Annotated in this window: 49 protein-coding genes, 1 tRNA gene and 1 riboswitch (2 of these 51 only partly in view); of the genes, 36 read left to right on the top strand and 14 right to left on the bottom strand. The window is 50.3% G+C overall.

Going from position 1 to position 57,671, the window contains the following annotated elements; translation table 11 throughout:
• On the bottom strand, positions 1-85 hold the beginning of the coding sequence (locus ACLUXO_RS03765; protein ID WP_003614494.1) for a hypothetical protein. The gene continues 329 nt to the left of window position 1, outside the view; 85 of the gene's 414 nt are visible here — the first part of the coding sequence; its start codon is at positions 83-85; its stop codon lies beyond the left edge, outside the window.
• Between the two features lie 116 nt (positions 86-201).
• Complete coding sequence (locus ACLUXO_RS03760) at positions 202-1,149, bottom strand: hypothetical protein (RefSeq protein WP_412136373.1); 948 nt, start codon at positions 1,147-1,149, stop codon at positions 202-204.
• Between the two features lie 213 nt (positions 1,150-1,362).
• Here ACLUXO_RS03760 and ACLUXO_RS03755 point away from each other — a divergent pair, with 213 nt between their 5' ends.
• The 6 genes from ACLUXO_RS03755 (at position 1,363) to ACLUXO_RS03730 (ending at position 8,720) form a co-directional block, all read left to right on the top strand.
• The gene (locus ACLUXO_RS03755) at positions 1,363-1,572 is read left to right on the top strand and encodes a DUF1659 domain-containing protein (protein ID WP_412136372.1); all 210 of its coding nucleotides are present in this window, start codon (positions 1,363-1,365) and stop codon (positions 1,570-1,572) included.
• A 58-nt stretch (positions 1,573-1,630) separates the two neighbouring features.
• Entirely contained in the window at positions 1,631-1,867 is a 237-nt protein-coding gene (locus ACLUXO_RS03750; RefSeq protein ID WP_003614496.1) for a DUF2922 domain-containing protein, read from the top strand.
• A gap of 248 nt (positions 1,868-2,115) precedes the next feature.
• Complete coding sequence (locus ACLUXO_RS03745; protein WP_412136371.1) at positions 2,116-3,318, top strand: SLAP domain-containing protein; 1,203 nt, start codon at positions 2,116-2,118, stop codon at positions 3,316-3,318.
• Between the two features lie 21 nt (positions 3,319-3,339).
• Positions 3,340-4,980, top strand: a complete 1,641-nt coding sequence (locus ACLUXO_RS03740; RefSeq protein WP_412136370.1) for an SLAP domain-containing protein — start codon at positions 3,340-3,342, stop codon at positions 4,978-4,980.
• 329 nt (positions 4,981-5,309) lie between these two features.
• On the top strand, positions 5,310-6,608 hold the full coding sequence (locus ACLUXO_RS03735; protein WP_412136369.1) for an RNA-guided endonuclease InsQ/TnpB family protein: 1,299 nt from the start codon (positions 5,310-5,312) through the stop codon (positions 6,606-6,608).
• Positions 6,609-6,881: 273 nt separating this feature from the next.
• Positions 6,882-8,720, top strand: coding sequence for a monovalent cation:proton antiporter family protein (locus tag ACLUXO_RS03730; RefSeq protein ID WP_412136368.1), 1,839 nt, complete (start codon positions 6,882-6,884; stop codon positions 8,718-8,720).
• Positions 8,721-8,841: 121 nt separating this feature from the next.
• Here ACLUXO_RS03730 and ACLUXO_RS03725 read toward each other — a convergent pair whose 3' ends face one another.
• Positions 8,842-9,807 (bottom strand): Gfo/Idh/MocA family protein, encoded by a 966-nt coding sequence (locus tag ACLUXO_RS03725; RefSeq protein ID WP_412136367.1) that lies wholly within the window; start codon positions 9,805-9,807, stop codon positions 8,842-8,844.
• 47 nt (positions 9,808-9,854) lie between these two features.
• Positions 9,855-10,604: a hypothetical protein gene (locus tag ACLUXO_RS03720; protein ID WP_412136366.1), complete on the bottom strand. Its 750-nt coding sequence runs from the start codon at positions 10,602-10,604 to the stop codon at positions 9,855-9,857.
• A gap of 163 nt (positions 10,605-10,767) precedes the next feature.
• Between ACLUXO_RS03720 and ACLUXO_RS03715 the strand changes: the two genes are divergently transcribed.
• From ACLUXO_RS03715 to ACLUXO_RS03630, 18 genes are all read left to right on the top strand, one after another.
• Positions 10,768-11,457, top strand: coding sequence for a 2,3-diphosphoglycerate-dependent phosphoglycerate mutase (locus ACLUXO_RS03715; RefSeq protein ID WP_002877893.1), 690 nt, complete (start codon positions 10,768-10,770; stop codon positions 11,455-11,457).
• Between the two features lie 250 nt (positions 11,458-11,707).
• Positions 11,708-13,003 (top strand): LCP family glycopolymer transferase, encoded by a 1,296-nt coding sequence (locus ACLUXO_RS03710; RefSeq protein ID WP_412136365.1) that lies wholly within the window; start codon positions 11,708-11,710, stop codon positions 13,001-13,003.
• A gap of 2 nt (positions 13,004-13,005) precedes the next feature.
• Positions 13,006-13,623, top strand: a complete 618-nt coding sequence (locus ACLUXO_RS03705) for a glycerol-3-phosphate acyltransferase (RefSeq protein WP_412136364.1) — start codon at positions 13,006-13,008, stop codon at positions 13,621-13,623.
• A 78-nt stretch (positions 13,624-13,701) separates the two neighbouring features.
• Complete coding sequence (locus tag ACLUXO_RS03700) at positions 13,702-16,698, top strand: LTA synthase family protein (RefSeq protein ID WP_412136363.1); 2,997 nt, start codon at positions 13,702-13,704, stop codon at positions 16,696-16,698.
• A 76-nt stretch (positions 16,699-16,774) separates the two neighbouring features.
• A complete protein-coding gene (locus ACLUXO_RS03695) occupies positions 16,775-17,836 on the top strand; it encodes an acyltransferase (protein ID WP_412136362.1) in 1,062 nt (353 codons plus the stop codon).
• A gap of 257 nt (positions 17,837-18,093) precedes the next feature.
• Positions 18,094-19,359, top strand: a complete 1,266-nt coding sequence (gene tyrS / locus ACLUXO_RS03690) for a tyrosine--tRNA ligase (RefSeq protein ID WP_412136361.1) — start codon at positions 18,094-18,096, stop codon at positions 19,357-19,359.
• Between the two features lie 95 nt (positions 19,360-19,454).
• Positions 19,455-19,527: transfer RNA gene (locus tag ACLUXO_RS03685), tRNA-Thr, on the top strand.
• A 110-nt stretch (positions 19,528-19,637) separates the two neighbouring features.
• A complete protein-coding gene (locus ACLUXO_RS03680) occupies positions 19,638-20,789 on the top strand; it encodes a GGDEF domain-containing protein (protein ID WP_412136360.1) in 1,152 nt (383 codons plus the stop codon).
• Positions 20,790-20,872: 83 nt separating this feature from the next.
• Positions 20,873-21,523, top strand: coding sequence for an HD domain-containing protein (locus ACLUXO_RS03675; RefSeq protein ID WP_412136359.1), 651 nt, complete (start codon positions 20,873-20,875; stop codon positions 21,521-21,523).
• 197 nt (positions 21,524-21,720) lie between these two features.
• Positions 21,721-23,349: a peptide ABC transporter substrate-binding protein gene (locus ACLUXO_RS03670; protein ID WP_412136358.1), complete on the top strand. Its 1,629-nt coding sequence runs from the start codon at positions 21,721-21,723 to the stop codon at positions 23,347-23,349.
• 237 nt (positions 23,350-23,586) lie between these two features.
• On the top strand, positions 23,587-25,215 hold the full coding sequence (locus ACLUXO_RS03665; protein WP_412136357.1) for a peptide ABC transporter substrate-binding protein: 1,629 nt from the start codon (positions 23,587-23,589) through the stop codon (positions 25,213-25,215).
• 185 nt (positions 25,216-25,400) lie between these two features.
• Positions 25,401-27,035 (top strand): peptide ABC transporter substrate-binding protein, encoded by a 1,635-nt coding sequence (locus tag ACLUXO_RS03660; protein WP_412136356.1) that lies wholly within the window; start codon positions 25,401-25,403, stop codon positions 27,033-27,035.
• A gap of 221 nt (positions 27,036-27,256) precedes the next feature.
• Positions 27,257-28,903, top strand: coding sequence for a peptide ABC transporter substrate-binding protein (locus ACLUXO_RS03655; protein WP_412136355.1), 1,647 nt, complete (start codon positions 27,257-27,259; stop codon positions 28,901-28,903).
• Positions 28,904-29,328: 425 nt separating this feature from the next.
• Positions 29,329-30,249: an oligopeptide ABC transporter permease gene (gene opp3b / locus ACLUXO_RS03650; RefSeq protein WP_412136354.1), complete on the top strand. Its 921-nt coding sequence runs from the start codon at positions 29,329-29,331 to the stop codon at positions 30,247-30,249.
• Between the two features lie 21 nt (positions 30,250-30,270).
• Positions 30,271-31,302: an ABC transporter permease gene (locus tag ACLUXO_RS03645; protein ID WP_412136353.1), complete on the top strand. Its 1,032-nt coding sequence runs from the start codon at positions 30,271-30,273 to the stop codon at positions 31,300-31,302.
• 13 nt (positions 31,303-31,315) lie between these two features.
• Positions 31,316-32,359 carry an ABC transporter ATP-binding protein gene (locus tag ACLUXO_RS03640; RefSeq protein WP_270447167.1) on the top strand — a complete coding sequence of 348 codons (1,044 nt, stop codon included), beginning with the start codon at positions 31,316-31,318 and terminating at the stop codon, positions 32,357-32,359.
• Between the two features lie 14 nt (positions 32,360-32,373).
• Complete coding sequence (locus tag ACLUXO_RS03635; RefSeq protein ID WP_412136352.1) at positions 32,374-33,327, top strand: ABC transporter ATP-binding protein; 954 nt, start codon at positions 32,374-32,376, stop codon at positions 33,325-33,327.
• Between the two features lie 159 nt (positions 33,328-33,486).
• Positions 33,487-34,170, top strand: a complete 684-nt coding sequence (locus ACLUXO_RS03630) for a DUF975 family protein (RefSeq protein ID WP_412136351.1) — start codon at positions 33,487-33,489, stop codon at positions 34,168-34,170.
• Positions 34,171-34,320: 150 nt separating this feature from the next.
• On the opposite strand, the gene ACLUXO_RS03625 is transcribed toward ACLUXO_RS03630, so the two are convergent.
• The 3 genes from ACLUXO_RS03625 to ACLUXO_RS03615 form a co-directional block, all read right to left on the bottom strand.
• A complete protein-coding gene (locus ACLUXO_RS03625; protein WP_412136350.1) occupies positions 34,321-35,634 on the bottom strand; it encodes a C1 family peptidase in 1,314 nt (437 codons plus the stop codon).
• A gap of 52 nt (positions 35,635-35,686) precedes the next feature.
• Positions 35,687-37,000 carry a C1 family peptidase gene (locus tag ACLUXO_RS03620; RefSeq protein ID WP_412136349.1) on the bottom strand — a complete coding sequence of 438 codons (1,314 nt, stop codon included), beginning with the start codon at positions 36,998-37,000 and terminating at the stop codon, positions 35,687-35,689.
• A 96-nt stretch (positions 37,001-37,096) separates the two neighbouring features.
• Positions 37,097-37,522, bottom strand: a complete 426-nt coding sequence (locus tag ACLUXO_RS03615) for an Hsp20/alpha crystallin family protein (protein ID WP_412136348.1) — start codon at positions 37,520-37,522, stop codon at positions 37,097-37,099.
• 226 nt (positions 37,523-37,748) lie between these two features.
• Here ACLUXO_RS03615 and greA point away from each other — a divergent pair, with 226 nt between their 5' ends.
• The gene (gene greA / locus ACLUXO_RS03610) at positions 37,749-38,210 is read left to right on the top strand and encodes a transcription elongation factor GreA (RefSeq protein ID WP_002877232.1); all 462 of its coding nucleotides are present in this window, start codon (positions 37,749-37,751) and stop codon (positions 38,208-38,210) included.
• An 82-nt stretch (positions 38,211-38,292) separates the two neighbouring features.
• On the opposite strand, the gene ACLUXO_RS03605 is transcribed toward greA, so the two are convergent.
• Complete coding sequence (locus ACLUXO_RS03605) at positions 38,293-39,582, bottom strand: adenylosuccinate synthase (protein ID WP_270447171.1); 1,290 nt, start codon at positions 39,580-39,582, stop codon at positions 38,293-38,295.
• Between the two features lie 185 nt (positions 39,583-39,767).
• On the opposite strand from ACLUXO_RS03605, the gene ACLUXO_RS03600 reads away from it, so the two are divergent.
• From ACLUXO_RS03600 to ACLUXO_RS03590, 3 genes are all read left to right on the top strand, one after another.
• On the top strand, positions 39,768-40,760 hold the full coding sequence (locus tag ACLUXO_RS03600) for a GMP reductase (protein ID WP_412136347.1): 993 nt from the start codon (positions 39,768-39,770) through the stop codon (positions 40,758-40,760).
• Positions 40,761-40,889: 129 nt separating this feature from the next.
• Positions 40,890-42,197: a Y-family DNA polymerase gene (locus ACLUXO_RS03595; protein WP_412136346.1), complete on the top strand. Its 1,308-nt coding sequence runs from the start codon at positions 40,890-40,892 to the stop codon at positions 42,195-42,197.
• The gene (locus tag ACLUXO_RS03590; RefSeq protein WP_412136345.1) at positions 42,190-42,549 is read left to right on the top strand and encodes a hypothetical protein; all 360 of its coding nucleotides are present in this window, start codon (positions 42,190-42,192) and stop codon (positions 42,547-42,549) included. The genes ACLUXO_RS03595 and ACLUXO_RS03590 overlap by 8 nt, the downstream gene beginning before the upstream one ends.
• A gap of 69 nt (positions 42,550-42,618) precedes the next feature.
• Here ACLUXO_RS03590 and ACLUXO_RS03585 read toward each other — a convergent pair whose 3' ends face one another.
• On the bottom strand, positions 42,619-43,911 hold the full coding sequence (locus ACLUXO_RS03585) for a nucleobase:cation symporter-2 family protein (protein ID WP_412136344.1): 1,293 nt from the start codon (positions 43,909-43,911) through the stop codon (positions 42,619-42,621).
• 29 nt (positions 43,912-43,940) lie between these two features.
• Positions 43,941-44,510 (bottom strand): xanthine phosphoribosyltransferase, encoded by a 570-nt coding sequence (locus ACLUXO_RS03580; protein ID WP_412136343.1) that lies wholly within the window; start codon positions 44,508-44,510, stop codon positions 43,941-43,943.
• Positions 44,511-44,577: 67 nt separating this feature from the next.
• Positions 44,578-44,675: riboswitch (purine riboswitch) on the bottom strand.
• A gap of 189 nt (positions 44,676-44,864) precedes the next feature.
• Between ACLUXO_RS03580 and guaB the strand changes: the two genes are divergently transcribed.
• The 4 genes from guaB to ACLUXO_RS03560 all read left to right on the top strand — a co-directional run bounded on the left by guaB (position 44,865) and on the right by ACLUXO_RS03560 (position 49,835).
• Positions 44,865-46,022 carry an IMP dehydrogenase gene (gene guaB / locus ACLUXO_RS03575; protein WP_412136342.1) on the top strand — a complete coding sequence of 386 codons (1,158 nt, stop codon included), beginning with the start codon at positions 44,865-44,867 and terminating at the stop codon, positions 46,020-46,022.
• Positions 46,022-47,575, top strand: coding sequence for a glutamine-hydrolyzing GMP synthase (guaA, locus tag ACLUXO_RS03570; protein ID WP_412136341.1), 1,554 nt, complete (start codon positions 46,022-46,024; stop codon positions 47,573-47,575). The genes guaB and guaA overlap by 1 nt, the downstream gene beginning before the upstream one ends.
• A 150-nt stretch (positions 47,576-47,725) precedes the next feature.
• Positions 47,726-48,097 (top strand): type II toxin-antitoxin system HicB family antitoxin, encoded by a 372-nt coding sequence (locus tag ACLUXO_RS03565; protein ID WP_412136340.1) that lies wholly within the window; start codon positions 47,726-47,728, stop codon positions 48,095-48,097.
• Positions 48,098-48,224: 127 nt separating this feature from the next.
• A complete protein-coding gene (locus tag ACLUXO_RS03560) occupies positions 48,225-49,835 on the top strand; it encodes an ATP-binding cassette domain-containing protein (protein ID WP_412136339.1) in 1,611 nt (536 codons plus the stop codon).
• Positions 49,836-49,870: 35 nt separating this feature from the next.
• On the opposite strand, the gene ACLUXO_RS03555 is transcribed toward ACLUXO_RS03560, so the two are convergent.
• Complete coding sequence (locus tag ACLUXO_RS03555; protein ID WP_412136338.1) at positions 49,871-50,713, bottom strand: helix-turn-helix domain-containing protein; 843 nt, start codon at positions 50,711-50,713, stop codon at positions 49,871-49,873.
• Between the two features lie 157 nt (positions 50,714-50,870).
• On the opposite strand from ACLUXO_RS03555, the gene ACLUXO_RS03550 reads away from it, so the two are divergent.
• Positions 50,871-52,343, top strand: coding sequence for a glycoside hydrolase family 1 protein (locus tag ACLUXO_RS03550; RefSeq protein ID WP_412136337.1), 1,473 nt, complete (start codon positions 50,871-50,873; stop codon positions 52,341-52,343).
• Between the two features lie 53 nt (positions 52,344-52,396).
• Here the strand turns inward: ACLUXO_RS03550 and ACLUXO_RS03545 are convergent, their stop codons facing one another.
• From ACLUXO_RS03545 to ACLUXO_RS03535, 3 genes are all read right to left on the bottom strand, one after another.
• Positions 52,397-52,687: a hypothetical protein gene (locus ACLUXO_RS03545; protein WP_412136336.1), complete on the bottom strand. Its 291-nt coding sequence runs from the start codon at positions 52,685-52,687 to the stop codon at positions 52,397-52,399.
• Positions 52,680-53,684: an Rpn family recombination-promoting nuclease/putative transposase gene (locus tag ACLUXO_RS03540; protein WP_412136335.1), complete on the bottom strand. Its 1,005-nt coding sequence runs from the start codon at positions 53,682-53,684 to the stop codon at positions 52,680-52,682. The genes ACLUXO_RS03545 and ACLUXO_RS03540 overlap by 8 nt, the downstream gene beginning before the upstream one ends.
• Before the next feature lie 162 nt (positions 53,685-53,846).
• Entirely contained in the window at positions 53,847-55,079 is a 1,233-nt protein-coding gene (locus ACLUXO_RS03535; protein WP_412136334.1) for an MFS transporter, read from the bottom strand.
• 95 nt (positions 55,080-55,174) lie between these two features.
• Here ACLUXO_RS03535 and ACLUXO_RS03530 point away from each other — a divergent pair, with 95 nt between their 5' ends.
• The 3 genes from ACLUXO_RS03530 to ACLUXO_RS03520 all read left to right on the top strand — a co-directional run.
• Positions 55,175-56,020 (top strand): helix-turn-helix domain-containing protein, encoded by an 846-nt coding sequence (locus ACLUXO_RS03530; protein ID WP_412136333.1) that lies wholly within the window; start codon positions 55,175-55,177, stop codon positions 56,018-56,020.
• 592 nt (positions 56,021-56,612) lie between these two features.
• Positions 56,613-57,500, top strand: a complete 888-nt coding sequence (locus ACLUXO_RS03525; protein WP_412136332.1) for a mucin-binding protein — start codon at positions 56,613-56,615, stop codon at positions 57,498-57,500.
• 131 nt (positions 57,501-57,631) lie between these two features.
• Positions 57,632-57,671 carry the beginning of a nucleoside phosphorylase gene (locus ACLUXO_RS03520; protein WP_412136331.1) on the top strand. It continues 725 nt past the right edge of the window, so 40 of the gene's 765 nt are visible here — the first part of the coding sequence; it begins with the start codon at positions 57,632-57,634; the stop codon falls past the right edge of the window.

The raw sequence follows: 57,671 nt of genomic DNA, 5'->3' as shown, positions 1-57,671 counted from the left end.
CTGGCATGGTTACGCGTTCTGGTTCAGGCATCACGATCTTGAACATATCTTCATTGCTGCGGATTTTCTTTTCTTCTTCTGCCAAAGTTGTAGCTCCTTTTTAAATAAAAGTCTATAAAGTCAATAGTAATTTTAACGGCTTTAAGGTCAGAAAGCAAGCGCCAGGCCCCCATAAATCAAGGCCTGGCGCTGAATTATTTCTTATTTGCCTGACTTCAGGTAGCCTTCGACGTCATCCTTGGTGATGGAGTCGATGGTGGTGTGGCCCTGCTGGTAGGCGTAGTTGAACAGGTTGATCAAGTCCTGCGGGCTCCAGCCGGCCGTGCTTTCGCCCAGGTTGTCAAGCTGGGTGCGGATCTGCTGGACGTCCCGGCTGGTCACGGTGCTGCCGCCGACCTTGTCATTGTTGCTGGTCCCGGACCCTTCAGCCTGGTTGCTGGAAGAGCTGGCTGAGCTGGAAGCGGCAGAAGATGAGCTGGAACTGGATTCCTTGCTGCTGGACTTGCTGGAAGAGTCTGAAGAGTCTGAGCTAGAGCTTTCAGAACTGGAGCTGGAGTCTTCCTGCTTGCTCTTGGCTTCCTTGAGCAGGTCCTTGACGTTAGACCGGACCTTGGCGTAGTAAGCCCCGTTGATGTAAGGCAGGTCTAAGATGCTGCTGTAGGTGGAAACGGCGCTGTCGTAGTCGCTGTCTTCCATGGCCTTGGCTGCCTTCTTTAAGAGCGGCTTGATTTCACTGTCGTAGTTGTCCTTGACGGCCTTGAGCTGTTTAACCAGCTTCTTAGCCTGGCTGGTCATGACACTGTAGCCGCCATCTTGCTCCTGGGCCTTTTGGGCCAGGTTCAAGGCGCTGGCGTACTTGACGGTCGTCTTGGCCAGTTTCACGGAGTCGGCCAGGTTTTCGGCCTGGGCCTGGTAGTTTTTGGCTTGGGCAGTTGCCTTAGCCTGGTAGGCCTGGTCAAATTCATCAGCGGCCTGGCTGTACTTCTTGGCTTTTACGGCCTCTTTGCCGGCCTGCATGTGGCTGGAGTAGCTGGAACTTGCCGTCTGCTCCTGGCTCTGCTTTTGCTGGCTGGAGTAGAAGTAGGCGCCAGCCCCGCCCAAGGCGAGTACGGCCACCACAACGATGGACCAGATAGTCGATTTTTTCATAAATAACCTCCTCGTTAATCTTCCCAATTATACCAGATCAGCCACCTGCTTTAGCCGGCTGGCCCAACTTGTAATGCTTCCTTAACAAAAAGTGGCCGACTTTTGCTTCTTGAAACGTTAGTATCAGTGCAGGCCCAAGGCGCCGGGGCCGGCCGGAGCGAAGCCCGCTGCTTCGCGGCAAGATTGATTTTTTATAGAAACAGGAGAGAAAAAATGAACTTTACTTTAGCTGACCAAAGCATTCAATATACCTTCAAGGCCGAAAAGTATGACAAGGGGCAGATGCAGCGCAGCCTGCAAAACGTCAAGCTGGACGCCAGCCCGGAAAGCCTGGTCAAGGTGGGCCAGGCCATCAGCAAGCTGCAGGGCGACGAACTGACTGCCTTGACCCTGGTCCAAAAGCACAATTTGACCTTGGCCTAACTCTTTGACGCGGAAACTACAGATGAAAATTTTTGAGTAAGAAACAGGAGAAAAAATCATGACTACGACTACCGAATTGCAATTAACCTTTAAGTCCAGTGCCGGCAAAAAGAAGAGCCTGAACCTGCCATACGCGGTCAAGGGCTTGAGCGCGGACGTGGTCCGGGAGGCCGCGGCCGCCATCGCCGGCGAGGGCGTATTCGTCAAGGAAGGGGAGGTCCTCTATGCTGAGCCGCTGGCTGCAAACTATATTGAACGTACTGTTACGGGTGTGTTTGACGATAGTAATCATTAGACAGATCTGGCCGCTTTAGCCGGATGCGAAATTTATACCCAAGAGGCGGCCTGGCCGCCTCTTTTCTTTTTATGTTTTATGCAGCTTCGCCCTTAGCTTGGAAAGGGGGGAAAAGCAGTTTTTTCCTATAAAAATTGTAATTGCTTAGGAAAATTGTTACTTTTACTTTACAGAATGCGCGTTCGATTGTAACTAGAGCGCTGAGCACATACAATAGAGGTTACGATTGAATTATTAGGAGGAAATTAATGAAGAGAAGATTTTTGACTGGACTTGCTACCGCAGCGATGCTGACTTCCGTCGCCGTTCCAGTGACCAACAACATGTTTCTCTCAAATCAGGCAGTTGAGGCATCAGCCACCAGTGATGCCTTTTTAAGCAAGGTCAGCCTGCAGGCGCAGAAGACGTCCAAGAAGTACGGCGTCTACGCCTCTTTGATGCTGGCCCAGGCTGCCTTGGAATCTGGCTGGGGGACTTCAACTCTGTCCACCCAGGCCAACAACTTCTTTGGGATGAAGGCTACTGGCTGGACCGGGGCAACCTATAGCGTCAAGACAGCTGAACAGACTTCCAGCGGCAAGACTTACTATATTACGGCTGCCTTCAGAAAGTACAGCAGCTACCAGGCATCTTTTGACGACTACGGCTTGAAGATGCGGACGACCCTGGGCAATTACGGCAGCTTGCGCTACAGCAAGACCTGGCTGGAAAATGCCTCAAGCGCTTCAGCTGCCGCTAAAGCCATCAAGGCTGCCGGCTACGCGACTGACAAGAACTACGCCAACAAGCTGATCAGCCACATCGGGACCTACAACTTGACCAAGTATGACCCGGTTTACTCCGACACTAATTACACGGCCAAGGTAGCCAAGTCCGGGGCAACCTACCTCTACCCGACTGACCACTCTGTTTCACCAAAGAAGTCTTACGTGACCGCCGGCCAAACGGTAACGGTTACCAAGACCTACACTTACTACAATGGCAAGAAGCGGATGTACCTCAAGGGCCTGGGCTGGATCAACGGCGAAAGCCTGAACACTGGCAGCTCCCAAGCGCCAAGTGCTGACAATGCCGCTAGCGTTTCCGGGCAAATGAAGGTGCTGATGCACTCAGCAGCTATCTACACCAGTACCGGTGCCAAGAGCACGGCTAAGTCGGTCAAGGCTGGCAAGAGCGTGACGACTTACGGGTCAGTTACGATCAACGGGGCCAAGTACTACCGGGTCAACTCCGCTAGCGCTGACCAGTTCATCAAGGCAAGCAATTTTGATGGGACCAGCCGCAAGCTCAAGCACAATGCCTACATCTACAACAATGCGGGCAAGCGGGTTGGCAAGACCAAGTGGCTCAAGGGCAGCACCCACACTGTCTACGGCGGCAGCGTGAAGATCAAGGGCAAGCAGTATTACAGCGTTGGTCTTAACCAATATGTTAAGAAGGCCAACTTTTAAGCAGACGGGGAAGAAAACTGAATGAGATTTAGAAGATTTTTTACCGCGGCGGCGGCAACGGCAGCTTTCGGCCTGGCCTTTACTTTTGGCCAGGGACAGACGGCCCAGGCTTCAATCAACAGTGATGCCAAGAAGAAGACTTACAGCGGCACCAAGTCTCTGGAAAACCTGCTCAAGGCGGCAGGTTTGTCATATAACCAGTTCAACAGCGTGGCCAATGGCAAGAAGTACGGCAGCCGCTTCGGCTACCGGAACGGGGTCGGCAAGCCGGAAGGGATCGTTGTTCACGAAACAGCGACTCCTGGCGCTACGGCCTGGGATGAAGGCCGCTACTTCAACAACAACTGGACTAGCGTCTACTCTTACGTCCACGCCGTGGTCGACAACAGCCAGACCATCCAGTTGATGTCAACTGACTATGGTACTTGGGGAGCAGGGCCAGTGGCCAACGTCCGCTACATCCAGATTGAGCTCTGTGAAGTTTCAACCCGGTCCAAGTTCGTGCAGAGCGTAGCCAACGATGCCTACTACATCGCTACTCTTTTGCACCAATACAACTTGACCCCATCCCGGGCAAGTAAGAGCGGGACAGGCACCATTTGGTCCCACAATGAAGTCTCCCAGTACCTGGGCGGGACCGACCACGGGGACCCGGACGGCTACTTTGCTAAATGGGGTTACTCCATGAGCGACTTCTACAGCTTGATCACTTACTACTACAACAAGCTGGGAACCAGCAGCAACAGCAGCAACAGCGGCAACACTAATACTGGTTCAAACACTGGAGACAACAATAACACTAGCAATAATACAAACAATAATACAAACAATAATACCAACAACAGTGGTTCAAACAGCTCCAGTCAAGCACCAGCCACCCAGCCAGTATCAACCAAGACTGTCAAGCTGATGCGGAACTCCTACAGCTATGATGCTTCTGGCAAGAAGCTGGCCGTCAAGACTTTGAAGGCAGGAAGCAGCCTTAAGGTTTACGGGTCAGCCGTAACGATCGGCAACGCCAAGTACTACAAGTACGCTGAAGGCAAGTACGTGAAGGCTGGCAACATCGACGGGACCAGCCGGACTTTGACGGGCAATGCCTGGACTTACACCAGCACTGGCAGCCGGGAGACGTCAACAGCCAAGCTCCTCAAGGGGACTGCGGTCACGACTTACGGCAGCCAGGTCAAGATCAAGGGCAAGGCCTACTACATGACTGGCTTTACCAGCAATAATGTGGCTAAGTACGTTAAGGCAAGCAACTTCCAAGCCAAGCCAGTGGAAACCGCCACGACCAAGCGCTTGATGCGGAACTCTTACAGCTATGACGCTTCTGGCAAGAAATTGTCAACGGCCAAGCTGACTGCAGGTTCTTACCTTAAGTTCTACGGGTCAGCCGTGACGATCGGCAACGCCAAGTACTACAAGTACGCTGAAGGCAAGTACGTGAAGGCTCGCAACATCGACGGGACCAGCCGTACTTTGACCCACAACGCTTACGTGTACACGGTCAAGGGAGCCCGGAACTGGAACGAAGCTAAGCGCCTTAAAGGCACGGCCGTCGTAACTTACGGCAGCCGGGTCAAGCTTAGCGGCAAGTACTACTACATGGTCGGCTTCTCCGGCCAAACCGCCCTGTACATCAAGGCCGGCAACTTTTAATTGAAGATAAGGAACGGATTTAGGTTTAGCCTGGGTCCGTTTTTCTGTCTTAATTTAGCGATTATTGTATAATTAGAAAAAACTGTAATTAGTGAGGAGCATAATACTAGTGGTGAAAAAACGTGTTTAATGTGCTTGATTATATGTAAGAGTAAACAGATAGGTGCCAAGCCGAATTAGCGTAGGGAATTCCGAAACTTTTCTTTAGGTTAGAGCCCAAATTTTCGTTGCATTTAGAAACATATGTTTGGAAAATCGCAGGAATACGTGCTAAAATATTCCTCGAAAAAAGATTGAAATGATATGGTTCTGAAAGGCGGTGAGATTAAATGGCGGAACAGATAGGAGAAGTACCAGCTGTATTAATTCAGACAAGAGTCTATGAACTACATCCCAACAAGACTATGAGAAGAGTTTTGGATGAAGCTTGTGACTATCGCCGCTATTGCTGGAATCAAGGCCTTGCCTTGTGGAATGAAATGTACAAGGCAAGACAAGCGCTTAAATCTTCTTTGGACTCCGACTCCAAAAAGCTGACCGAAGAGAAGAAAGTGTTGCTTAAAGCAAAGCCTTCGCCGAGTGAACGAAGAGTTCGTAATATGTTAGTTGCTGATAAAAAAGACTGGCAGTATACACAGTCAGCCCGGATTCTGCAACTGGCAATTTCTGATTTGGGTAAGGCTTGGAACAATTTCTTTGATAAAGCCCAACCAGGCTGGGGCAAACCAAAATTTCGCTCAAAGCGGGAAGCCAGACAAGGCTTCAAAAGTGACCGAAGCAAGATCAAAGATGGGATTCTTTATTTGGAACGGGCAAAAGAAAGCAGCGTTCCAAAAGATCAATGGCGTGGCTTTAAGCTGAGCGAAAAGCCTTTGTCAGATGAATTTGGTGTTGTCAGCTACTTCAAAGAAAAAGGCCGTTATTACGTTGCCATCCCGTATAAGATCAAGGCTGAAGATGTTAAGTTGCCAGACAAAACAGGTAAAGCTACCGCGGTTGACGTCAATGTTGGTCACTTTGATTACACGGGTGGCCGGGTGAACGTACTGCCTAAGAAGCTTGATAGAATTTATAAAAAAATCAAGCACTATCAAAGGCAGCTTGCCAAAAAGCAAGTCAAAAATGGAAAAGCCGCTTGTGAAAGCGAGAACTACTTGAAGACGAAAGCCAAGCTTCAAGCATGCTATCGCAAGGCAAACAATATTCAAAACGACTTGATGCACAAGTTTACAACCGAACTGGTCAATGACTACGACAAGATCGTGATCGAAAATCTGTCGGTCAAGGGCATGCTGATGAGCCACGTAGCTTCAAAAGGTGTTCACCGGTCGATGTTTGGTAAATTTAAGCAGATCTTGACCTACAAGTGCGATTGGTATGGTAAGGAACTTATTCTGGCAAATAAGCTGTATCCGTCTACTCAGCGTTGTGCGGCTTGTGGTAATGTCAAAAAAGGTGATGACAAGATCACCCTTTACGGAAACAAGAAGCATGGTACTAAACACAATGAGTACGTCTGCTATAACAAAAAATGCCCGAACTACAATAAGGTCGTAGATCGGGACAAGAATGCGGTGCTCAGTCTTTTAGCGCTGACTGAGCATCCAGGATTAAATCATCCGCTATAAATTTCAAAGAAAGGAGAATTAATGGCTAAGGCCCTGGCCTTAGTCATGCGGGTTGGCTGTACCCGAGGATTGGCGAGAGCCTTTCCATGAAGTTGCAAGAGTGGTGCTTCGGTACTTGCGCTGGTCAATGCGGTTACCCCCTTGTTGGGATATCGGAATACCGGTGATGACGGCAATAAGAAAAATGTCTGTATTCATGTCTTTGGACATACGTAGTCAAATATTACTATTTGGCTACATTGCACACGTTTTTTGCAGCAGATACTTTTTAGCATGGAAGGACTATCACTGTTTTTAACGGTCTTCTTGGCCCTGGTGATTCCGATCGTCATGGCCCGCTTGCGGGTGACCACGGTGCCGACCGCCGTGGCCGAGATCATCGTCGGGATCTTGATGGGCAAGAGCTGTTTGAACCTGATTACCCAGACTTCCCAGCTGACTTTTTTGTCCAACCTGGGGGTCATCGTCTTGATGTTTTTGTCAGGGATGGAAATCGATTTTGACTTGCTGAGCCCGAAAAAGCATACCCGGGCCCGGAAGTCAGAGAGCGGCAAGCAGGTCAAGCCCATGGTCGTGGCTGCCTTCGCCTTTGGCGGGGTAGCGGTGGCCTCGATTTTGCTGGCTTTAGGGATGAAGGCCCTGGGTCTTTTTAACGACGTAGCCCTGGCTTCGATCATCTTTATGACCGTGGCTTTAGGCGTGGTCATCGCGACTTTAAAGGAAAAAGAAATCCTGAGCCGGCCGATCGGGCAAACGATCTTGCTGACGGCGGTCATGGGGGAAGTTATTCCCTTGCTGCTTTTGACCATCTATTCCACCGTTAACGGCGGGGATGCCCGCAAGCTCTGGCTGATCATCCTCTTGTTTGTGGCCGCGATTATTCTTTTGCGCCGCTTTAAGCGGCCTTACCTGTGGTTTGCCAAGGTGACCAAGGCTACAACCCAGCTGGACGTCCGCCTGGCCTTCTTCCTGATTTTTGCCCTGGTGACGGTGGCAGAGCAGGTTGGGGCGGAAAACATCCTGGGGGCCTTTTTGGCCGGGATGGTCATGAAGCTGCTGGAGCCAACCCAGGCGACCAAGGACAAGCTGACTTCCATCGGCTACGGCTTCTTTATCCCGATCTTCTTTATCCGGACCGGGGTCAACCTCAACTTGAAGCTGCTCTTCGCCAACCCGCAAGCCTTGATGCTGCTGCCGGTTTTGGTCATCTGCTTCTTCTTAGCCAAGCTGCCGGTTACTTTGACCTACATGCGGGCCTTTAACAAGCGGAATGCTTTTGCCGGGGGCTTTTTAACGGCAACGACGATCACGATCGTTCTGCCGACCCTGCAGGTAGCCCGGAAGCTGAACGCCATCACGGCGACCCAGTCCAGCGCCTTCATTTTGGCGGCGGTCATCGTCTGCATCGCCTGCCCGATCGTCTTCAACGCAACTTTTGCCTTGACGCCAGAAGACAAGATCAAGGAAAAGGTCGTGATCTTCGGCCTCAATGCCGTGACCATGACCGTCTACCAGGACCTGCACGACTCCTGGTATTCAGTTCAGGTTCTGACCTGCCGGAAGGAAAAATACGACACCTACAAGAGCAAGGTCAAGAATCTGAAGCTTTTGCCTGACCGGAAGCTGGACACTTTAGAAGCAGCCGGGGCCTTTGACACCGACATCTTCGTGGCCACCTTCACTGACGACCAGGCCAATTTGGAAGTGGGCCGGGCAGCCAAGCAGGCTGGGGTCAAGCGGGTTATCGTCAGCCAGGGCAAGGTTGTGGCTGATACGGTCGACCAGCTCAGAGAGGAAGGCATCGAGCTGTTTGCCTTCAACAACCTGCATGGGGCCATGCTCCGGGCCTTGATCGAATCACCAGCCGTCTACCGGATCATCACGGACACCAACAATGCCCTGTACGACGTGGTGGTCAGAAACTCGGCCTACACCGGCCGCCAGCTGATGGACTGGGACTTCGTCGACCAGATCACCGTTTCCCGGATCCGGCGGGGGGACAAGTGGATTTCCCCGCATGGGTCAACCGTGATCGAGCCGGGCGACGAACTGATCTACAGCGGCCCTTGGCGGGAAGCCGACCGGATTCACCAGCTTTTGAGCCGGGAATAGAAAACGACTATATCAAAAAATCGCTCTGCCAGCCGGCAAAGCGATTTTTCTTGTTTAGTTCTCTATCTCTCTATCTCTCTATCTCTTTATCTTTCTGTTTTTGCTATTTTCTGCTTTTTCCTTAAGGCATGCAGTCCCTGGCTGCTTCCAGGACGGCGATGACCTGCAGGCTGTGGGCGAAGGCCCGGTCAGCAGCAGTTTTATCCTTTTGGTCAAAGATCCGGATGAATTCAGTGAATTCCGGGATCATCCGGTGCAGGTCAGGGTCAAAGTCCTTGTCAGTCTGCCCGTCTGCCGTTTCCAGCCGGTAGCTTCTGATGTCACCCGGGCTGCCAATAAAGCTGATCGCCCCTTTTTCCCCAGCGATGAGGGAGGGGTTGTGGGCAAAGGCTTGGGAGTCCTTGGCCGCGGTTAAGCTGGCCTGTTTGTCGTCATAGCCCAGGACTAAAACGCCGGAAGTGTCGACGCCCTTTTGCAGGTTAGGGAAGTAGTGGACGTCCAAAGGCGCCCCAAAAAGGCTGACGGCTAAGTGGATGTTGTAGACGTTCAAGTCCAAGAGGGCTCCGCCGCCCAGACGGGGGTTGAAGGCCGGGGCGATGTCGCCGGCCAGGAAGCGGTCATAGCGGGAAGAGTACTGGGTGTAGTTGAGGCTGACCACGTGAACCGGGCCTAAAAGCCGCAAGTCACTGGCCAAAGATTTAAAAGCTGGCAGGTAGCGGTTGGTGATGGCCTCGGTAATGAGGCAGCCCTTCTGGTCGGCCAGCCGCTTGAGCTCTAAGGCTTCTTCAGTGGTGAAGACGAAGGGCTTTTCACAGATCACGTTCTTGCCAGCTTCCAAAGAGTCCAGGCACATTTGGTAGTGCATGGAGGAAGGGGTGGCTACGTAAACCGTGTCAACTTGGTTGTCTTTGAGCATTTCCAGGTAGTCGTCGTAGACTCTGCTGATGCCGTATTGGTCAGCCAGTTCCTGGCCGGTGGCCGCTGACCGCTTGGTTGTGGCGATAGCGGCTAATTTTAAGCCGGGCAGGGGAAGGGCAGTGAGGAAGTCTCTAACGATCTTGCCGCTGCCGATAATACCGAGTTGCATTTTTTTGCCTCCTTAATTTGTACCTTACATTTTGTATTGTCTGTTTTCTATTTATTCAGCCGGCTGACGTCGACGGAATTCTTGCTGACCGTCTTGGGGATGGCCAGTTTTTTCTGCTGGTTGACCTTGAGCATGGACAGCTTGGTTGAGCTGGTTTGCCCCTTGACCTTGTACTTGGCGTAGATGGCCAGGCCGGTCAGCTGCTTTTTCTGGCTGAAGTCGATGGTCATCTTGATTTGCTGGAGCTTAGCCTTGGCCATTTGGCTGTCGCTAGACAGGCTGGCCAGGCCGTTGGTTTCCGTGATCTCTTGCCAGAGGCGCTGGCTCTTGCCCGTGTAGCTGAGCCGCCAGCCATTTTTTATCCGGCTGACGGAAAAAAGCTTGGCGCTCTTTTGGCTGAGGGTCAGGGTGTCCATGTCCTTGACCAGCTGCTGGAAGTGGGAGATGGTCGTGAACTGGCTGAGCTTGGCCTTGTACCAAGCTTCCTGCTGGTCTTTATAGTATTTGACATAGGCATAGCGCTGGCCCACCCACATCTTGACGTTCTGGTCCCCGCTCTGGGTTAAGTCCGCCTGCATGACGAAGGGAGACCGCTGGTAGTTGATCTGGCCGTAAAAACGGACTGGTTTATTTCCCGTATAATAATGTTCGTCGATCTTCAGCTGGAAGTTAGCAATCTTGCTCTGCTGGGCCTGTTTGACCAGGCTCTGGGGGCTGGGCTTGGCGCAGGCGGTTAAAAAGAGACTGACCAGGGCCAGAAGGGTGAGCAGGTGAATTTTCTTTTTCTTTGACGGCATAGTATGAATCACATCCTTATCCTTCAATTCTAACAAATCACTGACTAATTGTTAGCGATTCCAGTCAGAAAAAGTGCTTTTTTTGCCTTTAGGACTTTGAAAAGGCCGCGAGAGGCCGTATAATAATTAGTGAAACGTTTAATTTGCTAAAGGAGATTTTTTAATGTCTAAATTAGTTTTAATCCGTCACGGTCAAAGTGAATGGAACCTTTCAAACCAATTTACTGGTTGGGTTGACGTTAACTTGTCAGACAAGGGTGTTGAAGAAGCTAAGAAGGCTGGTCGTTTGATCAAGGAAGCCGGCTTGGAATTTGACCAAGCTTACACTTCAGTTTTGACCCGTGCGATCAAGACTTTGCACTTTGCTTTGGAAGAAAGCGGCCAACTCTGGGTTCCAGAAACTAAGTCCTGGAGACTGAACGAACGTCACTACGGCGCTTTGCAAGGCTTGAACAAGGCTGAAACTGCTGAAAAGTACGGCGACGAACAAGTTCACATTTGGCGTCGTTCATACGACGTTTTGCCACCAGTTTTGGCTGACGACTCAGAATTCAGCCAAGCTAACGACCGTCGTTACGCAAACTTGGACCCACACATCGTTCCTAAGGCAGAAAACCTGAAGGTTACTCTGGACAGAGTTATGCCATTCTGGGAAGACCACATTGCTCCAGACCTTTTGGCTGGCAAGAACGTGATCATCGCTGCTCACGGTAACTCACTGCGTGCCTTGACTAAGTACATCGAAAACATCTCTGACGAAGACATCATGGATGTTGAAATGAAGACTGGTGAACCAGTCGTTTACACTTTCGACGACAAGTTGAACGTTGTAAGCAAGGAAAAGCTGGACTAAGTCCTCTTTCCCTGATTAAAGCGAAGCTCCGGCTTCGCTTTTTTTGTTGGACTGATTAAGGATTGACAGATGGCTTGCGAAGATGATAGCTTAGATAGGAAAGTTGTGCACAGGGATACTTACGGAAAATATCGCGCGCCCGCTTTGGCTGTTTTTTACAATTTCAATAAGAAAAGGCAGCAGGCAAAAGTTGGCGGTGCTTTTTTGCTATAATACAGACTAATGTCATTTTTTAAGTAGGTATCAATTTATGAAGAAAGAAGACAAGCTGGGCATTCCTGAGACCAGGCAGCATGCCAGAAAGCGCAAGCAGAAGCGGATCCGCAACTGGATCATCGGTATTTTGGCGGTTGTCTGCGCGATTGCGGCCGGAGTGGGCCTGTATGCCGCCCATTTGTACAAGACGGCTGAGCAGGCGGCCAACAAGGCTTATGACTCAGAAAACGCGGTTAAGACGACCTATGGCGAATTCAACGGCAAGAAGCCTTTTGCCGTCATGCTCTTAGGGACCGACACTGGGGCCTTGGACAGAACGGAAAAGCGCGGCAATACTGACACGATCATCGTCGTTGTGGTCAATCCGAAGAAGAAGAACTACACGATGATCTCGATTCCGCGGGACACCATGGCTGACATGGTTGGCGATGATTCAAACGATGTGCAGAAGATTAACGCGGCCTATTCGATCGGCGGAGCCAAGATGGCCATGCAGACCGTCTCTAACCTCTTGAATATTCCGGTCAAGTACTATGCCCTGGTTAACATGGGCGGGCTGATGAAGCTGGTCGATTATGTCGGCGGGATTTACGTGACGCCGCCTCTGACCTTTACCTACAGCGGCTTTCCTTTCAAGAAGGGGGTCCGCCAGCACTTAAACGGGCAGGCGGCTCTGGCTTACAGCCGGATGCGCTATGATGACCCGCAGGGTGACTACGGCCGGCAAAAGCGGCAAAGGGAAGTCATCACCAAGCTGGTCCAGAAGCTGGCTACGGCAGATTCACTGACGAACTTCAGCAAGATTGCCAATAACCTGTCATCAAACGTGAAGACCAACTTAAACTTCCAGGCTTTGAAGTCGATCTTGGCCAACTACTCAGACTGCACTTCTTCTAGCGACAGCGACTACCTGCACGGCTACAGTGCTTATGTTAGCGACGCGGCCTACCAAATCGCGCCAACCAGTGAACTGCAGCGGATTTCCAACAAGATCAGAAAGCTGCTGGGCTTGAAGACGGCGACCGTCTCCAACCGGGAAACCGAGCTGAATAGCTTAAACGAGACTGCTGGCTTTAAGTTTGGCAGCGGCGAGACCCAGAACTACACGGTCTATGATCCGGGCACGACGGCTGACAGCGTCAAGAGCGGCAAGACAAGTTCAAAGTCCAGCTCTAGCTCTAAATCCAGCAGCCAGGCTTCCAGCAGTACAACTGCCTACAGCACGAGTTCCGGCAGTACAGATTACTCTGGCAGCACAAATTACGATACGACTTATAGCTACAGTTATAATTACAACTACAATACCAATCCGTTTTCAGGGGGCTATTAAAGGTGCTTAGCAAATTTTTTGCAGTAATTATCGGCTATTTGTTTGGCAACTTCATCAGCGCCATGTTCGTGGGCAAATACTACCTGCACAAGGATCCGACCAAGTACGGGTCAGGCAACCCGGGCACGGCTAACATGGGGGCGGTTTTCGGTAAGAAGGCGGGGATTCTGACCTGCATCGGCGACTTGCTTAAGACCCTGCTGGCCATTTGTCTGGTCTATGCCATCTACCAGCAGCACTTGCTCACGGCTTATACGGGCCTGGGCGTGGTCTTAGGCCACTGCTTCCCGGTCTTTAACCACTTTAAGGGGGGCAAGGCGGTGGCCGTGACGGCCATGGTCACGGTCCTCTACGACTGGCGGGCGGGGCTTATTACTCTTTTAATAGCCCTGGTCTTGACCGCAATCATGCAGAACCTGACCATCCCGCCTTTGGTTTTCATGCTGTCTTTCAGTATTTACCAGCTGACCAGGTCACTTGAGCCTGGCCTGGTTTTCTTGATCATGACGGCGGTCATGGCCTTCAAGTTCCGCTACGATATCCGGGACTTTTTCACGGGCCATGGCAAGCGGGTCGATATTTTGTATACGATCAAGAAGAAATTGGGAATTTTGAAATGATTTCTTGATCATTTTTTAAAAAAAGCTGGGTATAATGGATAATGAATTTGCAAAAGAAAGAGAATAATTCCGATATCGATGAGTGAACAAACACAATCCAGAAAAACTCATAACCTGCTGAAGTACGGCTTTCTAGTACTGGCGGCTCTGGTGCTTTTGCTGCAAATGTTTAATTTCAGAAGCAGCATGCTGAAAAGCTCAATTACCTACCTGCGCCACCTGCCGCTAATCGTGGAAAGCGCGACCTATTGGTTTATTCCAATGGTCTTCGGGGCCGTTTACAGCAAGCGCAAGCTGCGCTTTAACGAAGGCTTCAAGGCCTGGACCATCATGGAAGTAACCCTCTTGGCCTACTACCTTGTCTTCTTTATCTCCAAGCCATGGCACTTAAATGCCTGGCGCTTCTGGGGGATGCTGTTCCCGGTCTTGACGTCAACGGTCGTCATGATGACGGGGATCATCTTTGCCCTGTTGGTGCAGCCGGTCATTTTTGACTGGCAGGAGAAGTTCAGCAAGAAGCAGAGCTTGATCATTTTGATCGCCTTGACCTTGCTGGGCTTTACCCTGTCAGCCGGGACTTACGAGATGAACTACTCCATCTATGGTCTCTACCTGGCTCTGCCATTTGCCTGGGGGATGTTCTTAGGGAAGGTTGACTTTTCCGTCAAGCAAACGGTCATCTTTATTGTGGCCGGTATCCTTTCCCTTGGCCTGGTAATCGTCGGGGTAGCCGGCTTTAACGCCGTTTACTGGTCACAGATCATGTCCTGGCGGGCCAACCCGTCATCATGGAACTACCAGTTCCTGCTCAACGTGACCTCACCCTTCATCTTTATTATTGCCTTGGCCGCTTTTGCTATTGCCCGGCCGGCAATTAAGGCTTTGGAAGCAAAGGACCTGGACTTCCTGGTTCCGCTGATTGTCTTCATGCAGGCGCCAATTACCTCCGAGTTCGTGACTTCATTTAAGTACGGCACGGGCAGCCGGCAATTGAACCGGATGATCACGATTTTGATCATGCTGGCCATTGCTATTGCTTGGCACTGGCTGATTGAACGCTACTTGTGGCGCTTCAAGCCAGTTAAGCGGGTCAACCGCTTCTTGTATGAAAGCAAGAGCTTCGGGGCAGCGGCTGAAGGGGCCTTTAACCGCCTTTGGGGCTGGATGAAGTACCACCGGACCAACCTTTTGACTTGGACCTTCTTCTTTATCCTGTCCTTTGCTTCCTTCTTGGTTGAATCCGACAATATGCGGATCCAGATCACGACTGCTTCCAACGTCAACGCCGTAGTCTGGCTGGTTGGGACCAAGCTGGGGGCCTTGATTTTGACGACAATCTTTATTGACGCCTTCTTCACCATCCTTTACTTCGTCACGACCAGATACTGGGTTTCCCTCATCACGACTTCCACGGTCGTGATCGCCTGGGCGGTTGCCAACAAGATCAAGCTTGACCTGCGGGGCGAGCCAATCTACCCAAGTGAACTGTCTGAAGTAACCAACGCTGACAGTTTGCTGAGCATGATCGGGGGGCAGAAGACCTTGATCATGATCCTGCTGGCTTTGGCTGCTGTTATTGCCTTGATGGTCTTCTGCGAAGTTAAGTTCAAGGTCAAGAAGCGCGGCAACTGGAAGCGGCGGGGGCTGTGGGCCCTGGCCAGCCTGGCCCTCTTTATGACGCCGAAGTGGTTTAACCACCAAGGCTCAGCTATTTACCGCTTGAACCGGGCCTTTGACAACAAGCAGTCCTTCCGGAACCCGGAAAGAGATATCCAGGTTAACGGGCCGATTTTGAACTTCCTCAACTACATCGACTTGCAGATCATGGACAAGCCAAGCAACTACTCCAAGAGCCAGATTCAGAAGCTCTATGAGAAGTACCAAAAGGTGGCTGACCAGATTAACAAGACCCGGACTAACGATTTGTCCAAGCAGACCGTGATCTTTAACTTGAGTGAAAGTTTCATCGATCCATATACCTTCCCGACGATCAAGTTCGCCAAGGGGACCAAGGATCCGATTTCTTACATCCACTCACTGAAGAAGACGACCACTTACGGCAGCATGCTTAGTGCCGGCTACGGTGGTGGTACGGCCAACATGGAATGGGAATCACTGACTGGCTTTAACATGGGCTCCTTCAGCACAACTTTGACTCCTTATGTCCAAGTCGTGCCGCAGTACCAGTACTACCCAACCATTGGGGCCAACTTCAATTACTCTTCAGCAGTTCACCCATTCATCGGGACTTACTACTCAAGAATTGAAGACTACAAGCGCTTCAAGTTCAACAAGTTTGTTTACGTTGGTTCCAAGTACAAGATCGTGGACCAAAAGAAGCTGGGGACCAGTTCCTACAACTCCGACTTCACGACTTACGCCAACGGCTTGCGGCAGATCAACTCCCGCAAGGGCGGCCAGTTCATCAACCTGATTTCAATTCAGAACCACATGCCGTACAACAACTGGTACCCGAAGAACTACTATGCCGGCAAGATTTCCGGTGATCTTTTTGACGACGGCACTATCAGAACGCAAGCGGCGACCTACATCATGGGGACCCACTACACTGACCAGGCGGTCAAGAAGTTCATCAAGCAGATTGACAAGATCAAGAAGCCGATCACCATGGTCTTCTACGGTGACCACTACCCGTCAATCGTTTCCCAGTCATACACGTCTAAGTACCCGATTCAAATGCACTCGACCCGCTACTTCATCTACTCCAACAAGTACGCCCGTCAGCACGGGGCTAAGGCTAAACTGACTTCTAAGACCAACTACGTCAACACCAGTGACTTCATCGCCATGATGCTGGAACAAACGGGCAGCAAGGTTACGGCTTACCAGGCACTTTTAACTGAAGTGCACAAGAAGCTGCCAGCCTTGACCATCAGCTACAGCGATGACACCGGCTTTACCCTGGTTGACCAGAAGGGCAAGGAAGTTGACCCGAAGACCTTGACTAGCTCACAACAAGCCCTGCTCAAGGACTACGAAATGATCCAATACGACATGACGGCTGGTTCAGCCTATGCCTTGAAGATCAAGGGTTTCTACACCATGAAGAAATAATTTGATTTATTGCAAGAAAAGGGACTAAAGAGGATTAGTCCCTTTTTTTGTTTTTTGAAATAAAAAGGGGGAAATGATGGCTCAGAAACAGCGCGTCGCCTATCTCGATTACCTCCGCCTGCTGGCGATTTTCGGGGTAATCACTATCCATGTGGCCACGTCTCTCAACTTCTACCGGCAGGATTACGCGAGCTTAAACTGGCAGATCCTCAACTTCTGGGACGGTTTGAGCCGCTTTTGCGTGCCGGTTTTTATCATGATTTCCGGGGCCATTTTTCTGAATCCGGATTTTGACTTGAGCTGGGAAAAGCTTTTTAAGAAATACCTGCGCCGGATCGTAGTCAGCTACTTAATCTGGCAGCTGATTTACTGCGGCTGGTACTATTTCGCCAAGGGGGGCGACCTGGTGACCGTGGCTAAGTTCCTGATCGGCAGCTATGACCACCTGTGGTATCTGCCGATGATTGCCGGTCTTTACCTGGTGACGCCGCTTTTGCGGCCGCTAGCCAGAAGACGGCAGCTTCTCGAATACTACCTTTTGCTGGCCCTGCTCTTTGCCTGGCTTTTGCCGACCGGCCTGGACTTAATCCGCCTTTGGCCAAACGCGCCCAAGCATACGGCTGACGCGCTTGCTGCTTTAAACCGCCTGCTGGGCAAGCTGGACCTGCAAACGGTAATGGGCTTTGGGGGCTACTACATGGCCGGCTACTACTTTAGCCAGGCCCACATGAGCAAGCGTAACCTGTATTTTGTCCAGGCCCTGGGCCTGCTGGGGGCTGGAGTGACAATCGGCTTGTCTGGCTGGCTGACGGCGAAGGCCGGTCATTTGCGCCTGACCTTGTACAGCTATAATTCCTTTTTTGTCCTGCTGGAGAGCAGCGCGCTTTTTCTCAGCCTGCAGACGCTCAAGCCCCGGCTTTGGTCAGAAGAAGTTTTAGGGGAATTGGCCGGGTCTGTCATGGGCATTTACCTGCTGCACCCGCTGCTGATTTACTACTGGGGCAAGACGCCTGTCTGGCAGCTGGCGGCAAGTAATTCTGCCTGGCTGCCTGGCTTGGTAATTTTGATTTTTGCCAGCAGTCTGGCTATCGTCTGGCTCTTGCGCAGGAGCAGATTTTTGGCCCGCTGGTTTTTATAGGCTTGACCCTAAGGCGAATTCATGTTATTTTTATAAAAACGCGACAGCGAAGTAGCTGCCTGGTTCAGCGTTCAGAGAACTAGCGGTTGGTGCGAGCTAGACAGGCCAGGCAGACGAAATACAGCGCGGGGAAGGAGAACCCCGTTAAGAAGCTCCCAAGAGGCACTTTGTGCGAACGTGGGTGGTACCACGGCTAAGACAGAATTTAGTCGTCCCTGGATCTTTTGATCCGGGGACTTTTTTATTTGGAGGCAGAAATGGCTAATTTTGACATTTTGGAAGATTTGAAATGGCGCGGCGCCATCAACCAGGAAACTGACGAGGAAGGCTTGCGGGATTACCTGGCCAAGCATGACGACCTGGCCCTTTACTGCGGGACTGACCCGACGGGTGACTCCCTGCACATCGGTCACTTGATTCCCTTCATGATCTTGAAGAGATTCCAGCTGGCCGGCTACAAGCCAGTCATCGTTATCGGCGGGGGCACGGGCTCAATCGGTGACCCATCCGGCCGGTCAACTGAACGCGTCCTGCAGTCTGAAGAAACCATCAAGCACAATGAAGAAGCTTTGACGGCGCAGATGGTGAAGCTTTTTGGCACGGAAAACTTCCGCATCGTCAACAACCGTGACTGGCTGGGCAAGATGACCCTGCTGGAATTCCTCCGCGACTACGGCAAGCTCTTCCAGGTCAACAACATGCTGAACAAGGAAGTGGTAGCCAGCCGACTGGAAAATGGGATCTCCTTCACTGAATTCTCCTACCAAATCCTGCAAGCCATCGACTTCTACATCCTGAACCGGGACCACGGCGTCCAGATGCAGATCGGCGGGGCTGACCAATGGGGTAACATCACGGCCGGGATCGACTTGATCCACCGCCTGGAAGGGGCAGACCGGCCAGCCTTCGGTTTGACCATCCCATTGATGCTGAAGGCCGACGGGACCAAGTTCGGCAAGTCCGCCGGCGGTGCTGTCTGGCTGGACCCGGAAAAGACCAGTCCTTACGAATTCTACCAATTCTGGATCAACCAGGACGACCGGGACGTGATCAAGTACCTCAAGTACTTCACCTTCCTCAGCCACGAAGAAATCGACGCCTTGGAAGAAAAGGTCAAGACTGAACCTTGGAAGCGGGAAGCCCAAAAGCGCCTGGCTGAAGAAGTAACCAAGTTCGTTCACGGCGAAGAAGGCTTGAAGGAAGCCCAAATGGTCACTGAGGCCCTCTTCTCCGGCAACGTGAAGGACTTGACCACCAAGCAGGTAGAAATCGCCCTGGCCAAGGCGCCAAGCGCTGAGAGCGGGGCAGAAAAGAAGAACCTGGTTGACTTCCTGGTTGACACCAAGATTGAATCATCCAAGCGGCAGGCACGAGAAGACGTTAACAACGGCGCCATCTATGTCAACGGCGACCGGATCCAGGACACCGACTTTGAAGTTGACCCGGCGGCTGCTTTTGACGGCAAGTTCGTCATCATCCGTAAGGGCAAGAAGAAGTACACCCTGGTGCACATCAAGGGCTAAAAAAGATTTTTAGAAAGTTTCCAGTTGGAAGCTTTCTTTTTTTGTTTACTTTTTATCCTTTTGCCGAAAAGAAGCCGGCATGTTACAATTAAGGCGCTGCTGTAGCTCAGGAGGTAGAGCACCGCCGTGGTAAGGAGGAGGTCGCCAGTTCAAATCTGGCTAGCAGCTTAAAAAAGCAACTAACTGATCAGTAAAAGTGATAAAAATATTTGCATCGCTCTTCAAAATACTGTTATACTAAACATTATTAGTCAATTGTTATTTTGGAGGAGAATCGCATGCAAAAAATTAGGGCCAGATTGCTGGTCATTCGTCGGCGGTTCGCCAATTTCGCCAATACAGCTGTCATTGTATTGGCTATTTTTGTGGTCGTTTTAGCCGCGATCGAAACCCGGACACAAGACTTTACGGTCGATGACGGGAAGTTTTACCTGCTGGACGGGAGATACCTGCTGTCTCATTTGCTGATCGCGTTTTTGCTAACTGCTTTGCTGGTTATGCTGCGCTATTTTTTGCAAAAGCAGAGGCAGCTGGAATACATGTCCAGCAGGGACGATTTGACAACGCTTTTGACCCGGACTGCCTTTGATGACCAGGTCAATGATTATATCCGCCTGCATCCGAATGCTCAAGGCAGCTTCGTCATGCTGGATGTTGACAACTTCAAACTGATCAACGATGTTCATGGCCACAGCGTGGGCGACCAGGTTTTGGTAACTTTGGCCATCAATCTGGAAAGCGTCTTGGGGAGCGAGTCGATTATCTGCCGCAATGGCGGGGACGAATTTTGCGCTTTTGTTCCAGGTGAGGATGATCATAAAATCGCGCGCATGGCTGAACTGGACCAGGTCTTTTCTGCTAAAGACCAGCAATACCCTTTTTCTATTTCCCTGGGTTACGTCCATTATCCCCAACAGGCAGTCTCAATGGCTGATGCCTTGACCAAGGCTGATACGGCTCTTTACGTGGTTAAAGATGAGGGGAAAAATGGCTGGCGGGAATACAACGATGCGATGATCCGGACCGGCCGGAAGCAATTCAGCTTTACTTTAAGGGAAGTAGCTGATAACTTGCCGGTTTCCTTCCTTATCTGCCAGGCAGAAGGGAACAGAGAAATCCTGTTTGCCAATCAGCCGCTCTTGGAAATGCTGGGTTTTAAGGATTTCACGGATTTACTCGCCTTTACGGCCGGCAAGCTGCTGGGCATGATTTATCCCTCTGACCGGCCGTTGGTTGACCTGGTTGTTGCTGAAGATGTGGAAAGGCAAAGCCGCCAGCCCCGTTTATTATCCTGCCGTCTGCTGACCAAGGAGGGTGAATGCCGGAAAGTCTTTGGTAAGACCCGGCTGGTTGAAGATGTCCGTTATGGCAAGGTCTTTTACATCACCTTGTCATTGCAAAAGGACTATAAAATCTCAAAAGAGAACTAGGAACTCTAGTTCTCTTTTTGCTTGCATTTTTACAACCGTCCGCTATAATTGAAAAAATAATTACAGCACACATGGAGGTAAAAATGGAACGGAAACTGATCGCGGATTTTGTCAAAGAAAACCTGGCTGAAGAAAGAACGGGGCATGACTATTACCACGGCAAGCGGGTGGCAGTCTTGGCTGAAAGAATGCTGCTGGCGGATCACCCGGAGGCCAGCCAAAAGAGCCGGGATATTGCGTATACGGCGGGCTTTGTCCACGACACGATCGATGAGAAGGTTTGCCCAAACCCAAGTGAAGTTTTAGCCAAATTGCGGGAAGTCTTCACGGCTGCTGGCTTAAGCGGGGAAGATCAAGACAATGTCTTTTTCACGATCGAGCACATGTCTTTTTCCAAAAATATTGACCGCCACTACCAGCTCTCTTTAGAAGGAGAGTACGTCCAGGATGCCGACCGGCTGGAGTCCTTGGGTGCTATGGGGATTGCCCGGGCCTTCGTTTACAGCGGCAAGCATGATGACAAGATCTACGATCCGGAAATCCCGCCGATGGAATTAGTCAGCCATGATCAATACCGGAATCATGAAGAAACTACGATCAATCATTTTTATGAAAAGCTGTTTAAGCTGGAAGGACTGATGAACAGCCAGGCGGCCCAAAAAGAAGCCCGCCGGCGGACAGAATACATGCGGGATTTTGTCCAGGAATTTAAGCAGGAGTGGTATTTAAATTAGAGGAAATTAACAAATTGGCCATGTGCTGACATCTTTTTAGCTTTTTATGGGCAAAAATTTATCTTTCTTTAAGTTAACTCTTGAAAAGAGTCTAACTTAGAATTATAATTAATTTATCATGTTGGCTGAGGGACGGCTTTAAGCTGTGTTGGCCATCTTTTCAGCCCAAACAAATATGTGTTATAAGGAGAAAAAAGATGAAGTTATCTAAGACTTTGAGCGTTGGTGCAACTGTGCTGGCATCAGCTGCTCTCTTGGCTGCCTGTGGCAGCAACAGCAGTAAGGAATCCTCTTCTTCAAAGAAGACTTTGAACTGGACGGTTGCTTCAGAAATCCCAACCATGGACATGTCCAAGGCCACTGACGCTACTTCCTTCAACCAGTTGTCAAACACTATGGAAGGTTTGTACCGTTTGGGCAAGAACTCCAAGTTGGAAAAGGCTTTGGCAACCAGCGAAAAGGTTTCTAAGGACGGTAAGACTTACACTTACACCCTGCGCAAGTCCAAGTGGAGCGACGGCAGCGAACTGACTGCCAAGGACTTCGTCTACTCATGGCGCAGAACTGTTGACCCAAAGACTGCTTCTCAATATTCCTACCTCTTCTCCGGGATCAAGAACGCTGACGCGATCGTAGCCGGCAAGAAGAAGCCTGACACTTTGGGTGTTAAGGCTGTTGGCAAGTACAAGCTGGTTGTTACTTTGGAACGCCGGATCGCTTACTTTGACAAGCTGATGGGCTTTGCTGTCTTCTTCCCGCAATCAGAAAAGGCCGTAACCAAGTATGGTTCTAAGTACGGTACGGCTTCCAAGTACATGCTCTACAACGGTCCGTTCAAGCAAACCGGCTGGACTGGCTCAAACCTGTCTTGGAAGATGGTCAAGAACCCATACTACTGGGACAAGAAGAACGTCAAGCTTGACACCATCACTTGGAGCGTACAAAAGACTCCATCAACTTCTTACAACTTGTACCAGTCAAACAAGCTGGACTACACTGGCCTGGACGCTTCACAAACCAAGCAATTGAAGAACCAGAAGGGCTACGTAACCTTGAACCAAGGTGCTACCTTCTACATGCAGTTCAACCAAGCCAAGAACAAGTACCTGGCTAATACTAACATCCGCAAGGCCTTGTCACTGGCTGTTGACCGGAAGGGCTTGACTTCATCCCTGGGCGGCAACAGTGTTCCAGCCAACACTTTGACTCCAACTCAATTGACAGACGTTAACGGTGAAGACTACACTAAGCGGATCTCCAAGTCTGCTGAAAGCTTCTACCCAGCTTCAACCAACAAGAAGGAAGCCGTTAAGTACTTGAACAAGGGCTTGAAGGAACTGGGCGTAAGCAAGTTCAGCTTCAAGATCTTGTCCGACGACACTGACTCAGGCAAGAAGACTACTGAATTCCTGCAATCAACCTTCGAATCAACCTTCGGCAACAAGGTTAGCGTTTCAGTTCAAAACCTGCCATTCAAGACTCGTCTGTCCCGGTCAACTGCCGGCAACTTCGACGTCGTAATCTCCGGCTGGAGTGCCGACTTCGCTGACCCGATCTCCTTCCTGGACTTGTTCACTTCAACTAACCCAGAAAACAACGGTAAGTGGAAGAGCACTTCCTACGACAAGCTGATCGCTGACTCCAAGACTACTGCTTCAACCAGCAAGCGTTGGGACGACCTGACTAAGGCAGAAGACATCCTGCTGAACAATGTCGGTGTTGCTCCACTTTACTACAACACTAACGCTGCTTTGATCCGTCCAACTGTTAAGGACGTATACCAAAACCGTGGTACTTGGAACTTCAAGGACACTTACATCAAGTAATCAAGCAAAAAGAAGAGGCTCAGCCTCTTCTTTTTTGTTTTGTTTTGCTATAAGTATTTTTAGATTGGCTTGTATCCGTTTTTAAATGTTTAGATTGTTGAAATGAAATAGCGCTTTTTCTTAAGAATACTTGAAGAATCATAAAGCAAGAATTATAATGAAAATATCATTAAAGGCTGCTGTAGAGCTTTAATTTGTGTAGGCGCTGGAACAGTCAGTAAAAGCAAGGAGAAAAAGATGAAATTATCTAAGACTTTAAGCCTGGGAGCCACGGTTCTGGCTTCAGCAGCGTTGCTCGCTGCTTGTGGTGGCAATAGCAGTTCTTCTTCATCCAGCAGCAAGAAGACCTTGACCTGGATGGACTCAGCCGAAATTCCAACTATGGACCTCTCAAAGGCCACCGACGCGGCTTCCTTCAACCAGATTTCCAACACCATGGAAGGTCTCTACCGCTTAGGCAAGAACTCCAAGCTGGAAAAGGGCCTGGCTACCAGCGAAAAGGTGTCTAAGGACGGGAAGACCTATACTTACACCTTGCGCAAGTCCAAGTGGAGCGACGGCAGTGAATTGACCGCCAAGGACTTTGTTTACTCCTGGCGCCGGACCGTCAACCCGAAGACTGCTTCTCAATATTCTTACCTCTTCTCCGGGATCAAGAACGCTGACGCCATCGTTGCCGGCAAGAAGCCAGTCAGCTCTCTGGGGATCAAGGCCGTTGGCAAGTACAAGCTGGTCATCACCCTGGAACGGCGGATCTCATACTTTGACAAGCTGATGGGCTTTGCCGTCTTCTTCCCACAGTCAGAAAAGGCTGTTACCAAGTACGGTTCTAAGTACGGCACGGCTTCTAAGTACATGCTCTACAACGGGCCATTCAAGCACGCTGGCTGGACCGGGTCCAACCTGTCCTGGAAGATGGTCAAGAACCCATACTACTGGGACAAGAAGAGCGTCAAGCTCGACACCATCAAGTGGACTGTTCAAAAGACTCCATCAACTGCCTACAACCTCTACCAGTCAAACAAGCTGGACGCGACTGCCTTGGACTCTTCACAAACCAAGCAATTGAAGAACCAAAAGGGCTACACCGAACTTAACCAAGGTGCTACTTTCTACCTGCAATTCAACATTGCCAAGAACAAGTACCTGGCTAATGCTAACGTCCGCAAGGCCCTGTCACTGGCTGTCAACCGGAAGGGCCTGACCACCACTCTGGGCGGCAACAACCAGCCAGCCGACACTTTGACTCCAACCCAGTTGACCAACGTCAACGGGGAAGACTACACCAAGCTGATCCCAAGCTCAGCTGAAAGCCTGTACCCGGCTAACCCGAACAAGAAGGAAGCCGTTAAGTATATGAACAAGGGCTTGAAGGAACTGGGCGTAAGCAAGTTCAGCTTCAAGATCCTGTCTGACGACACTGACGCCGGCAACAAGACCACTGAAGCCCTGCAGTCCAACTTTGAATCAACCTTTGGCGACAAGGTCAGCGTCAGCGTGCAAAACCTGCCGTTCAAGACCCGTCTGTCCCGGTCAACTGCCGGCAACTTCGACATCGTTGTCTCCGGCTGGAGCGCCGACTTCGCCGACCCAATCTCCTTCCTGGACCTGTTCACTTCCACCAACTCTGAAAACAATGGTAAGTGGAAGAACGCAACTTACGACAAGCTGGTTGCTGACTCCAAGACCACTGCTTCCGCAAGCAAGCGCTGGAGCGATCTGAGCAAGGCTGAAACCATCCTGCTGAAGGATGCCGGGATCTCACCATTGTACTACGACACTAATGTCTGGATGATCCGTCCAAGTGTCAAGAACGTCATCCAAAACCGTGGTACTTGGAACTTTAAGGACGCCTACATCAAGTAATAACAAGCTAGCTAAAGCTTAGAAGAGAACGCCGGAAGGCGTTCTCTTTTTTTCCTGTTTTTTGTCCGTTTTTATTTTTAAAAAGGGGTTGAAAATTAAAAAATACCCGTTATAATTAGGTTTAAGTTATAGCTTTTAATTCTAATCTAATCTATGTTTGTTTTTTAATAAAATGAGGTGCAATTATGAGAAAAGAGAAGTTATTCGCTACCGGCTCAGTTTTGCTCGCCTCAGCTGCGCTTCTGGCAGCCTGTGGCAGCTCATCAAGCAAGTCAAGCTCATCATCCAAGGCCCAGAAGTTGTCCTGGACAGAAGCTGCCGAACTGACGACTATGGACCCGTCCAAGGCCACCGACCGTTACGACGCTGACCAGTTCAATAATGTCATGGAAGGTTTGATCAGGCTGGGCAACAATGCCAAGCCAACCCCAGGGATCGCCAAGAGCTGGAAGGAAAGCTCTGACGGCAAGACCTGGACCTTCAACCTCCGCAAGGGCGCTAAATGGGCCAACGGGGATGAAGTTACCGCCCAGGACTTCGTCTACTCCTGGAGAAGAACGGTCAACCCAAAGACTGCTTCTGAATACGCCTACCTGTTCTCCGGCATCAAGAACGCTGACGCGATCGTTGCCGGCAAGAAGGCGGTCAACACTTTGGGCATCAAGGCTGACGGCAAGTACAAGCTGACAGTGAACCTGGACCGGAGAATCCCATACTTCAAGCTGCTGATGGGCTTCTACATCTTCTTCCCGCAAAACCAAAAGTTCGTGGAAAAGTGCGGGGACAAGTACGGTACGGCTGCCAAGTACGTTCTGTCTAACGGTCCATTCAAGATGACCGGCTGGACCGGGACTAACCTTTCCTGGAAGCTGGTCAAGAACAACAGCTACTGGGACAAGAAGAACGTCAAGCTGGACCAGATCAGCATGAGCGTCCAAAAGACCCAGTCAACCAGCTACAACCTCTACCAAAGCGGCAAGCTGGACGAAACCAACCTGAACGCCCAGCAAAGCAAGCAGCTTAAGGGGTCAACCGGCTGGACTGTAAGAAAGTTTGCTTCTACCAGATACCTGCAATACAACATTGCCAAGGACAAGAACCTGGCCAACGCAAACTTGCGCAAGGCTATCTCCCTGTCCATCAACAAGAAGGCCCTGGCAACGACTGTCGGCGCGGCTAACAGTCCTGCTGTTTCCTTCACGGCTGCCGGGATTACTGACTCAAGCACTGGCAAGGACTTCTCAAGTGAAGTGCAAACCGCTGCTACTAAGGCTGTTCAAGGCTTCGACAAGGCCAAGGCCAAGGAATACTACAAGAAGGCTTTGAAGGAACTGGGCAAGAAGCAAATCACGATCAACCTGCTTGGGGATGACACTGACGACGCCAAGAAGGTTACCGAATTTATCCAAAGTGCCCTGGAATCAACCCTGGGCATGAAGGTCGAAGTTTCCAACGTGCCATTCAAGACCCGTCTGTCCCGGGTATCAAGCTTGAAGTTCGACGTCGTGGCTACTGGCTGGACCGCCGACTTCTCTGACCCAATTTCCTTCCTGGACCTGCTCTCCAAGGGCAACGCCTACAACTACGGGAAGTGGCAGTCAACCATCTACAACAAGAACATTTCCCTGTCTAAGACGACTGGGTCAACCGCAGCCCGCTGGAAGGCTATGGTGGCTGCTGACCGCGCTTTGATCGAAGACCAAGGTGTCACCCCACTGTACTACTCAAACGAAGCTACCCTGGTTAAGACCAGCGTCAAGGGCGTTGTCTTCAACGGTGCCGGCGCACCTTACAACTTCAAGGAAGCCTACATCAAGTAGCCTGGAAATTACAAAATTAAGTTGACAGATTTTTCGAAAACGGAGCCTCGGCTCCGTTTTTGTTTTTCTCTATATATTATTCTGGCTATTTTCTTTTTGTCATATTTTTTGAATTGTCACAGGCTGGGAAATATTTTATAATGAGAGAATGATTAGATGCTGATGAATTGCTAAAAGATGTGTTTTACAAAAAAGTTTTTTGACCAAGAGAGGATAAGACAGTGAGTAATTTTAAAAAGCTTCTGACGGCAACTGTCGCCGTATCCGGCGCCTTCTTGCTGGCGGCCTGCAGCAAGACCGCGACCAAGTCAGCCAAGCCTGTCTCCAGCAGCGGCTATGAAAAGTCAATCAACTGGATGACCACTTCTGAACTGGAAAGCCTGGACCCGGCTAAGGCCGACGATACAGCCAGTGAGGAACAGATCGCCAATACTTATGAAGGCCTCTACCGGCTGGGCGAAAACTCCAAAACCGTTCCGGGCGTGGCTACCAAGAGCACGACCTCTAAAGACGGCTTGACCTGGACCTTTTACTTGAGAAAGGACGCCAAGTGGTCAAACGGGGACCCGGTAACGGCAGAAGACTTCGTTTACGCCTGGCGCCGGCAGGTTGACCCCAAGACTGCCTCCAGCCAGGTCAACAACTACGAAGGCATCAAGAATGCCATCAAGATCTCTGAAGGCAAGAAGAAGCCGTCCAGCCTGGGCGTCAAGGCCGAAGGCAAGTACAAGCTGGTCGTGACTTTTGAAAAGAAGATTCCTTATTTTAAGGTCGTTACGGCCATCAGCTTGAAGCCGCTGGACTCCAAAGCTGTCAAGAAGTACGGCAAGCGCTACGGGACCAAATCCGCCTATGCCGTCTACAACGGGCCTTTCAAGTCCGTGGGCTGGACTGGGTCCAACCTGACCTGGAAGCTGGCTAAGAACCCGTATTATTGGGATAAGAAGGCAGTTAAGCTGGAGACGATCAACTACAGTGTCCAGAAGACCCCGTCAACTGACTACAACCTCTACCAGACCGGGAAGCTGGACGCGGCTATCCTGGATACCCAGGCAGCCAAGAGTATGAAGGGCAAGAAGGGTTACCGGGTTCTGACCTTGGGCAACACTACCTACCTCTGCTACAACTATAAGAAGAAAAAGATCTTCCGTAATGCCAACTTGCGCCGGGCCATCTCCATGGCCATCAACCGCAAGCAGCTCTTGTCCACGATCGGGACTTACAACACCCAGGCCAAGACCTTCTCAGCCACCAACGTGGTCTTAGATGGGAAGAATTTTGCCCAGGAAGCGGAAAGTGCCAACTCCAGCGTGAACAAGTACGTGGAATACGACCTCAAGTCCGCCCGCAGCTACTTCAAGAAGGCCTTGAAGGAACTGGGCGTCAAGAAGGTTTCCTTTACTCTGATGGCTGACGACGACGACAGCTACAAGAAGCAGACGGAATTCATCCAGAGTGCCTTGACTGAGGCCTTTGGCGGCAAGATGACCGTTTCCGTCAACAACCTGCCAAAGACGACCCGGGTTTCCCGGCAAATTGCCAATAATTTTGACGTCGTTTTGGGCGGCTTGACCAGCGACTTCCCGGACCCATACCACTTCCTGGCTTACATGCAGTCAGGGCAGACTTACAACTTCGGCAAGTGGAAGAACAAGGAATATAACAAGGCAGTCAAGGCTTCCTTGACCATGGACAAGACCAAGCGCCGCAAGGCCTTGCTCAAGGCGGAAAAGATCCTGATCGACCAGGAAGCTATCAGCCCGCTTTACCACATGGGCCAGGCCTGGATGATCAGACCAAATATCAAGAACCTGGTCTTCAACGGCGAATACCCAGACTTTAAGACAACTTACGCGGTTAAAAATTAAAATTTAACCGTGGTATAATTGAAAGTTGAGACGTTAGCAATAACGCTCAACTTTTTCTTTATTCCGGGATTTATGTCCGGGAATAGGATATTTTTTGGGCTAAAGGAGGGAGGCCACTAAAGATGTCTGCTGGCTGAAAGTTAAGAAAATTAGTTTTTACAGGAAAAAAGACTAATATTTTTATCTTAGCCGAACACTTATTTAAAAAAGGCCAGTCTAAGTTCCAGATAGACTCAAAAAAGAAAAAAGCAAAGTTTAAGTTAGTTGCCAAATGATGGGAAAAATGGACAAAAAGCCCGTAGCGCTTGACTTTTAGGGGTACAGTTTTATATCATCGTATGGTAATTTCTTTATTTTTTGGTATAATAAGAAAAACATTAAAAATGTAATGCTGATTAAAGCGAAAAAGTGTAAGGAGCAATACTATGGCTAAATACTTACTAAAACGTATTTTCTACATGATCCTCACTTTGTTCCTCGTTGCGACGATTACCTTCTTCTTAATGAAGATGATGCCAGGTTCTCCGTATGCCAACGAAGCAAAGATGACGGCTACCCAAAAGGCAATTATGAACAAGCAATACGGCTTGGACAAACCTGTTATTGAACAATACATCACCTACCTGGCTGGCGCCGCGCATGGTGACTTTGGGATTTCCTTCCAATACAGCAACCAGCCTGTTTCCAGCTTGATCGGGGCGCGTTTGGGTGCTTCAGCTCAATTGGGTCTGCAAGCTCTGGTTGTCGGGGTTATCCTGGGGATCATCATCGGCTCAATCGCGGCCATGAACCAAGGTACTTGGATTGACTCCACCGCGACGATCGTTTCCATCATCGGTAAGTCGGTTCCTAACTTCGTTCTGGCGGTATTGCTTCAATACTACATCGGCTTGAAGCTGGGCTGGTTCCCAATCGCCGGCTGGGGTGAAGCAGCACAGACGATCATGCCGACGATCGCCCTCTCGGTTGGGCCACTGGCCGAAACAGCCAGATTTATCAGAACGGAAATGGTCGACACCTTGAGTTCCGACTACGTTGAACTGGGCAAGGCCAAGGGTCTTAGCCGGATCGAAGTCATCAGAAAGCACACCCTGCGTAACTCAATGATTCCACTGGTTACCTTGATCGGGCCATACGCCGTTGCTTTGATGACTGGTTCAATGGTTATCGAAAATATCTTCAACATTCCTGGGATCGGGGAACAGTTCACCAAGTCAATCTTGACCAACGACTACCCGACTATCATGGGTGTAAGTATGGTTTACTGCTTCGGTTTGGTGGTAATCCTGCTGCTCACTGACATCGTGTACAGTCTGATCGACCCACGGATCAGACTGACTGACTAACGGAAAGCGAGGTTAAAATCAATGGATCAAGACGCAAGTAACGTAAAGATCACACCTGAATCCTTTGAACATGTGGAAAAGGGTGACACGCAAAGCGCGGAACACATTTCAGGTCCCTCACTTTCTTTCATGCAGAACGTGTGGATCAGATTCAAGAGCAACAAGGCAGCCATGATTTCCGCCGTGATCATCATCGTGATGGTGGTTATCGCTTTTGGTTCCAGCTTCTGGATCAACAACTCCAGCTTGGTTAAGTCAGCTCCGCAATACGCCAACCTCCCGGCCAAGTGGAAGGGCTTTGACTGGCTCAACGGCTTGAACGGGAAGATCAAGCAAAACGGCGTTTGGACTGATGCTTACGCTTCAGTGCCAGCTGGCAAGTACTTCGTTGCCGGGACCGACTACCTGGGCCGGTCATTGGCCCAAAGAATCATCTACGGTACCAAGATCTCCTTGATCGTTGCCGTGGTTGCCGCCTTCTTCGACCTGGCCATCGGTGTTACCTACGGGATCATCTCCGGCTGGAAGGGCGGCATGACTGACAACATCATGCAGCGGATCATCGAAATCATTTCTTCAATTCCAACTCTGGTTATCGTTGTTTTGATGCTGGTTGTTTTGAAGCCTGGTATCACTTCCATCATCCTGGCCCTGGCTATTTCATCCTGGACCACGATGGCCCGGCAGATCCGTGCCGAGACACTGTCTTTGAAGAATGAAGAATACGTTCTGGCAGCCCGGTCCTTGGGTGAATCAACCTTTAAGATCGCTACCAAGCACCTGATTCCAAACCTGTCCAGTATCATCATCATTCAAACCATGTACACCATCCCGAGTGCCATCTTCTTCGAAGCCTTCCTGAGTTTCATCGGTATCGGTATTTCCGCGCCTGAAACTTCCCTGGGTGTGCTTTTGAACGAAGGGCAGAAGAACTTCCAGTTCCTGCCATACCAAATGTGGTACCCAGCAGCAGTCCTCTGCGTTTTGATGATTGCCTTCAACCTGCTCGGTGACGGTCTGCGTGATGCCTTCGACCCTAAGGGCCAAAGATAAGGGAGACGAACATATGGCAAATAGAATTTTAGACGTTAAAAACTTAAAGATTGACTTTCACACTTACGCTGGTGAAGTTAAGGCCATTCGTGACGTTTCATTCCACCTTGATGAAGGTGAAACTTTAGCGATCGTTGGTGAATCCGGTTCAGGCAAGTCCGTTACTACCCGGAGCATCATCGGCCTTTTGGCCAAGAACTCCCAGATCATGGGCGGGCAAATCCTCTTCCACGGCAAGGACCTGCTGAAGATTTCCGAAAAGGAATGGCAACAGATCCGTGGTAACCAGATCGCCATGATCTTCCAGGACCCAATGACTTCTTTGGACCCGACCATGAAGATCGGCCAGCAGATTGCTGAACCATTGATCAAGCACAAGGGCGCTTCCAAGAAGGAAGCCTGGGCTAAGGCCTTGGAAATGATGAAGGCCGTTGGTATTCCGAATGCTGAAGAAAGAATCAACCAATACCCGCACCAATTCTCTGGTGGTATGCGGCAAAGAATCGTTATCGCCATTGCCTTGATCTGTGAACCGGAAATCCTTTTGGCCGACGAACCAACCACTGCCTTGGACGTTACTGTGCAAGCTGAAATCCTGGACTTGATGAAGGACTTGCAAAAGAGAGTCAAGACTTCCATCATCTTCATCACCCACGACTTGGGTGTCGTTGCCGGGATGGCTGACCGCGTTAACGTTATGTACGCCGGGGAATTTTTGGAAAAGGGGACGGTTGACGAAATCTTCTACAACCCACAACACCCTTACACTTGGGGCTTGATCAACTCCATGCCGACCCTGACCAGTGAAAAGCTGGAATCAATTCCAGGGACCCCGCCAGACTTGCTTGATCCGCCAAAGGGCGACCCATTTGCCCCGAGAAACAAGTACGCGATGAAGATCGACGCGCAAATGAAGCCGCCGTTCTTCAAGGTTTCAGAAACCCACCAAGCTGCTACCTGGCTCCTGCACCCAGACGCGCCAAAGGTTACTCCGCCTGATGAAATCGTGCGTCGCTGGGAACACTACAAGGAACTGCAAGCAGCTGACAAGGATTAAAGGAGAAGCAGAATATGCCAGAAGAAAGAAAAAAGATTTTAGAGGTCAAGCACTTGAAGCAATACTTCAAGAACGGACGCACCGTCACCAAGGGTGTCGACGACGTCAGCTTCGACATCTATGAAGGTGAAGTCTTCGGCCTGGTTGGTGAATCAGGTTCTGGTAAGACCACCACTGGCCGGTCAATTTTGCAGCTGTACAAGCCAACGGCCGGTGAAGTCCTCTTTGAAGGCAAGGATGTGACCAAGCTGCATGGCCGCGACGAGCAATTGGCTTTCCGCCGCGACGCGCAGATGATCTTCCAGGACCCATACGCTTCCCTTAACCCAAGAATGACGGTTGAAGACATTATCGCGGAAGGGCTGGACATCCACCACTTGGTTAAGGACAAGGCGGAACGGCGCAAGCGGGTCGAAGACCTGCTGGAAACGGTTGGTTTGAACCGTAACCACGCTTCCCGTTTCCCACACGAATTCTCCGGTGGTCAGCGGCAAAGAATCGGGATCGCCCGGGCCCTGGCCGTTGAACCGAAGTTCATCGTGGCCGACGAACCTATTTCAGCCTTGGACGTGTCCATTCAAGCCCAGGTTGTCAACTTGATGATCGACTTGAAGAAGGAACGTGACTTGACTTACCTCTTCATCGCCCACGACTTGTCCATGGTTAAGTTCATCTCTGACCGGATCGGGGTTATGCACTACGGTAAGCTGCTGGAAGTCGGCGATGCTGACGAAGTTTACGACCACCCGCTGCACGACTACACCAAGAGTTTGATCTCTGCCGTACCGCAACCAGACCCGGAAATCGAACGGTCCCGGAAGCGGATCGACTACGAATACGGCAAGTTCGAAGGCGATGGCAAGGACGACCAACGGTCCATGCACGAAATCCGTCCAGGCCACTTTGTTAAGTGTACTGACGATGAAGTTGCCTACTACGAAAAGGTTGCCCAAAGCTACGAAAAGTAGTTTGATAAAGCAAATAAAAAAAGAGAGCTCCAGCGAGCTCTCTTTTTTGTTTTGCGTTTTTTTGCGTTCTTTTTTACTGATCAGGATAACCTGTCTATGATATAATTATGGCAAGATAACAGTACTGCCTGCGGGCAGCTCGCGAATTAGGGGGTATTTATGATGGAAAATGCAAATGTAACAATTGACCGCTCGGCCTTGAAGGCCGCGGCTAAGAGTAAGTTAAAAGGCAAGTGGGGCTGGGCAGTTGGCCTGACTTTCATGACCGCTGTCTTCTCCGGGATTTTCAACGGGGTGCCGGCTGGCTTTACGGCCGTGCAGGGGACTGACCTCAGTGTCGTTTCAGTAAGCACGAGCGTAGTTGGCTCACTGTTAAGCGCCTTGATCGTTGCCGGGGTAACCTATACCTACCTGCACCTGGTCGACAAGGATGAGAAGACTAATATCTTCACCGGGATTTTTTCCGGCTTTACCAACAGCCGCTTTCTGCCGACCTTTTTAACCACCTTCTTGACCATGTTCTTTACTGCCATGTGGACTCTGCTGCTGGTTATTCCAGGGATCATCAAGGCCCTCAGCTACGCCATGGCGCCGTATATCTTGAAGGACATGCTGGATGCGGGCAAGGAACCAGCGCCAACTGAAGCTATTACTAAGAGCCGGGAGTTGATGAATGGGCACAAGTGGGAACTGTTCGTCTTCGAATTGAGCTTTATCGGCTGGTACATTTTGGCCGCCTTGTCCTTGGGGATCGGCTTTCTCTGGCTGGTGCCTTACTACAACGCGGCTCACGCTGAGTTCTACCGGACTTTGGCCGGCGACCAGTTTAAGAGCAAGGATTAAGTTTTAGTCTAAAGCAAAATTACATGAAAAAACCGCTCAAGTTCTGTTAGAGAACTGAGCGGCTTTTTCGTGTTTAATCCCGGTGAAGGGCGGCAATGACCAGGCCCAGCATGACGAGCGAGATCAGGCCGATGATAATCAGCGTACCCATTAGGCTAATGAGTCCCAAGGAGCAAGTTCAACAGGAGTTGAAGAGAGCAACTCTTGTTGGTCCTTGGTCAAGTATTTCTTGTGGACAACGACTTCGTAGACGTATTCCTTGAACCAGTTGTGGCTCATGACGAAGAAGCCCTTTTCCCCGGACTTGTCGCCCCAGGAGTTTTCCACCTTCCATTGGCGGATGTCGCCCTTATCTTCGTCAACCCCGACCAGGGTCATGGCGTGGGAAACTTCACCAACGCCGGTTGCCAGGCGGTCAGCCTTGGACAGGCTAAGGTCGACGGCAAAGAGGTCTTCCAGCTTGTAGAGGTCAGTGTCCAGGTAGCCGGTCTTGCGGTCCATTTGGCGCAGGACGTCGTTGCCGAACCAGACAGCTTCCCCGTCCTTTAATTGGGCAACAGCGGCTTGTTCCAGGTATTCCATCGGCACGTTCAAGAAGAGGATCGGGCTGCCGCCTTCAACGTTGTCTTCAGCACCCAGGTGGTAGAGCTTGCCGTATTCGTGGTCTGGGGCGTTGGTCAAGACCACGTAGTCGTCCAGGTCGACGTCAAAGTACTTGTTGAAGAAGGAGACTGGGGTTAAGTTCTTTTCCAGGTGGTAGTTCTTGTCGTCGTCTCTGTATTCCAGGTCAAAAGTCTTTGGCGGTTCACCAACGGCGATGGCGACCATCCGGTAGATTTCGTTTAAGAAGGTCTTGCGGGCCTTTTCCAGCCCTTCCTGGTCACCTGCTTGAGCCAGGCGGCGCAAGGCCAGGGCGTCTTTTCTTTCCTTGTCAGCCAGGGCGCTGGCCAAGCCGTCAGTAGCGGAAGTGTTGAAGCTTTCCGGCATAACGTAGCTTGGCACGACACCGTACTTCTTGACCAAAGAGATGGCCATGTGCCATTGGCCGCCGTCGTGGCCGGCGAAGTCGAAGTAGCTGCGGACTTCCCGGTCATCTAATGGCTTATCAGCGGTTTCGATCACTTTTTCATAGAAGAGGTTGGCTCTTTCCAGCTTGTCCCAGAAGAAGTTGTAGCTTTGGGACAGGGTGAAGTTCTTGGCCTTGTGCTTGGCGCCGAAGTTGTGGCGCAAGACGTTCAAGGTTGAGAAAAGCCAGCAGCGGCCGGACTGCTTTTGGTTGGTGACGTTGTCCGTTGGCAATTCAGTTGAAAAGACCCGGGTCAAGCGGCCAGCCACGCGTTCGTTGTAGGAAGCTTCCAGAACCCCGCTTCTGGCGGCAGCGCGGGCGATGACTTGGTTCTTCGGGTCAGCATTGAAATTGGCGCTGAATTCTGCCAATTCCTGCAGAGTTAATTCATGACTCATGTTTTTTTCTCCTTTTGTTTTAATATTAATAAGTCAATGTTAACATACCTGCTTAAATCAAGGAATCCCAAGGATCAAGTTCGATCGGCTGGCTCTTGAGCAGGTCCAGGATTTCAGCTGGCACGTGCTTCTTTTGCACGGCGACCTCGTAGGTGTATTCTCTGAACCAGTCAGCGCTCATGGTGAAGTAGCCCTTTTCCCCGGACTTGTCGCCCCATGAGTTTTCCACCTTCCATTGCCGGACTTGCCCGCCGTCCACGTCAACGCCGACCAGGGCCATGTCGTGGGAAGATTCCCCGATCCCGGTCGCCAGGCGGTCAGCCTTGGACAAGTGGCTGTCAATGTCCAAAAGCTGGTCCAGCTGGTAGAGATCCAGGTCCATGAAGCCGGTCTTGCGGTCCATCTGCCGGCCAACATCATTGCCGAACCAAACAGCTTCCCCGTCCTTCAGCTGGGCAATCGCCGCGTCTTCTAGGTATTCCATCGGCACGTTGATAAAGAGGTTAGGGTAGCCGCCCTTAATGTTGTCTTCAAAGCCCAGGTGCAAGACCCGGTTCATTTCATGGTCTGGGGCATTCGCCAAAACCACATAGTCGTCCAGGTCGGTCGCGCAGTACTTTTGGTAGAACTGAACCGGAGTCAAGCCCTTGTCCAAGTGGTAGTTCTTGTCGTCGTCTCTGAATTCCAGGTCAAAAGTCTTCGGCGGTTCACCTAAGGCCGTAGCCATGATCCGGTAGATCTGGCTTAAAAAGTCGGTCCGGGCCGCTTCCAGCTTTTCCTGGTCGCCTGCTTGCGCCAGCCGGCGCAGGGTCAAAGCGTCTTTTCTTTCCTTGTCGGCCAAAACCGTGTCCAAAGCCTGGCTGTGGTTGCTGTTGAAGCTTTCCGGCATGGCGTAAGTTGGCACTACCCCGTATTTGGAGATGAGGGAAGCCGCCATGTGCCACTGGCCGCCATCAGTCTGGCACCAGTCAAAGTAGCCGCGGACCGTCCGGTCATCTAAAGGCCGGTCAGCTGTAGCAATGATCCGGTCGTAGAAGTAGTTGGCCCGTTCAATCTTGTCCCAGAAGAAGTTGTAGCTCTGGGAGAAGGTGAAGTTCTTAGCCTTGTTGGCCTTGCCAAAATTGTGCCGGACCACGTTCAAGGTTGAAAAGAGCCAGCAGCGGCCGGATTGCTGCTGGTTGGTGACATTGTCAGTGTCCAGCTCGATGGAAAAAGTCCGGTTCAACCGCTGGCTGACGGCCGGGTTGTAGGCTGCTTCCAAGAGGCCGCTGCGTCTGGCGGCCCGGGAAATTACTTGATTTTTAGGATCAGCGTTGAAGTCCCGGCTGAAGGACTCCAGCAGCTGGGGGCTTAATTCGTGTGACATGAAAAATCTCCTTTAGCAATAGATGATTACAGAATAATCTTACGCTAAAGAGGACAAAAAAAGAAGCCCTCGCGGGCTTCTCTAAGCACTCTGAGCTTATTCGATAGTAATCGTGTCTTCGTTTTCTTCTGGAGCGGCCTTTGGCAGGGTAACCGTCAAAACGCCCCCGTCAAGCTTGGCGCTGATGCCTTTCTTGTCAACGTTCGGCAGGCTGAAGCTTCTGGAAACTGACCCTTCGCTGCGTTCCTGGCGCAGGAGGTTCTTCTTCTTGTCGCTGTCATCCTTGAAAGTGCTGCGGTGGCCGGAAATCGTCAAAATCCCGTCAGTGTAGGAGAGGTGGATATCATCCTTGCTCATCCCCGGTACGTCGACCTTGAGGGTGTATTCGTGCTCATCTTCAGCAAGGTCTGATTGCAAAATGTTTCTGAAAGCGTGGCTGTCCAAGAAGTCCTTGGAGTTGTCAAGCCAGCCGCCCATGTGATCGAACAAGTCGTTGTAACGGTTCATTAAATCATTAGTCATAATCTAAAACTTCCCTTCAACAAATTATTCAAATGCCTTTTACAAACAGAGGCGGGGAGAGAAGCGGTGGAGCCGCTTTCTTTCCCGACAACTATATTATAGTCCCTTTTGGGAAAAATGGCGTATTTAGCACTCAACTTTTTTGACTGCTAAATAAATTTTTTGGCAAAAAAGCCTGGGCGGGCTATAATGATTTAAAAATGGAAGTGAAAGGCGACTGGCAAGCATGGTATATTATCAGAAAATGACCCCCGAGGGCTACAAGCAGATTGAAGACGAGATCGCGGCCTTGAAGGCGGACCGGCCCCGCCGGGTGCAGAACCTGAAGGAGGCCCGGGCCCTGGGCGACTTGTCTGAAAACACTGAATATTCAACCGCGAAAAGAGAACTCCGCCACCTGGACAGCCGGGTCCGCTACTTGAACAAGCAGCTGAAATACGCGGAAGTCATCGAAACGGTCAACGACGGCAAGGTCAACCTGGGCAAGCAGGTGGAAATCCGCTATGAAGACGACCAGGAAGTTGAAGAATACCGGATCGTCGGCCGGATGGAAGAGGCCGTAGGGGACGGGAAACTGCCCTTTGATTCGCCTTTGGGCCACGCTTTGATGAAGCACAAGGCCGGAGACCGGGTGACGGTTGAAGCCCCGATGGGGGACTATGAAGTGACCATTTTGTCGGTCAAGTAGCAAACAGCAGAAGAAAATATATAGATAAGAAAAAACCGTTTCGCCAGGCGAAACGGTTTTTGTGTTAATATTTTTTACCGTCTTACAGGGTCCATGGGTCTTGCAAAACGATGGTTTGTTCCCGGTCTGGGCCGACAGAAACAGTCACGACAGGGATGCCAGTGATTTCACTGATCCGCTTGACGAAGGCCTGGGCCTTTTCTGGCAGGTCTTCCCAGCTCTTGGCGCCGGTGATGTCTTCTTCCCAGGCTGGCAGTTCTTCGTAAACTGGCTGGCAGGCTTCAACTTCCTTCAAGCTGGCTGGGTAGTAGTCAATTTGCTTGCCGTTTAAGTCGTAGGCCACGCAGATCTTGATCTTGTCAAAGCCGCTGAAGACGTCCAGCAGGTTCAAGCTCAAGGCGTTGATGCCGGCTACGCGCTTAGCGTGACGGAGGGCAACTGAGTCAAACCAGCCAACCCGGCGCGGACGGCCAGTAACAGTACCGTATTCGTGGGCGATGTCCCGGATCTTGTCGCCGGTTTCATCGTGCAGTTCAGTTGGGAACGGGCCGGCACCAACTCTGGTAGTGTAGGCCTTGCAGATGCCCAGGACAGTCTTGATCCGGTTGGCCCCGATCCCGCTGCCGGAAGCGATCCCGCCGGAAACTGAGTTAGAGGAACTTACGAATGGGTAGGTACCCTGGTCGATGTCCAGCATGATCCCTTGGGCACCTTCAAAGAGGACCTTTTCGTCCTTGTCCAGGGCGTCGTTGACGTAGAGGGAAGTGTCGCAAACGTACTTGGCGATCCGCTTGCCGTATTCAACGTACTTGTTGTAGATTTCGTCAAAGTCCATGGCTGGCTTGCCGTAAACCTTGGTGAAGAGGGCGTTCTTGCTTTCCAGGTTGAAGCGGAGTTTTTCCGCAAAAGTTTCCGGATCGATCAGGTCGCAAACCCGGATGCCGATTCTGGAAGCCTTGTCCATGTAAGTTGGCCCGATCCCGTTCTTGGTGGTGCCGACCTTCAGGCTGCCCTTGGCTTCTTCTTCATAAGTGTCTTGCATTACGTGGTAAGGCATGATGACGTGAGCGCGGTTGGAGATCTTCAAGTTGCTGGTGTCGATCCCGCTCTTTTCCAAGTTGTCCAGTTCGCCCAGGAGGACTTCAGGGTTGATAACCACCCCGTTGCCGATCACGGCGCCCAGTTTAGCCGCGAAGATCCCGGATGGAATCAAGCGCATCTTGAATTCCTTGCCGTCAAAGTCGATCGTGTGGCCAGCGTTGTTACCGCCGTTAGCGCGAACTGACAGGTCTGCCGTCGTTCCTAAAAAGTCTGTAATCTTACCCTTGCCTTCGTCGCCCCATTGGCTGCCGACAACTGCGATTGATGTCATTTTTTCACCTCAAAAAATATTTCGTAGAACTTACGTTAGAAAGGTTAGCATTTACCGGACAATTAGTCAACAGGAAATCCGAATAATATTTTTAGAACGTTCGTGAATGGTTCGAATAAGTCTTGACTTTTAAGAGAAATGTCAGTAAAGTATCAAAGGTACTTTAAAAAAGGAGCTGGCAAAAAATGAGCAATTATTTCAGCATGGAAGCTTTTGACTATGATGATATCCAACTGGTGCCCAACAAGGCCATCGTGAAGAGCCGGAAGGAATGCGACACGAGCGTCAAGTTTGGAAACCGAACTTTCAAGATCCCAGTCGTTCCCGCCAACATGGAAAGCGTCATTGACGAAGACCTGGCAATCTGGCTGGCCCAAAATGGCTATTACTATGTCATGCACCGCTTCCAGCCCGAAAAGCGGGCCGACTTCATCAAGATGATGCATGAGAAGGGACTTTTTGCATCGATTTCCGTCGGCATCAAAGACGATGAATATGACTTCATCGACGAACTGGTGGAAAAGGACTTGATCCCGGAATACACCACGATCGACGTGGCTCACGGGCACTCAGTCTACGTGATCGACATGATCAAGTACATTAAGGAAAAAATGCCGGATACCTTCCTGACGGCCGGCAACGTGGCAACGCCGGAAGCCGTCCGGGAACTGGAAAATGCCGGCGCGGACGCTACCAAGGTCGGGGTTGGCCCGGGCAAGGCCTGCATCACCAAGCTCAAGACCGGTTTCGGGACTGGCGGCTGGCAGCTGGCTGCCCTCAGAATGTGCAGCAAGGTGGCCAGAAAGCCTTTAATCGCTGACGGGGGGATCCGCCACAACGGTGACATCGCCAAGTCTGTCCGCTTCGGGGCCAGCATGGTCATGATCGGGTCAATGCTGGCCGGGCATGAAGAGTCCCCGGGCAACATGATCAAGATCGACGGCAAGACTTACAAGCAGTACTGGGGTTCAGCCAGTGAAGTGCAAAAGGGCGCCTACCGCAACGTTGAAGGCAAGCAGATGCTGGTCCCTTACCGGGGCAGCATCGCTGACACCTTGGAAGAAATGAAGGAAGACCTGCAGTCTTCCATCTCTTATGCTGGTGGCCGGGACCTGGAATCAATCAAGCGGGTCGACTACGTGATCGTTAAGAACACGATCATGAACGGCGACTATTAAACTGAATTTTTGTAAAAAGAGGCTGAGGCCTCTTTTTATTTTTGCTTTTATTTTCTGTTCGCTTGCTTTTCAGAACAAAAGTTCGATATAATTTATTAGAACAAACGTTCAAGAAAGAAGTGGATTTTGATGTACGATTACCGCTATGAGCCCCACCGGGTTATTTTCATGATCGACAACAAATCTTTCTATGCCTCCTGCGAGGCCCTGCGCCTGGGCTTGAACCCGATGGAAGTCGCTTTAGCCGTCGTGTCCCAGCAGGCGGGGACTGACTGGGGGTCAGGCTTGATTATGGCTGCCTCGCCTTTAGCCAAGAAAAAGTACGGCTTGAGCAATGTCATGCGGGCCAGAGACTTGCCGCCTAAAGACCAGGCCCCGGACCTGATGCTGGTTGAGCCGCATATGAATCTTTACATCAAGCGAAGCATGGAGGTTTTGCAGATTTTCCGCAAGTACGCGGCAGATGAGGATATCCATGTCTATTCGATCGATGAAAGCATGATCGATATGACTGAGTCCTGGCACCTGTTTGGGGATGACCTTTATCTGGTGGCCCGGAAGATTCAAAAAGACATTCACGACAGCCTGGGCCTGTACACGACTTGCGGGATTGGGGAGAACCCCCTTTTGGCCAAGCTGGCCATGGACATTTCCGCCAAGCACCGGACTTCGATGATTGCCTGCTGGCACTATATTGACGTGCCCGATACTATCTGGAAGATTCCCAAGCTGGAAGACGTTTGGGGGATCAATGTCAAGACGGCCAACCGCCTGCGCCGGCTGGGGATCAACAACATGTATGACCTGGCCCACAGCGATCCGGCTGTTTTGAAGAAGGAGTTCGGAGTGATCGGCGACCAGCTTTTTGCCATGAGCTGGGGGGTGGACCGGAGCATCATCAAGCAGAAGTACCGGCCCAAAAGCAAAAGCTACGGAAACTCCCAAATCTTGAACCGGGACTATGAAGACCAGCGGGAAATTGAGATCGTCATTCAGGAAATCGGCGACCAGGTCGCGGCCAGAATCCGGGCCCAGCATCTACTGGCTGGCCGGGTCAGCCTTTATGTCGGTTACGCTGACTACGAGGCAGATCCAGCTGGCTTCAGCATTCAAGAGAAGATCACGCCGACTGATATTTCCAGCGATTTGGTGGCCAAGCTCTGGGCCCTTTTCAGAAGAAAGTGGCGGGGGCAGGCGGTCAGACGGCTGGGGGTGACCTACAGCAATTTAGCGCCGGCCGGCTGCCAGCAGCTGACCTTTTTCCTGCCGCCAGCCGAGCAGATCAAGCAGCAGAAGCGGGATCAGGTGGTCGACAAATTACGGAAGAAGTATGGTTTTGCCAGTGTCGTCAGAGCTTCCAGCCTTTTGCCAGGGGCCACGGCAATTGCCAGAAGCCGCTTGGTCGGCGGCCACAATGGGGGCAACGCCTATGAGTAAGGAGTTTGACCAGCGGGTGACGGATTTTTTCGCCCATTATCAGGACCGGGGGATGAAGAAGTGGGCGGGCTTTTTCCTAAGTGACCACACGGCCAGGATCAATAAAGAGACAAGGCAGAAAAGCGTGCCCGACCGGGCGGAAATGAGCAGGGAAGAGTGCGGGAAAGTGCTGGGAGCCGCTTTTGGCAACCAGCACCCGGTGGCCGTCCAGCTGAAGGAAGTGGATGAAAACGGAGACCGGCCGGAGGAAATAGTTGGCTTTGTCCGGGGCTACGTGGAAGACAAGGTGGTGATTGGCGACAAGGCTATTGCGCTAGACGACTTGCGCTGCGTCCTGCTTTTAAGTGATTAAGGATAAAAAAGAAGCCCCGCTTCATGGTGAAGGAGGCTTCTGATGTTTATCTGTGTTTAATTGCAAAAGTTATTTTTCGTCGAGGCCCTTTTTGCCCTTGAAGATCAAGTTCAAAAGGACGGAAGAGATTGAGGCGATGACGATCCCGTTTTCCAGGAAAAGCTGCAGTTCACTTGGCAGAGCCTGGAAGATGGTTGGGTAGACGGAAACGCCTAAGCCCAGACCCAGGGAGATGGCCACGATCAAGAGGTTATGGTTGTCGCTGAAGTCGACCTTGAGCAGCATCTTGATCCCTTGTACGGCGATGGAGGAGAACATGACCACCATGGCCCCGCCTAAAACGGCCGTTGGCATGATGGTGACCAGGGCGCCGACTTTTGGCAAAAGGCCCATGGCCATCAAGAGGCCGGCTGCCCAGTAGATCGGCCGCTTGGACCGGATGCCGGATAATTGCAGGAGGCCGACGTTCTGGGAGAAGGTGGTGTAAGGGAAGGTGTTGAAGAGGCCGCCGAAAATCTGGGCCAGCCCTTCAGCCCGGTAGCCCCGCTTGAGGTCATCTTCCGTGATGTCCTTGCCTAAGAGGTCGCCTAAGGCGAAGAAGACGCCGGTTGATTCAACCATGGAGACCAGGGCGATGATCATCATAGTCAAGCTGGATGACCATTCAAACTTCGGCAAGCCGAAGTAGAAGAACTGCGGGAAGTGCAGCCAGGCAGCTTCAGAAACCGGGGTCAAAGAAACCATGCCCAGGCAGGCGGCCAGGAGAGTGCCGACGATGAGGCCGATCAAGACGGAGATTGAGGCGATGAAGCCCTTGGCGAAGGCTTGCAGAGCCACGATCACTAAGATAGTGACGAAGCCGACCAGGAGGTTCTTCGGGTCACCGAAGTCCTTGGCAGTGGCTGACCCGCCGCCCAGGTTCTGGATGCCGACCGGGATCAAGGTCAAGCCGATAGTGGTGATCAAGGTCCCGGTGACAACTGGCGGGAAGAGCTTTTTGATTTTGGAAAAGACTCCGGCGATGAGGAAGACGAAGACCCCGGCCACGATGATTGATCCGTACATGGTGCCGATGGAGTACTTCTGCCCGATCATTTCCAAAGGAGCAACAGCCTGGATGGCGCAGCCTAAAACGACTGGCAGGCCGATCCCGAAGTAGCGGTTGCGCATCAGCTGCAAGAGGGTGGCCAGGCCGCACATGAAGATGTCGATGGAGACCAGGTAGGTCAATTGCTCTGAGTTAAAGTGCAGGGCATTGCCGATCAGGATTGGGACCGCCACGGCCCCGGAGTACATGGCCAAAAGGTGCTGCAGGCCCAGGACGAAAGAGCGGCCTTGTGAAGGTTCTTGTGTTTGATCCATTTTTAGTAAATAACTCCCACTGTCAAAAATTAATTGAAGATGACTTGCCCGTCGGCGAATTCCTTGATGCTGGCCAAAGCTTCCAGGTGGTAGCCATGGTCAACCAGCCAGTCGTGGCCGCCCTGGAAGGCCTTTTCCACGACAACGCCCACGCCGACTACTTCAGCGCCGGCTTGTTCAGCCAGGGAGATCAGGCCCTTGGCTGCTTCGCCGTTGGCCAGGAAGTCATCGATGACTAAGATGCGGTCATTGGCATCAAGGAACTTGGCTTCAACAGAAATGGTGTTGGTCACTTGCTTGGTGTAGGAGAAGACTTCCGCGGTGTAGACGGCGTCAGTGACGGTTGAAGGCTTCTTCTTTCTGGCAAAGACCATCGGCACGCCCAGGCAGTAGGCAGCCATGATGCCGGGAGCGATCCCGCTGGCTTCAGCGGTAAGGACCCGGGTGACGCCAGCATCCTTGAAGAGGCGGGCGAATTCCTGACCCAGGGTCATCATCAATTGGGGATCGATCTGGTGGTTCAAGAATGAGTTGACCTTCAAGACGTCGCCTGGTAAAACGACGCCATCCTTCTTAATGCGTTCTTCTAAAAGTTCCATGTGACTCCTTCCGAGAAAAGAAAAAGGCTCCTTTTACCAAACTAGGCAAAAGAAGCCGCGCCGGCAATCCCGGCCCTTCTTCACCTATAGTCCGGAGTTTACGGCTCCGGGTAGAGACTGCTGCCCGTATTGCAGCGATATATAAGCAGAAACATTTGTTAAGTTATTGCTAAATCTTACAGCAAAAACCGAATTAATTCAATCGGATTCGCTGAAAAATTGCTAATCTGGCGCAAAAAGTCCTAAAAGATTAAAAAAATTAGTGAAAGATTCGCTTTTTGTTGACCTGGCGGTGAAAAACGTGTAAAGTTGATTAATTAAAAAGTATCAACGATTGTTTGAAAGGATGAAATCATGTCTTTGTGGGAAACCAAATTTGCTAAAGAAGGTATTACTTTTGACGACGTGCTCTTGATTCCAGCTGAAAGTCACGTTCTGCCGAACGAAGTTGACTTGTCAACCCAGCTGGCACCAAACTTGAAGCTGAACATTCCTTTGATCTCCGCTGGGATGGACACGGTGACCGAAGGCAGAATGGCGGCAGCCATGGCCAAGATGGGTGGCCTTGGGGTAGTCCACAAGAACCTTTCAATTCAAGCGCAAGCTGACGAAGTCCGTCTGGCTAAGAACACTCCGGTAACTGCCGAAGACACCCACGCTGCCGTTGACAAGGATGGCAAGCTCTTGGTAGCTGCTGCTGTCGGCGTAACCAGCGACACTTTTGAAAGAGCAGAAGCCCTGTTTGAAGCCGGTGCTGACGCGATCGTCATCGACACGGCCCACGGCCACTCAGCGGGCGTTTTGCGCAAGATCAAGGAAATCCGCGACCACTTCCCGCACAACACTTTGATTGCCGGCAACGTGGCAACTGCTGAAGGCACCCGGGCCTTGTTTGAAGCTGGCGTTGACGTAGTCAAGGTTGGTATCGGGCCTGGCTCAATCTGCACCACCAGAGTGGTTGCCGGTGTCGGCGTGCCGCAATTGACTGCTATTTACGACGCGGCTGACGTAGCCCGGGAATTTGGCAAGCCGATCATCGCTGACGGCGGGATCAAGTACTCAGGTGACGTGGTTAAGGCTTTGGCTGCCGGCGGCAACGCGGTTATGCTGGGCTCCATGCTGTCAGGTACTGAAGAAGCTCCAGGGGACGTGCAGCAAGGTGCTGACGGTCGTCTGGTTAAGTCCTACCGTGGTATGGGGTCAGTTGGCGCCATGTCCCAGCAGCACGGCTCAAGCGACCGTTACTTCCAAGGCGGCGTGAACGAAGCCAACAAGCTGGTGCCAGAAGGCATCGAAGCTGTTGTTTCCTACAAGGGTACGGTAAGCAACGTTGTTTACCAGATCCTTGGTGGCCTGCGGTCCGGTATGGGCTACTGCGGGGCTGAAAACATCGACAAGCTGATTGAAACCGCCCAATTCGTCCGCATTTCAAACGCCGGCCTGCGTGAATCCCACCCGCACGACGTGATGATGAGCAAGGCCGCACCTAACTACGGAGGCATCGACTTCTAATGGCAAAAATCGACTTAAGCAATTTTGACAAGATCATCGTCCTGGACTTCGGCAGCCAGTACAACCAATTGATCACCCGCCGGATCCGTGACTTTGGCATCTACTCAGAACTTTTGCCGCACACGATTACGGCAGAAGAAGTGAAGCAGATCGCTCCTAAGGGGATCATCTTCTCCGGCGGCCCGAACTCAGTTTATGATGAAAACGCCCTGGACGTTGACCCGGAAATTTTTGAACTGGGGATTCCGATCTTGGGTATCTGCTACGGGATGCAACTGATGACCCAGAAGCTGGGCGGGACGGTTGAAAAGGCCGGGGAAGCTGAATACGGCTCAGCCCACATCGAAGTCAAGGAAGCTGACAGCCCGCTTTACAAGGGCCTGCCAGAAAAGCAGGTTGTCTGGATGAGCCACGGGGACTTGGTAACCAAGGTGCCAGAAGGCTTTGAAGTTCTGGCTTCAAGCAAGAACTGCCCGATCGCTTCCATGGCTGACCCAGCCCGGAAGTTCTACGCAATCCAGTTCCACGCTGAAGTCCGCAACTCAGAATACGGCTTGGACATTCTGCGCCGCTTTGCCTTTGACGTCTGCGGGGCCAAGGACAACTGGACCATGGACGACTTTATCAAGCTGTCTGTTGACTCAATCAGAGAAGAAGTCGGCGACGCTAATGTGATCCTGGGGATCTCCGGCGGGGTTGACTCCAGCGTTACGGCTACCCTTTTGCACAAGGCAATCGGCAGCCAATTGACGGCGATTTTTGTCGACCACGGCTTGCTTAGAAAGAACGAAAGCGATGAAGTTATGGCCGCTCTTAAGGAAGGGCTGGGCGTAAACATCGTCAGAGTTGATGCTAAGGACCGCTTCATGTCCAAGCTGGCCGGGGTAACCGACCCAGAAAAGAAGCGGAAGATCATCGGCAACGAATTCGTGCAAGTCTTCAATGACGAAGCCAAGAAGATCAAGGACGCCAAGTTCCTGGCCCAAGGGACCTTGTACACTGACGTGATTGAATCAGGGACCGACACGGCCCACACGATCAAGAGCCACCACAATGTCGGGGGCTTGCCGGAAGACATGCAGTTCAAGCTGATTGAACCGCTGCGGCAATTGTTCAAGGACGAAGTCCGGGTCTTGGGTGAAAAGCTGGGTCTGCCACATGACTTGGTATGGCGGCAGCCGTTCCCAGGTCCTGGCCTGGCTATCCGGGTGATCGGGGAGATCACTGAAGAGAAGCTGCGGATCGTCCGGGACGCGGACGCGATCTTGCGGGAAGAAGTCAAGAACGCTGGCTTGCAGGAAAGCATTTGGCAATACTTTGTTGCTTTGCCAGGGATGCGGAGCGTCGGGGTCATGGGTGACGGCCGGACTTACGACTACGCTGTCTGCATCCGGGCCGTTACGTCAATTGACGGGATGACAGCTGACTTTGCCCAGATTCCATGGGATGTTCTGCAGAAGATCTCCGTGCGGATCGTCAACGAAGTTAAGCAGGTTAACCGCGTACTGTACGACGTGACGAGCAAGCCGCCGGCAACTATTGAATACGAATAAAAAAGCGGAATTTTCTCCGCTAGGGAAACTACCTGGTTATTGCCAGGTAGTTTTTTCTTGTGGAAAAATGCGGATTTTTTGACACCAAATATGACACCAGATAGAATAGTGTAAAAATGGTACGCAAAGTTGTCGAGGAGGAAACGAAGCATGAAGACAATAGATGATTATCTGGCTCTTCCATACAGACTTGAACTTGTACCTGATCCAGATGAAGGCGGTTATGTTGCCAGCTATCCAGAATTGCCTGGATGCATTACTAGCGGGGAAAGTCTAGAAGCTGCCGCGGAGAACGCGGAGGACGCTAAAAAAGCGTGGCTGGAAGCCGCGCTGGAGGATGGTATTGAGATAGCAGAGCCGGCATCTCTGGATGACTATTCCGGGCAATTTAAGCTGCGGATTCCCAAGAGCCTGCACCGCTCACTTGCTGAACACTCTAAACGCGAAGGTGTCAGCATGAACCAATATTGTGTCTATTTGCTGTCTAAGAATGACGCGCTGGAAGAAAGAAATAGAGCTTGATGTTGTAAACTACCTGGTTATTGCCGGGTAGTTTTTTGTTGTAAAAAATGAAAGAATTCACTTAACTTTTTTATTTTTTAATATATACTTAACATATGGAAACGTGGGGGAGAATTTTAAAAAGGTCGTGAGTGTTTTGTATTATTCAGATTTTATCAAGGGTAACCGGGTTAGGTTTATCACAATCATTCTTTTAGTTATTGGCGGCAGCGCGCTTCTTGCCGGCAACAATGCTTTGCTAACGCTGCTGGGGGACAGCTTGCGCAAAGGAAACCTGCTGCTTTTCGTGTCAATTATCGGGATCAATGTTGTGGTTGATTCCATCGGCAGCAGCCTGTCTTATAGAGCCAATTACTTGTATGATAAACAGACTCAGGAGTATTTCCACAAACTTCGGTCTGCTGAAGTGGAAAAAATCTACAACAGTGGTAACAAGGCAGCAAAAGTTTCTAGCGTTCAGAACAGTTTGACCCAAGATTTAAACATGCTGGGTGAAAATTTCCTGGCTCCATGGCTGAAAATTGCTGCTTGTGGATTGGATGTAGTCCTTTCCTCAATCATCGTCTTTACCTACAGCTGGCTTTTATTGCTGGTAATTCTGGCCCTTGCAGTCTTGATGTTTTTCATGCCACGATTTTTATCTCCAGCTTTGCAAAAGGCTACGGATGATATTTCTAATGAAAACAAGCACTATCTCGATATGCTGGAAAAATGGTTTAGTGGTTTGAGCGTTTTGCAGAGATATCACGTCAAGCAGAAGCTTTTGGCAGTGACGACTGCTCAAGGAAAGCAACTTGAAGATGCTAATGTTAGGCGGTCCGGGCGGATGCAATTTGCCAGCGGCGTTAACAATGCCGCAAACGTCTTGTCCCAGGCTTTAATTTTGCTCGTTTCAGGTGTCTTGATTATTACTGGCCGGATGAATTTTGGTGTCTTCTTTAGCATTGGCAACTTTGCCAGCACGATTTTTACTGAATTGGGAGTTGTGGTCAACCAATATACTGTTTTGCAGTCAAGCAAGACTTTAAACGCCAAGCTCAGAAAGCAGCTTGCAGTTCAGACCGACCACTTAGAAAAGACTGAAAGTTTGGACCATTTTCAGTCATTGTCAGTTCAGGACTTGTCTGTAGCTTTTAGTAATGAGGAAAAAATTACTTATCCGGATTTTCAAATCAAGCGGGGAGAAAAAATCTTATTGTCAGGTGACAGCGGGACTGGAAAATCATCGCTTTTTAAACTGATCCTGCAGGAGTTGCCATTGGCGACTGGAAAGATTTGTTTTAAAAACGAAGCCGGGCAAGAAATTGAACGGCCAGACCTATCTCAAATCGGTTATGTTCCGCAAGATCCGGTTCTCTTTCCGGGTACAATCAAGGAAAACATTACGATGTTCAACTCCAAGCTGAATGACCGGGTAATGCATTTTGTTAAGCAGGTGAATTTGGAAAATGATCTGGCTAAATTCCCGGCAGGAGTAGATACAGAACTCGATCAAGGCAAGCATACCCTGTCTGGCGGCCAGCGGCAAAAAGTGGTTTTGGCTAGAGCACAAATCCATGACAGTCAACTGATTTTCATTGATGAAGGCACTTCAGCCATCGATGCACACAATGGCTTGGAAATTCTGCAGAATCTGCTGCAAACCGATGCAACGATTGTTTTTATCGCGCACAACTTGACTGAAGAGATGCGGCAGTTATTTGATCGGGAGATTCATTTGAGCAGTACTGCAGGTTAAAGAAAAAGCGGGCAAGTTTGGCTTGTCCGTTTTTTTCATTCATTGAAATATTTGCTAAAAGCTTTGCGATATTGGCTGGGGGTCATTTTTTTCCAGGCTTTAAAATTACGTTCTAAAACTTTGGCTGAAGAAAAGCCGCAGTAATTGGCAATATAGGCGACGGAATAATTTGTACTCAGCAAGAGGTATCTGGCATGCATGAGCCGGACTTGTTTTAAGTATTTGCCTAAAGGAAGTTTAGTCACTTGGCTCAATTCTTTATTTAAAGTCACTTGTGAAATTCTAAAATGTTCAGCAATGCTCTGTGCCGTGATATTGGTGGAAGAGTTATTGGCAATATAGGCGATCACTGTGTCAGCCAAAGATTGGTTTGGCGGCGTTGTGATGTCCGTTTTTTCAGTATATTCGCTGTCGATCAGGGCAATCATTTGAAAAAATTCGCTCAAAATTAAAAAGCGGATACTGTCACTGATCGGATGGTCGACGAGTTCAGCGATGGTGATCAAGTTTTTTCTTAACTGCCGGTAGCTGGCTGTATCGCGGCTAATATGCTCCATTTTGATCCGCCAATTTTTACTGGAAGGATATTCTTTTTCTAAAAAATTATTGTCAATAATCATTCCCATTACATAATAAGACCGGTCTTTGTGCCCCGTCGCGGCATGAATCTGTGAGCGGTCAATAGCCCAGATATCGCCGGAATTATAATGGTGGGTCTGGCCAGCAATGACAACCTTGAAGTCTTCCCCAGATACCAAATAATCGATTTCGATTCCGGTATGCCAGTGAGTGGGAGCTTTGGGAGCGTAATTTGATCTTTTGAAAAATTTGAAGGGGAGGCGGGCGAGATTGTCGACCTCTTCGTAAGCAATGGGCATGTTCTTTTCTCCTTTATGAATCGTCCCTAAGTGCTTTAAGAAATGGGGCGTAATCGCTTTCCCATATGATACCATACTGTTTGTAAGCGAAAATAGCTTGTTGCTACAACTAATTTAGACGAATAAACCTGAACTTACAATTTAGGAGGAAAAAATAATGGCTCATTTTAGAAAAGACTTTTTGTGGGGCGGCGCGGTAGCTGCTAACCAAGTTGAAGGTGGATACAATGAAGGCGGCAAGGGCTTGTCAGTGACTGACATTACCACGGCTGGCTCCTTGGAAAGCCCGCGTTATTTGACTTACACCTTGGATGGCAAGGATGGCAAAGTAGCTGGGATGTTCGCCAGCTCCTTGCCAAAGGGCGCTAAGGGGAAGATTTTTGACAATGAATACTACCCGAACCATGTAGCGATCGATTTTTACCATCACTACAAGGAAGACATCAAGATGTTCGCGGACATGGGCTTTAAGGTATTCAGAACCTCCATTGCCTGGACGCGGATTTTCCCAACCGGTGAAGAAGACAAGCCAAACCAAGCAGGGCTGGACTTCTACCGCAGAGTCTTTGAAGAACTGAAGAAGAACGGGATTGAACCATTAGTTACGATTTCCCACTATGAAGACCCATTGGCTTTAGGTGAAAAGTACAACGACTGGCAAGACCGCAAGATGATTGACCTCTACGTTAAGTACGCGACGACCTTGTTCAAGGAATACAAGGACCTGGTTAAGTACTGGCTGACCTTCAACGAAATCAACTCATCCTTGATGTTCTTGAAGCTGGTGGGCGGTGGCAAGGCATCTGATGAAGATTACCAAAAGGCTTATCAAAAGCTGCACCACCAATTCGTTGCTTCTGCTAAGGCAGTTGTTGCAGGCCACAAGATCAACCCGGACTTCATGATCGGGAACATGATTGCCGGTTCTGTTTACTACCCAGGCACCCCTGACCCAAAGGATGCTTTGGCTGCCCGCTATGAAGAAGAATTGAGCCAGCTTTACTGTGCTGACGCGCAAGCTAAGGGTGAGTATCCAAGTTTTGCCAAGCGCTTATGGGATGAACACAATGTTCATTTGAAGATTGAAGATGGCGACCTTGAAGTCATGAAGGAAGGTAAAGTTGACATGTACACCTTCTCATACTACATGTCAAACATGGTTACCACCCATGATGTTGGCGAAAAGGCTAAGGGCAACTTCGCTGCTGGCGCTAAGAACCCATATCTTGAATACTCTGAATGGGGCTGGTCAACTGACCCAGACGGCTTGCAACTGTACTTGGAAAAGATGTATGACCGTTATGGCATCCCAATGATGGTGGTGGAAAATGGTCTTGGTGCCGTTGATAAGCTGGAAGATGGTACTGTTCATGACGATTACCGGATTGACTACTTGAGAAAGCACATTAAGGCGATGGACAAGGCAGTTGAACATGGGGTTGACCTGCTTGCCTACACGACTTGGGGCTGCATTGACTGCGTTTCTGCCGGAACTGGTCAAATGTCCAAGCGGTATGGCTTCATCTACGTTGACCGTGATGACAAGGGCGAAGGTACGCTTAAGCGCCTGCCTAAGGATTCATACTACTGGTACCAAAAGGTTATCGCTTCAAACGGCGATGAATTATAAAAACTAAAGCGTAAGAAAAGCGGACAAGTTTGCCTTGTCCGCTTTTTTGCTGCTTACTTTTTCTTGAGCAGGTCTTTGTACATGGCCCGGTCTGCCTCGGGGATGCCCAGAAGGTCCATGGCTCCGTCTGGAGTTAAGTTGGTAGTGTTCAAAATATTGATTAGGTGGTCTCTAGTCACCTTCTCAGTCGTTTCTTTAGTCACTTCTCTAGTCACTTCTCTAGTCACTTCTTTAGTAACTTCTTTAGTCACTTTTTCGGTTACCTTTGCAGTCACTTCGTCAGTGGTTTCCTTCTTGGCCCGGTCAAGCTTGACCTGAATAAATTGTGGCATTACTTCAGTCATGGTAGTCACCTGTTTTCTTGAGCAGGTCCTTGTACATAGGGCGGTCTGCCTCGGGGATGCCCAGAAGGTCCATGGCTCCGTCTGGAGTTAAGTTGGTGGTGTTCAAAATGTTGATTAGGTGGTCTCTAGTCACCTTCTCAGTCGTTTCTTTAGTCACTTCTTTAGTGACTTTTTCGGTTACCTTTGCAGTCACTTCGTCAGTGGTTTCCTTCTTGGCCCGGTCAAGCTTGACCTGGATAAATTGTGGCATTACTTCAGTCATGGTAGTCACCTCGTTCTTATCTCTTTTTTCCAATTCCTTGATTAACTCGTCAAAAGCATGCGTGCCCGACAGGGCATTCATCATGTCCAAAAGAAGCATGATGTCTTCTACTGACAGCTCTTTGGCGCTTGGGTGGTATTCTTCACCAGCATTGGTCTGGATGAAGTATTCCGCTAAGCAGAAGAAGGCGCTCTTAAAGCGCTGATCCAGCTCTTTTGCTGACAAGTCGCTGATCCGGTAAAAAGCCTTGATCTCATAATCGCTGATCAGTGGCCGCATTTCCTCGGGCAGCTTCTTCATATTGACGCTTCCCAGCAAATTCCGGCTGTAGTTCCAAGCTTCTTTCCCGTAGTATACCACCAGCGTGAGCACGGGGTAGAGATTTTTGCTCTTAGTTAGCTGGTAGCGGTAAGCCGCGGCATCGTAGTTCATCACCCGGGCCGGCATATTCTTGTCTGGCCGGGTCTGGTTCTCAATGCCGACCAGCGAGATGACGACTTTCTTCTTGCCGATCGTCAGCAGCTTGGCCACGTCCCGGTCCTGGCTGTGAATCTTCCCGTTAGCCTTGTAGTAGCTAAGCGTATTGGTATTTGCCAGCATCTTAGGCTTGATGACTTGCTGGCCATTGAAGATGAAGCCGTTCAATACGTCAGCGAACACTTCATTCTTGTCCAGTAGAATTTTTTCAACCAGGTCATTGGTGCCATGAGGCTGGTTTGAATGTTTTTTTGTCATGGTTCCTCCTTAACTAGGAGGGGCAATTTTTCCCTCCACTTACTAATACAAGAAAAAGGGCAAAAATTTTTATTTTTTTAGATTACACTTTTACTTTTACGATATAATTAATGGCTAAAGAGACGAGAAATATAAAAAGGCGTCCAAGTTAATGGACACCTGTTATGCAGAGATTTTAAATAATTGCCGCTGGTTGAGGACTAGCAAGACTGCTAATGCAGCGACTTCCAAGGCCAGCAGGCTGATAATTGCCCAGGCCAGGCTAAGACTGGAAATGCTTGTGATCAGAGTGGTGATTAAGGGACTAGCAGCCATTAAGATAGTGTTCAGCAGGCCAACGGTTGAAGCCAAAATCTGTCGGTCAATGCTGGTTACCAGCCATTGGGTCATTTTGATGGAAACGGCACTGGCTAAAGCGGCCAAGAGCCCGAAAAGAAGAGCAGTCAGCCAGCTGTTTTGGCAAAACAGACTCAGTGTTGTCAGTAAGCTGCATAAAGCAGTCCAGCTAGCTAAAGGGAAAATGTTGACAGAGCGGAATACTTTTTGACCAAAAATGCTCCCGCTAGCCGCGCCAATTGCCGCAGCCACATTGGTTAGAGCCAGGGTGAAGCTGTAGCTGGAGATGACCATGCTGCTTTTATGCGCAGCCAGAGTGATTGAAAACAGGGGTTCAATTGCGGTTAAAGAAGCGTTGATTACCGCCAATACAAGAACGACGCTTAAGAGTCCCATCTGCTTTTTGGCTTGCTGGTAAGCCTGCCGCATGGCTGGCCAAAAAGCTGGAGTTTCAGCTGTTTCGGCTTGAACCGGGGCGGCTTTCCGGCCAACTAAAGCAAAAAGGATGGCGGCAAGCAAAAAGGTCAAGGAGTTGATCCAGGCTAAAGCAGCGTAGGAAAGGACCAAAATGAGGCCTGCTCCGGCAAACTGGGCCAGAATGTCGATGATCTGCTTGCAGCCGCTGACAAAGCCCTCAGCTTCCCCAAAGTCATCTTCTCCGACCAGGTCGACTACAAGCGGAACTATGAGCCCTGAAGAGTAGGAGCCGCAAAGGTCGGACAAAAAGTTGATGGTGATGATAGCCAGCAGGAGCTTCCATTGGTCAGCTTTAGAAGCTAGAAGCAGGGCGGCCAGGGCATAGAAAAGGCAGCGGAAAAGCGCGGTCAGTACGATATTGCGGAACTTGTGCCGGGTCTTGTCAGCCAGGTAGCCGGCAAAGATTTCCAAAAATTTGGGCACGGCTTCAGAAATGGCGATCAATGAGATAGCCAGGGAGTAATTGCGCAGCTGACTGGCATAAGTCATGAAGGCAAGGTAGAAGAAGACATCGCCAGTGGCAGATAAGAGACCGCCTGTAGCGAAGCGGCGGAAATTTTGATTTTTGAGAAAAGAATTCATCGTTGAACCAGCTTTCGTAAATAGATTTTTTACCAATGATAGGGGACTGGCGGCTGGCCAACGGAAAATGGCATATTTGACTTTGGAGGGAAAAGATGGAAATCGGGGAATTATTGCAAAAATGCCGCTTGGAGCAGGGAAAGACGCAGAAGGCATGGGCGGGAGAGGTGATTAGTCCTTCTTTTTACTCAAAAGTTGAGAAGGGCTTGAACCGGATCAGCGCGGAAGACCTTTTGCAGCTGCTGGAGGCAAACCAGATTCCTTTGTGGGAATTTTTCAGCCAGCTGGAGGGAGAAGCCGGCCGGCAGAAGAAGTGGGAAAAAGACCTCCGGGCCCGGCTGATGCAGGCTTATTACCACGGCAGCCAAGCCGATTTCCAGGAACTATTTCAAGAGGTGCAAGCCAGCAATTTCCCGGATAAGGAGGAACAGCTTTTGATCGTGGCCGGCTGGATGGAAACGGTGAAAGACGATAAAGACGGTGACGAAGCCCTGCGGCAGAGGATTAAGGAGAAGATTTTTAATATTGCCAGCTTTGATAAAAAGAAGCTGATGCTCTACTGTAATTTCATGGATTTCTATGACTTGGACAGCAACCGTTATCTCAGCCGGCAAATTGTGGAAAAGTACCGGCAAACGAGGGATGTGGATATCCAGGTCGCGCTATTGGCGATCATCGCCAATCTCTTGTCTGATTTTGCGGATCTGCGGCAGTCTAGCGGGGCGGAGTACTTTATTGAGGCCGGCAAGCAGATTCCGACCAGGCCGGAGCTGTTTTTCTACAAGAACTCCCTGCTGTTTTTTGAAAATCTGCTGGCTTACCAGGCTGACTCTAAGGAAGAAAGACTGGAATATTGCCGGCTGGCCGTCAGAAACTGCTACCTGCTGGGGATGCCGGAGTACGGGCAGGAAGTTGAGAAGTTTTTACAGGAACATATGTGAGAAAGCTGCTTAGCTAAGGCTAGGCAGCTTTTTAATTGCAAAAAATAGTTGCTACAGGCTGTTGCTTAATAAAATAAGCAGCGGCCTATTTTTTCGTCAAAAGAAAGCGGCAGAAGATTGCGATAATAAGTTTTCGCGAATCAAAAATGTGATTTATTACCTAGGTGATATTATCTTTGTGTAATAGATGCAAACTTATAGTTATAAGAATTATGCTAGAGGACTTTTTAAGATAAAACTTATAGAAAAAATCAGATAGAAACGGCGAACGAGATTTTTGCTAGTGAAGTGTGGTGTTTTTGATAAGTTAAAAGCAATTAGAAATATTTAAAAAGCGGCTCTGCATCCCTTTACATTGGCTAAATATCAACTGTTCCAGCCGATCAAATGACAGAACGCAGAAAAAGCTTGATAAATCAACACTTATAGATATTTGTACAGTGCTGGAGAAGACGGCTTCTTCTATCGATAAGCAAAAGCTTATAAAAATCACCGAGAAACTATACCTTTTCACCTAAAACCCTGTTATAATTCTAGTTGAAAGATAAGAGATAACTAATAGCAGAGATTAAGCAGGAATAGGTGATCTATTATGAGAAAGCAAATCACAGTTTTAGCAGCTCTGGCCGCCCTCATCGGGCTGGCAACCACGACCACGAATCCGGTTTACGCTAAGACCACTACCAAGAAGGTTACCCGGACCATCAAGGTTTACAAGCCAGGCAAATACACCCAGGTTAAGCAGACTGCTACTTTAAAGAAGAAGGGCCGCAAGTGGACTACTTCTAAATGGAAGTCTTACAAGGCTCCGTCAGTTTCCGGCTACAAGGCCAGCACCAAGACTGTCAAGGCAGCCAAGGTAACCTCAAAGACCAAGAACAAGACGGTTAACATCACCTACAAGGCTAACAACACCGAGAAGGCAGCTGTTAAGGCCAGCACCGACAACAGCCTGAGCAGCCAAAGCCAACTCCGTCAGGCAGCCCTGAACGTAGTCAACAGCTTCCGGGCTAAGGCCGGGGTCAAGGCAGTCAAGATGAGCTCCAAGTACAACGCCGTTCTTGACAAGCGGGCTACTGAAAAGGCAAAGCAATACGTGACTACCGGGACTTACGACCACTCCGGCTACAACTCCCTGCCAAGCTACCTCAACACCTACCCAATCGTTAACGGCAAGATCATCTACCACGGCGGCGAAACCCTGCACGCTTGCTACTACAACGCGCAAAGCGGCGACGCTACGGCTGAAATGAAGTCCAGCCTGACCAGCACTTTCACTGAAAACATGCAGGCTGAAAAGGATGACTACCAAGCCATCGTCGTTAAGAAGACCAGAAAGAACATCACCAACATCAGCGGTACTTACGAACACTACACGATGATGGTCGACTCTGGCAACCACACCGCCTATATCGGCGTAGGCCACTACGGCAGCGGCAGCAATGCTATGGTCTGCGTAGTAATCGAATTCCACGCTTAAAGCACACTATTCCATATAATTCTCTGCATCAAAAAGGAGCCAGTTCCAAACCGGAACTGACTCCTTTCTTTTGTCCAGGGGAGCAGTAATTTGCTATACTTTAACTTGCTTAAACTGGAAAGGACTAGATTATGATCGAGAAAAACGAATTGCCGATTTTGGAATATGATC

It is taken from the genome of Lactobacillus delbrueckii subsp. bulgaricus (assembly GCF_046938665.1).
In the GTDB taxonomy this organism is placed as follows: Bacteria; Bacillota; Bacilli; order Lactobacillales; family Lactobacillaceae; genus Lactobacillus; species Lactobacillus delbrueckii_C.
Note: the sequence above shows the minus strand (reverse complement) of the source record. Positions and strands in the feature narration are given on the sequence as shown.

Excerpts from the sequence above, each read along its gene's own strand:
- ACLUXO_RS03760 (WP_412136373.1), bottom strand. The coding sequence starts at position 1,149 with ATGAAAAAATCGACTATCTGGTCCATCGTTGTGGTGGCCGTACTCGCC.
- ACLUXO_RS03755 (WP_412136372.1), top strand. The coding sequence starts at position 1,363 with ATGAACTTTACTTTAGCTGACCAAAGCATTCAATATACCTTCAAGGCC.
- ACLUXO_RS03750 (WP_003614496.1), top strand. The coding sequence starts at position 1,631 with ATGACTACGACTACCGAATTGCAATTAACCTTTAAGTCCAGTGCCGGC.
- ACLUXO_RS03745 (WP_412136371.1), top strand. The coding sequence starts at position 2,116 with ATGAAGAGAAGATTTTTGACTGGACTTGCTACCGCAGCGATGCTGACT.
- ACLUXO_RS03740 (WP_412136370.1), top strand. The coding sequence starts at position 3,340 with ATGAGATTTAGAAGATTTTTTACCGCGGCGGCGGCAACGGCAGCTTTC.
- ACLUXO_RS03735 (WP_412136369.1), top strand. The coding sequence starts at position 5,310 with ATGGCGGAACAGATAGGAGAAGTACCAGCTGTATTAATTCAGACAAGA.
- ACLUXO_RS03730 (WP_412136368.1), top strand. The coding sequence starts at position 6,882 with ATGGAAGGACTATCACTGTTTTTAACGGTCTTCTTGGCCCTGGTGATT.
- ACLUXO_RS03725 (WP_412136367.1), bottom strand. The coding sequence starts at position 9,807 with ATGCAACTCGGTATTATCGGCAGCGGCAAGATCGTTAGAGACTTCCTC.
- ACLUXO_RS03720 (WP_412136366.1), bottom strand. The coding sequence starts at position 10,604 with ATGCCGTCAAAGAAAAAGAAAATTCACCTGCTCACCCTTCTGGCCCTG.
- ACLUXO_RS03715 (WP_002877893.1), top strand. The coding sequence starts at position 10,768 with ATGTCTAAATTAGTTTTAATCCGTCACGGTCAAAGTGAATGGAACCTT.
- ACLUXO_RS03710 (WP_412136365.1), top strand. The coding sequence starts at position 11,708 with ATGAAGAAAGAAGACAAGCTGGGCATTCCTGAGACCAGGCAGCATGCC.
- ACLUXO_RS03700 (WP_412136363.1), top strand. The coding sequence starts at position 13,702 with ATGAGTGAACAAACACAATCCAGAAAAACTCATAACCTGCTGAAGTAC.
- ACLUXO_RS03695 (WP_412136362.1), top strand. The coding sequence starts at position 16,775 with ATGGCTCAGAAACAGCGCGTCGCCTATCTCGATTACCTCCGCCTGCTG.
- tyrS (WP_412136361.1), top strand. The coding sequence starts at position 18,094 with ATGGCTAATTTTGACATTTTGGAAGATTTGAAATGGCGCGGCGCCATC.
- ACLUXO_RS03680 (WP_412136360.1), top strand. The coding sequence starts at position 19,638 with ATGCAAAAAATTAGGGCCAGATTGCTGGTCATTCGTCGGCGGTTCGCC.
- ACLUXO_RS03675 (WP_412136359.1), top strand. The coding sequence starts at position 20,873 with ATGGAACGGAAACTGATCGCGGATTTTGTCAAAGAAAACCTGGCTGAA.
- ACLUXO_RS03670 (WP_412136358.1), top strand. The coding sequence starts at position 21,721 with ATGAAGTTATCTAAGACTTTGAGCGTTGGTGCAACTGTGCTGGCATCA.
- ACLUXO_RS03665 (WP_412136357.1), top strand. The coding sequence starts at position 23,587 with ATGAAATTATCTAAGACTTTAAGCCTGGGAGCCACGGTTCTGGCTTCA.
- ACLUXO_RS03660 (WP_412136356.1), top strand. The coding sequence starts at position 25,401 with ATGAGAAAAGAGAAGTTATTCGCTACCGGCTCAGTTTTGCTCGCCTCA.
- opp3b (WP_412136354.1), top strand. The coding sequence starts at position 29,329 with ATGGCTAAATACTTACTAAAACGTATTTTCTACATGATCCTCACTTTG.
- ACLUXO_RS03645 (WP_412136353.1), top strand. The coding sequence starts at position 30,271 with ATGGATCAAGACGCAAGTAACGTAAAGATCACACCTGAATCCTTTGAA.
- ACLUXO_RS03640 (WP_270447167.1), top strand. The coding sequence starts at position 31,316 with ATGGCAAATAGAATTTTAGACGTTAAAAACTTAAAGATTGACTTTCAC.
- ACLUXO_RS03635 (WP_412136352.1), top strand. The coding sequence starts at position 32,374 with ATGCCAGAAGAAAGAAAAAAGATTTTAGAGGTCAAGCACTTGAAGCAA.
- ACLUXO_RS03630 (WP_412136351.1), top strand. The coding sequence starts at position 33,487 with ATGATGGAAAATGCAAATGTAACAATTGACCGCTCGGCCTTGAAGGCC.
- ACLUXO_RS03625 (WP_412136350.1), bottom strand. The coding sequence starts at position 35,634 with ATGAGTCATGAATTAACTCTGCAGGAATTGGCAGAATTCAGCGCCAAT.
- ACLUXO_RS03620 (WP_412136349.1), bottom strand. The coding sequence starts at position 37,000 with ATGTCACACGAATTAAGCCCCCAGCTGCTGGAGTCCTTCAGCCGGGAC.
- ACLUXO_RS03615 (WP_412136348.1), bottom strand. The coding sequence starts at position 37,522 with ATGACTAATGATTTAATGAACCGTTACAACGACTTGTTCGATCACATG.
- greA (WP_002877232.1), top strand. The coding sequence starts at position 37,749 with ATGGTATATTATCAGAAAATGACCCCCGAGGGCTACAAGCAGATTGAA.
- ACLUXO_RS03605 (WP_270447171.1), bottom strand. The coding sequence starts at position 39,582 with ATGACATCAATCGCAGTTGTCGGCAGCCAATGGGGCGACGAAGGCAAG.
- ACLUXO_RS03600 (WP_412136347.1), top strand. The coding sequence starts at position 39,768 with ATGAGCAATTATTTCAGCATGGAAGCTTTTGACTATGATGATATCCAA.
- ACLUXO_RS03595 (WP_412136346.1), top strand. The coding sequence starts at position 40,890 with ATGTACGATTACCGCTATGAGCCCCACCGGGTTATTTTCATGATCGAC.
- ACLUXO_RS03590 (WP_412136345.1), top strand. The coding sequence starts at position 42,190 with ATGAGTAAGGAGTTTGACCAGCGGGTGACGGATTTTTTCGCCCATTAT.
- ACLUXO_RS03585 (WP_412136344.1), bottom strand. The coding sequence starts at position 43,911 with ATGGATCAAACACAAGAACCTTCACAAGGCCGCTCTTTCGTCCTGGGC.
- ACLUXO_RS03580 (WP_412136343.1), bottom strand. The coding sequence starts at position 44,510 with ATGGAACTTTTAGAAGAACGCATTAAGAAGGATGGCGTCGTTTTACCA.
- guaB (WP_412136342.1), top strand. The coding sequence starts at position 44,865 with ATGTCTTTGTGGGAAACCAAATTTGCTAAAGAAGGTATTACTTTTGAC.
- guaA (WP_412136341.1), top strand. The coding sequence starts at position 46,022 with ATGGCAAAAATCGACTTAAGCAATTTTGACAAGATCATCGTCCTGGAC.
- ACLUXO_RS03565 (WP_412136340.1), top strand. The coding sequence starts at position 47,726 with ATGAAGACAATAGATGATTATCTGGCTCTTCCATACAGACTTGAACTT.
- ACLUXO_RS03555 (WP_412136338.1), bottom strand. The coding sequence starts at position 50,713 with ATGCCCATTGCTTACGAAGAGGTCGACAATCTCGCCCGCCTCCCCTTC.
- ACLUXO_RS03550 (WP_412136337.1), top strand. The coding sequence starts at position 50,871 with ATGGCTCATTTTAGAAAAGACTTTTTGTGGGGCGGCGCGGTAGCTGCT.
- ACLUXO_RS03545 (WP_412136336.1), bottom strand. The coding sequence starts at position 52,687 with ATGACTGAAGTAATGCCACAATTTATTCAGGTCAAGCTTGACCGGGCC.
- ACLUXO_RS03540 (WP_412136335.1), bottom strand. The coding sequence starts at position 53,684 with ATGACAAAAAAACATTCAAACCAGCCTCATGGCACCAATGACCTGGTT.
- ACLUXO_RS03535 (WP_412136334.1), bottom strand. The coding sequence starts at position 55,079 with ATGAATTCTTTTCTCAAAAATCAAAATTTCCGCCGCTTCGCTACAGGC.
- ACLUXO_RS03530 (WP_412136333.1), top strand. The coding sequence starts at position 55,175 with ATGGAAATCGGGGAATTATTGCAAAAATGCCGCTTGGAGCAGGGAAAG.
- ACLUXO_RS03525 (WP_412136332.1), top strand. The coding sequence starts at position 56,613 with ATGAGAAAGCAAATCACAGTTTTAGCAGCTCTGGCCGCCCTCATCGGG.